This window comes from Kitasatospora sp. NPDC052868, from assembly GCF_044547105.1.
Lineage (GTDB): Bacteria > Actinomycetota > Actinomycetes > Streptomycetales > Streptomycetaceae > Kitasatospora.
Genome location: NZ_JBITZW010000001.1, coordinates 1 through 57,296, shown reverse-complemented (window position 1 = coordinate 57,296; position 57,296 = coordinate 1). Strand labels below are relative to the sequence as shown.

Below are 57,296 nucleotides of genomic sequence, written 5' to 3'. Positions count from 1 at the left end.
AGTGCGGGCGAGAAGCAGCTGATCACCATCGCCCGGGCCTTCCTGGCCCAGCCGTCGATCCTCGTCCTGGACGAGGCGACCAGCTCGGTCGACACCCGGACGGAGGTCCTGATCCAGCGCGCGATGGCCCGGCTGCGCACCGGCCGGACCAGCTTCGTGATCGCCCACCGGCTCTCCACCATCCGGGACGCCGACGTGATCCTGGTGATGGAGAACGGGTCGATCGTCGAGCAGGGCACGCACGACGAGCTGATCGCCGCCGACGGCGCGTACGCCCGGCTGTACCAGGCCCAGTTCGCCGAGGCCGTGGCCGAGGTCGACTGAGCGGCGGCGCAGTCCTCCGGCGGAGCCGGAGCGGGTGCCGGGACGGCTGAGGGGCCCGGGAGTCGACACTCCCGGGCCCCTCAGCCACTGCTACCGCTCTACCTCTTTACTTCTTTTCCTTCGGCGCCTCGGCGTCGGTGGACAGCGCGGCGATGAAGGCCTCCTGCGGGACCTCCACGCGGCCGACCATCTTCATCCGCTTCTTGCCTTCCTTCTGCTTCTCCAGCAGCTTGCGCTTACGCGAGATGTCACCGCCGTAGCACTTGGCGAGCACGTCCTTGCGGATCGCGCGGACCGTCTCACGGGCGATCACCCGCGAGCCGATGGCCGCCTGGATCGGCACCTCGAACTGCTGGCGCGGGATCAGCTTCTGCAGCTTGCCGGCCATCATGACGCCGTAGTTGTACGCCTTGTCCTTGTGCACGATCGCGGAGAACGCGTCCACCGCGTCACCGTGCAGCAGGATGTCGACCTTCACCAGGTCGGCCGTCTGCTCGCCGATCGGCTCGTAGTCGAAGGAGCCGTAACCGCGGGTCTTGGACTTCAGGTAGTCGAAGAAGTCGAAGACGATCTCCGCGAGCGGCAGGGTGTAGCGCAGCTCGACGCGGTCCTCGGACAGGTAGTCCATGCCCTGGAGGTTGCCGCGGCGGCCCTGGCACAGCTCCATGATCGCGCCGACGAACTCGTTCGGCGCCAGGATGGTCCCGCGCACGACCGGCTCGTGCACCTCGGCGATCTTGCCGGTCGGGAACTCGCTCGGGTTGGTGACGGTGTGCTCGGTGCCGTCCTCCATCACCACGCGGTAGACCACGTTCGGGGCGGTGGAGATCAGGTCGAGGTTGAACTCGCGCTCCAGGCGCTCCCGGATGATCTCCAGGTGCAGCAGGCCCAGGAAGCCGCAGCGGTAGCCGAAGCCGAGTGCGACGGACGTCTCCGGCTCGTAGACCAGCGCGGCGTCGTTCAGCCGCAGCTTGTCGAGGGCGTCGCGCAGCAGCGGGTAGTCCGAGCCGTCCAGCGGGTAGAGGCCGGAGAACACCATCGGGCGCGGGTCCTTGTAGCCGCCCAGCGGCTCGGTCGCACCCTTGTGCATCGAGGTGATGGTGTCACCGACCTTGGACTGCCGGACGTCCTTCACACCGGTGATGATGTAGCCGACCTCGCCGACGCCCAGGCCGTCGGCGACCTTCGGCTCGGGCGAGATGACGCCGATCTCCAGCAGCTCGTGGGTCGCGCCGGTGGACATCATCGCGATCCGCTCACGCTTGGTGAGCTGGCCGTCGACGACACGGACGTAGGTGACCACGCCGCGGTAGGAGTCGTACACCGAGTCGAAGATCATCGCGCGGGCCGGGGCGTCCTTGACGCCGACCGGCGCCGGGATCCGCTCGACCACGTGGTCGAGCAGCTCCGGTACGCCGAGGCCGCTCTTGGCGCTGACCTTGAGGACGTCCTCCGGGTCGCACCCGATGATGTGGGCGAGCTCGGCGGCGTACTTCTCCGGCTGGGCGGCCGGCAGGTCGATCTTGTTGAGCACCGGGATGATCGTGAGGTCGTTCTCCAGCGCCAGGTACAGGTTGGCGAGGGTCTGCGCCTCGATGCCCTGGGCGGCGTCCACCACGAGGATGGTGCCCTCGCAGGCGGCGAGCGAACGGGACACCTCGTAGGTGAAGTCCACGTGGCCCGGGGTGTCGATCATGTTGAGGATGTGCGTCGACCCGGCGTCCGGTCCGGTCTTCGGCGCCCACGGGAGGCGGACCGCCTGCGACTTGATGGTGATGCCGCGCTCGCGCTCGATGTCCATCCGGTCGAGGTACTGGGCGCGCATCTGCCGCGGGTCGACGACGCCGGTGATCTGCAGCATCCGGTCTGCGAGCGTCGACTTGCCGTGGTCGATGTGGGCGATGATGCAGAAGTTGCGGATCAGCGCCGGGTCGGTACGGCTGGGCTCTGGCACATTGCTGGGGGTCGCGGGCACCTTGGTCCGATTCTCCGTTGGTCCGGGGGCCGGGGGTGTTCCGGATCATCGCTGACCGCGGCTTCCCGGGGACCGGACAGTCGTCCGATCGAGATAGTTCCTCCCATCTTCCCACGAGCTGGACGTGCGTCGCCGGTCAGCTCGTCCCCCAGCTCGCCCCCGGGCCGCCCGGACCGCGTCCAGGGGGCCGCTGCGCAGCGGCCGCGGCGCCGCTCCGGGGCTTTCGCACCGCGGTCCGGCGGGGCAGGATGGCGCTCCATGATCCTCGAAAGCGCGTTGCTGGACGTCCTGCCCGGCCAGGAGGAGGCGTTCCTCGCCGCCTTCACGGAGGCCAGGCCGCTGATCGCGGTCCAGTCCGGCTTCCGCTCGCTGGAACTGCGCCGCTGCCTGGACGAGGGACGAGGCTCGCGGTTCCTGCTCCAGGTGGAGTGGGAGGCGCTGGAGGACCACACGGAGGGGTTCCGCCGCTCCGCCGAGTACCAGCGGTGGCGGGAGCTGCTGCACCGCTTCTACGAGCCCTTCCCCGAGGTCGAGCACTACGGAGAGCCGGTGCTCGGCGCCTGATCCGGGCCCGGCCGGTTTGGGGCGAACGGTACGCCCCTGGTAGCGTGGGGCGCTGCACCTGGCCCTCGGCATGCCCTCTCAGCTTGTCCGGCGGCCGCCCGGTGCAGCCCGTTCAAACCGTTAACACAAAAGACTGAGGCTCCTTCGTGGCGAACATCAAGTCCCAGATCAAGCGCAACAAGACCAACGAGAAGGCGCGCCTGCGCAACAAGGCCGTCAAGTCCTCGCTGAAGACCGCTCTGCGCAAGGCCCGCGAGGCCGCTGCCGCCGGTGAGACCGAGAAGGCCGCCGTGCTGGCCCGCGCCGCCTCCAAGGCGCTGGACAAGGCCGTGAGCAAGGGCATCATCCACGCCAACCAGGCCGCCAACAAGAAGTCGGCGATCACCAAGCGCGTCAACACCGCCGTCCAGGCCTGACGCCCCCGGGGTCCTCGACCCCACCGCCCCAGGTCGGACCGGCCCTCTACCCGGACCCCTGAGGCGCAGTAGGAACTTCGCACCGCACGCGGCCTGCGTTCGCCACGCGGGTGCGGTGCACACAGCAGTACGGCAGGCGCCGCAGCAAGCCCCTTCCCCGGGGCGGCTGCGGCGCCTGTTCCGTTCACCGGTGCGAACGCTAGGGTCGATCACCGACCGGGATCGGATCCGTCGGGCGCGGGCCCGGGGACCACAGGGCTCAGGGGGGCCACGTATGGCAACGCCACCGCCACCGCCACCGCAGGGCGGGCCGGGGTTCGGGGGTTTTCCGCAGCAGCAGCAGCCGCAGGTGCAGCAGCCACCGCAGCACCAGCAGCCGCACCAGACTCCGCCGCCGGGCGGCACCCCGGGCTTCGGGCCGCCTCCCGGGCTGCCCACCTCGCCCGGAATGCCGCCGGTGGGGGCCGATCGGCCGGGCCGCCGGGGCGGGGGCCTGCGCCGCAACGCCCTCTGGGCGTTCACGGGCGCGCTGATCGTCTCGGCGGGGTGGGCGGCCGCGGTCTTCACCCTGCCCGGCATGGTGCAGTCCGGCGGCTCGGCGCGTCCGATCCGGGGCTACCAGGTCGTGGACGACCTCTGCTCGGCGTCGAAGCTCGCCAAGTTCCAGTCGCTCTACACGATGGTGGACACCAACCCGTACCACTACAGCGCCCGGCACACCGACATGGACGTCATGTCGTGCACCGCCGACATGAAGCGCGGCGCCACGTCCTCGGACTGGGACTACGCGCTGATCGAGATGCGCGCCAACCTGCACAAGTCCGTGGACTCCGCGCCGGAGTTCACCGCCACCAAGGCGGCCTTCCAACAGCGCAAGGCCGAGATCAGCGCGGTGCCCGGGCTCGGTGACGAGGCCTATCTCGCCTACATCGACGAGCGGCGCACCACCAGCAAGAGCCGGACCTGGCACTCCGCCCGCTACGAACTGCAGGTCCGGGACGGCGGTATGACGTTCTCACTGGCCTGGTCCGCGACCTATGACGACGACGGGCCCAAGCCGGTCGACAAGGAGACCGTCCGGCAGTCGCTGCTCTCCGACGGCCGGGACGCCCTGAAGGCGATCGGCGGCCCGTAGGCGCCGGTGCCATAAGGCCTGCCTCAGTCGGCCTGCCCGCGTGGCCCGGGTGGGGCCTGCGCCGCCGGCCCGTCAGTACGGGCGGGCGCCTGCCCGGGCGGCGCGGGCGACCGTGACGACGGCCCGCTCCAGCGCGTAGGCCGGGTCGTCGGACCCGCCCTTGACGGCGGCGTCCGCCTGGGCGATCGCGGTCAGGGCGGTGGCCACGGCGTCGCCGGTCCAGCCGCGCATCTGCTGACGGACGCGCTCGACCTTCCACGGCGGCATCCCCAGCTCGCGGGCCAGGTCCGCCGGGCGCATGTTCCGCCCGGTGGTGGCCAGCCGCCCGATGCTGCGGACGCCGGAGGCCAGCGCATAGGTGATACCGGTCGGCGGCTGCCCGACGGCCAGTGCCCAGCGCAGCCGCTCCAGCGCCTCGGCGGCCCGGCCGGTGACGGCCAGGTCGGCCACCTCGAAGCCGGTCGCCTCGGCCCGTCCGCTGTAGTAGCGGGCCACCACGGCCTCGTCGATGGTGCCCTCGACGTCCGAGGTGAGCTGGCTGCAGGCGGCGGCCAGCTCGCGCAGGTCGCTGCCGAGCGCGTCCAGCAGGGCCTGGCAGGCCTCCGGCGTCGCCGAGCGGCCGAGCGTCCTGAACTCGCCCCGGACGAAGGTCAGCCGCTCCCCCGCCTTGGCCAGCTTCGCGCAGGCGACCTCCCGGCCGCCGGCCTTGCGCCCGGCGTCCAGCAGGCCCTTGCCCTTGGCGCCACCCGCGTGCACCAGCACGATGATCACTTCTTCGGCCGGGGACTCGATGTACGCCTTGACCTCCTTCACCGCCTCGGCGGAGAGGTCCTGAGCGGCCCGGACCACGATGACCTTGCGCTCGGCGAAGAGCGAGGGTGTGGTCAGCTCGGCCAGGCTGCCCGGCTGCAGGCCCCCGGGCGGGAGGTCCCGCACATCGGTGTCGGGATCGGCCGCCTTCGCCGCCGCCACCACCTGGGCGACCGCGCGGTCGAGCAGCAGCTCCTCCTGGCCGACCGCGAGGGTCAGCGGGGCGAGCAGGTCGTCGGGTGCACTCTTCCTGGCCATCGCCTACCAGCATCCCACGGGGTGCGGACACTCCCGCCCGGGCCGACCCGGGTGCGCGGCCCGGGCGCGGACCACACGGGGACCCGGGTTGAGGGCGCGCCGACGGATCCGGGGAGAATGACCCGGTGACCGAAGACCACACCATCAGCGACCTGGACGAGTTCGACCCGCACGCCCGGCAACTGCTTGTCCTGCCCGACCGCGACGCCGCCGAGGAGGCCTCCGAAGGCCTCAGCGCCGACCACCCCGACCTCGGCGAACTCGAAATCGTCCGCGACGCCCTGGCCGGTGAGGACGACGCCGAGGACGCCCAGTGGCTGGTGGTCGTCGAACCTCCCGAGGACGGCTGGACCCCCGGGCTCCTGCGCGCCCTGGACGCCGTCGCCACCGAACACGAGGGCTGGCGCGAGGAGGGCTGACCGCCCCCGGGGTGCCGTCCGGCACCCCGGCCGCCCGCTGCCGCCTGCCGGGCCCCTGCTGTGCGGGGCCCCGCAATGTGCCCATGGCGGTAGAGGGGAACATGCTCAGCGTCGGTGCCGCCCCTGGGTTATTGCCCAGTGGCGTCAGTAGAGGAAGAGGGGCAGGTCTTCCAGCGAACCAGGGCCGGTGAAGAAGTGCTCCGCGGCGGCCAGGTCCTTCGCGAACCGTGGCTCACGCTCGGCGAGCGCCTGGTCGAGATCCTGTCGTTCCTGCGGAGGCCGGTTGCGGGCCGCGGCATTGAGCTCGGCGACGGTTGCCAGCATCAGCCGCTGCCACCGTTCGCCCTGTTCGGCGAGCGCGTAGATGCCCGAAAGCAGGTCGGCCATGCCGGCGGGCCGGGTTTGGGACGAGGGGTCCGTACCCACCACAGGACGGAGTTCGAAACTCCCGGCCCGTGCGGCGAGCCGCAGCACGCCGGCCCAGTTCCTGATGCGCCCGAGGCGTACGTACACCGACTCGTCGTCGTGCGGTGGCAGCCGGCCACCGTGCAGGGGATTGGTGGCCGCCACGATGTCGGCCAGGATCCGGCGCTCCGTCCCGGTCAGAACCCACAGCCCCTCCTGTTGAGCCTCCAGAGCCGCGCTGGTCCAGTCCTCGGCCGCAGCCAGCCGGGACGCGAAGTCAGCCGGGTCATTGACCGGTGAAGGTGAGGGCTCAGTGATCACAGCAGTCAGTATCCGATGCGTCCTTGCCGCGGCACGAGAGCGTCACCCACCGCTTCATCCGGGCACGTTCATCCGTACGGGACTGGGCACGCTCACCTGTGTACGCAGACACCCGTACGCCGACACCTGCGCTGCCGAAGCCTGCACCGCCGAACCGCTCATATGCGACGCCCCCTCGCGGGCTGGTGGTCGAGCGGGTGGACGACCGCGCCGAGGGCGGCCGGGGTGCCGCCCGTGACGGCGATGTCGCCGGACTGGTCGGTCCGCAGGACGGTCGCACCGAGGGCCCTCAGCCGGTCCACAGTGCGGGCGGCGGGGTGGCCGTAGGGGTTGTCCCGACCGCAGGAGATCAGGGCCAGCCGCGGGCGGAGGTACGCGGCGAGGGCCGCGTCCTGGTGCGCGGAGCCGTGGTGGGCCACCTTGAGGACGTCCACCCGGCTGCGAGCGCTGCGGCCGATACGGGCCAGCAGTGCGGACTGGGCCGGCGGTTCGAGATCCCCCAGGAGGGCCAACCGCAGCCCGCCGGCGAGGGTGACCAGCAGGGCGACGCTGGCGTTGTTGGCGCCGGGCGCGTCCGCCGCCGCCGAGCCGTCCGGCCAGAGCACCTCCCAGGAGAGGCCGGGGCCCGCCGTGCGGCGCTCGCCGCGCACGGCCCGCGCCAACGGCACGCCGGCCGCCGACGCCCAGCGGAGCACCCGGGCCGCCTCACCCGGCGGATCGTCCAGCGCGGTGCCCTCGACCGCCCCGACCCGCCGCCCGCGCAGCACTCCCGGTACGCCCTCGACGTGGTCGGCGTGAAAGTGCGTCAGCAGGAGCAGCGGGACGGTGGTGATCCCCAGGTCCCGCAGACAGCGGTCGGCCGCCTGCGGGTCCGGCCCGGCGTCCACGACCACGGCGCTGTCCGGGCCGCCGCCACCCGCGCCCTGGTCCGCCGCGTCACCTGGGGCGGTGACGGGCAGTACCAGCATGTCGCCCTGGCCCACGTCGCACATCGCCAGTCGCCACCCCGGGGGCGGCCAGCCGGTCGCGATCCGGGTGAGCAGCGGCGGCCTCAGCAGCACGGCCGGCAGGGCAAGGAGGAGAAGCCCCGCCACCACCGCCCGGACATGGCGCAGCCGGACATGCCGCAACGTGGCACGCCCCGCCCGGGCGCTACCGCCTCCGGGCGACGCTCCGGCCGGAGGCGGTACGGTCGGAAGCGGTACGGCCGGAGGCGGTACGGCAGGGCCACCAGGCACCGCTCGGCGGGGCAGGAGGAGCGGGGCCGACCAGCAGGCCGCCACGGTGGCGACGGCGAGCGTGGCGGTGCCGAGGAGCCCGCCCGGCCAGGAGAGCCGGGCCCCGGGCAGTTCGGCGCCGTGTCTGGCCACCGCCGCCAGCCAACCGGCGGGGAGGCCGGCCGGCTCGGCCAGCAGACCGGCCACCGCCGGAAGGACCGGCTCCACCGCGAGGACCGCGAACCCCAGCAGGGTCGCCGGGGCCACCGCCGGCTCGGCCAACAGGTTGCAGGGGATGGCGACGAGGCTGATGTGTGCGGACAGCACCACGGTGACGGGCGCACAGAGCGCCTGGGCCGCGGCCGTCGCCGCCACGGCGGTCGCCAGGTGGTGCGGCCAGCCCCGCGCCCGCAGGGCGTCCGCCCAGTGCGGACCGAGGACCAGCAGGCCCGTGGTGGCGAGGACGGAGAGCAGGAACCCGAACGACCGCGCGAGGTAGGGATCGAGAAGCACCAGGAGCAGGACCGTGCCCGACAGGGCCGGCACCGCCTGGCGAGGGCGGCCGGCCGCCAGGGCCAACAGGCCGACCAGGCCGGTACCCGCCGCCCGCAGCACGCTCGGCTCCGGGCGGCAGATGGTGACGAAGGCCAGGGTGACGGCGGTGCCGAGCAGCGCGGTGGTGCGCAGCGACAGCCCGAGCAGGCCGGCCAGGCCCCGCCGCTCGGACCTCCCGGCCCGTCCGGGTGCCCCCAGCAGCACACCCAGGACAATGGCGAGATTCGCCCCGCTCACCGCGACCAGGTGCGCCATGTCGGTGGCGCGGAAGGCCTCCTGGAGGTCGTCGGGCAGCCGGGAGACGTCCCCGACGACGAGCGCCGGGAGCAGCCCCCGCGCATCCGGTGGGAGCCCGTCCACGGCGGATCGCAGACCGGCCCGCAGTCGGCCGGCGATGCGCTGCGGCAGGCTCGGCGGCGCCAGCTGCCGGGGCGGCCCGTGGGTGAGCAGCAGCGCCGCGGACTCGGTGTCGTGCCCCTCCCCGGCCGGGCGGACCTGTGCCTCGACGGCCAGCCTGGTCGACGGAAGCAGGTGCTGCCAGGCATCCAGCCCCTCGCCGCGCACCAGGACGGTCACCGGGGTCCTGGTCCGGACGGTCCCCGCCGGTGCGAGCCCGCCCGGTGCGAGCCCGTCGGGGACGGTGACCCGGTCCACCACGGCCTCCACCGTGAGAAGGGCCTGGCCGGCGCTCGTGCCCCTGGACCGGGAGGTGGACGCTCTCGGATCCCCGGTGATGGTCAGGTCGACGCCCACGATCGCACCGGCCGCCGCCGTGGCCCCGGGGGTGGAGGCGGTGTGGGCCAGTCCGGGCAGCGGACCGCGGTGCAGGTCGGCGGTGTGCAGGAGGGTGGCGGTGGCGGCCGCCGCACCCGTGAGCAGGACGGCGGCCACGGTGGTGGCGGCGCCCCGGCGCCGCCGCCGGGCGGAGTGCAGCAGCAGGAGCACGGCTGCCACGGCGGCCGCCGTCGCAGCGAGGGCCGCACCGTCGCTCGCGCCCGACCGAAGAACGAGGGCCGTGACCGCCCACGCCGAGACGGCGGGCAGCAGCAGACGGAGGTCGGGGGACGTCCGGACGGGGTCGGTGGAAATACGGGTGGGCTTGGTCGTCCCGGGGATGGCGGCACCTCCCTTCGGTACACACGGGGTGGGGGCGGGGCGGCGGGCGGTCAGAGGGTGAGCATCGGTCTGATCTCCGCATAGGTGCGCTCGCCGATGCCGCTGACCTGTCTGAGCTGCTCCAGGGAGCGGAACGATCCGTGCGAGGTGCGGAACGCGAGGATGCGCTGAGCCAGCGTCGGACCGACGCCGGGGAGGGTGTCGAGCTGCTGGAGGGTGGCGCGGTTGAGGCTGACCGGCTGCGTCGGTGCGGCCGAGGCGAGCGGGGCACCGGCCGGGGGCGCACCCGGCTCCCCCACCAGGATCTGCTCACCGTCCGTCAGCACCCGGGCCAGGTTGAGGCTCTTGGTCTCCGTCTCCGGCAGCGGTCCGCCGGCCACCCGCAGGGCGTCCGCCACCCGGGAGCCGCCGGGCAGGGTGTGCACCCCGGGTGAGGGCACCCGGCCCCCGATGTCCACCACCACGACGGTGGTCGCACCAACGGTGCCCGGGCCTGTGCCCGGACCGGCGGCCTCGGCGGAGACCGTGGACGAGCCTGTCGCGGCCGCCACCGCCTCCCCCGGCACCGGCGGGGCGACCGCCACCGCCGGCACCTGGACCGGCCGGGGCCTGGCGAGCCAGAAGTGCTGCACCGCGTAGCCCACGGCGAGCAGCAGCAGGACGAGGAGCCCCACCACCGCCCGCCGGTCCAGCGCCAGCGCCGGGCTCAGTCGAAACGGCGAGCCGCCCACCGGGGAAGGCACCGGACCCGCGTCCGACGGCGGCCCGGTGGCCGAGGGCTCGCCCACATCGGGCGGTCCCTCGGACTCCGGCAGCAGCGTCGACATCCGCCGGCGGGCCGTCTCGGTGATCTCATGGCGCTTGGCCGCGCCGATGCTCGTGGTCGTCATGCGCAGCACGGTAGAAGTCGCTCGCCGACCGCGGGGAAATCTCGAAAAAGCTGTGGATAACCGGGGGTTGTGGATAAGTCAGGTCACTCACGCGAGTGAGGAGACCCGAAGCCGGTTGGCGCCCACGCACGGCCCCCACCCGCCGAAACACCCCTGCCACCCCGCCCGCCGAACGCCCATGAAACGCCCCCGACACGCCGGAAGCCTCAGCGCGGCGAGACCACCACGGCCAGCAGCCCCGGCCCCACATGCGCCCCGATCACCGCCCCCACCTCGCTCACGGACAGCTCCCGCAGCCCGGGCACCCGCGCCCGCAACCGCTCCGCGAGCGGCTCGGCACGCTCCCCCGCCGCCAGATGGTGAACGGCGATGTCGACCTCGCGCTCCCCCGCCTGCTCGACCGCGATCTCCTCCAGCCGGGCGATCGCCCGGGACGCCGTCCGCACCTTCTCCAGCGGCTCGATCCGCCCACCCGCCAGGTGCAGCAGCGGCTTCACCGCCAGGGCCGACCCGAGCAGCGCCCTGGCGGCACCGATCCGCCCGCCCCGGCGCAGGTACTCAAGGGTGTCGACGTAGAAGAAACCGCTGGTCAGCGATGCCCGCCGGGTGGCTGCCGCGGCCACCTCGACAGGCTCCCCACCGGCCGCCGCCGCCTCCGCCGCCGCCAGCACGGCGTAGCCGAGGGCCATGCCCACCAGTCGGCTGTCCACCACCTGCACCGGCACCGGCGCCTCGGCGGCCGCCAGCCGGGCCGCCTCCACCGTGCCGGACAGCTCGCCGGAGATGTGCACCGAGACGATGCCGCGCGCCCCCGCCTCGGCGGCCGCGCGATAGGCGGCGGCGAAGGTCTCGGGGTTCGGCCGGGAGGTCGTCACCCGCTGCTTGCCGCGCAGCGCCTCGGCGACGTCCTTCGGGGAGATCTCCACCCCCTCGGAAAGCACCGTGTCACCGACCGCGACGCTCAGCGGGACCACGGTGATCCCGTGGTGGTCGACGGCCTGCTGCGGCAGGTAGGCCGTGGAATCGGTGACAAGTGCGAGGTCGGCGGGCATGAGCCGGAGGTTACTCCCCGTCCGCTCCGGATGACAGCGCCCGGAGAGCAGCGCCCCAACGGCAGCGCCGGGCCCGGGCCGGTCCGCCGAGCGCCCGGGCCCGGCCGACGGCGACGCCCGGCCCCGAAGGGCGGGCCGAGCCGTCCCGGTCAGCCGGCCGAGGACCCCGTGCTCGGCTTGCGCAGCCGCTGCGCCAGCCGCGACAGCGGGTCCGCGAGGCCCAACAGCTCCTCGGCGCTGGGCCGTCCGCCCCGTCCGTCGGTCAGCCCGGGCCGGACCGCCTCCTCCCGCGCCGCGCCCCCGGTCGCCGCAGCCCCGACACCGCCAGCACCGCCGACGCCACCCGCACCACCGGCACCACCGGCAGGGGCACCCGCCCCCGAGGCGTCCCAGTGCCGCAGCGCGCCGGCCTCGCTCTCGCACTCCTGGCTGAGCCTGCTCAGCTCGTCGTCCGCGAACCGGTGCATCCGGTCCTGGGCGGCCCACCGCATGGTCTCGGCGGAGTGGGTGATCCGGTCGGCCCGCTCCCGCAGCTCCGGCAGCTTGGCCGCGATCCGCCCGGTGTCGGGCTCCCGCTCCAGGACCCGCAACTCGCCGTCCAGTTCGGCCGCGTGGGCGTCCAGCCTGGTCAGCAGCGCCAGCGACTCGCCGAGCTGCCCGTCCTCGGCGAGCCCGCTCTCCAGCACCTGCCGGGTGCCGTCCAACGAGGTCCGCAGCCCGAGCCGGACGGCGGAGATCTGCCCCTGCGGCCCGGGCTTGGTGAACGTCTTCGCCTTGAGGGTGACGTTCTCCACCGCGCGCCGGGCGTTGGCCTCGTGCCGCTCCACCTTCACCGCGACCGCCTTCGCCGCCTTGACCGTGCCGACCACGGCCAGGGCCAGCGCCGCCAACCCGAAGAGCAGGGCCAGGCCGATCATCACGCCGAGCACGTCCATCACGAGCCACCTTCCACCAGCCGAACCGGCCCCCACCGGGCCCAACGCGGGCCAGCCCGCCGAGGGTTCCACGGTAGCCGCCGAGCACGCTCCGAGGGCAGGCCGAAGGGGCCCCGGCGCCGGAGATCAGGGACAGATCGGGGTTCTCACCCAGAGTCCTGCCCCGGGCAGACCGGGCGCAACCGCAGGGGCCACCCCGGTCCGACCACAGAACCCCCGCCCAAACGGCAGGGGCCGGGCGGCGCCACGACGACGCCACCCGGCCCCCGAACAGCCGCCCGTCAGCCCGTGACGATGTTCACCAGCTTCGGCGCCCGCGCGATCACCTTGCGCACCGGCGCGTCACCGATCGCGGCCACCACGGCCGGGTCGGCCATGGCCAGCGCCTCCAGCTCGGCGTCGGAGATCGACGGCGAGACCTCCAGCCGGGCCTTCACCTTGCCCTTGATCTGCACGACGCAGGTCACCGCCTCGTCCACCACGTACGCCGGGTCGGCGACCGGGTAGTCGGTGTGGGCCAGCGACTCGCCGTGGCCCAGCCGGCGCCACAGCTCCTCGGCGATGTGCGGGGCCAGCGGGGCGACCATCAGCACCAGCCGATCGGCCACCTCGCGCGGCGTCGACCCCCGCTTCACCAGGAAGTTGTTCAGCTCGATGGCCTTGGCGACGGCCGTGTTGAAGCGCAGCCCGGCCATGTCGCCGCGGATGCCGTCGATCGCCTTGTGCAGCGCCCGCAGGGTCGGCTCGTCGGCCGGCTCGTCCACGACGACCAGCTCGCCGGTCGACTCCGAGACGATGTTGCGCCACAGCCGCTGCAGGAAGCGGTACGACCCGACCACCGCACGGGTGTCCCACGGACGCGAGACGTCCAGCGGGCCCATCGACATCTCGTACAGGCGCAGCGTGTCGGCGCCGTACTCGTCGGCGATCTCGTCCGGGGCGACGGCGTTCTTCAGGGACTTGCCCATCTTGCCGGCCTCGCGCTTGACCGGCTCGCCCTCCCAGAAGTACCCGCCGTCGCGCTCCTCGACCTCGGCCGCGGGCACCGGGAAGCCGCGCTCGTCGCGGTACACGTCCGCGGTGATCATGCCCTGGTTGAACAGCTTGTGGAACGGCTCGACCGAGGAGACGTGGCCCAGGTCGTGCAGCACCTTGTGCCAGAAGCGGGCGTACAGCAGGTGCAGCACGGCGTGCTCCGCGCCGCCGACGTACAGGTCCGCGCCGCCGGCCGGCTTCTCGGCCGTCGGGCCCAGCCAGTACCGCTCGTTGGCCGGGTCGACCACCTGCGCGCCGTTCGCCGGGTCGATGTAGCGCAGCTCGTACCAGCACGAACCCGCCCAGTTGGGCATGGTGTTGGTCTCGCGGCGGTACGTCCTGACGCCGTCGCCCAGGTCCAGCTCGACGTTGACCCAGTCCTCGTTGCGGGACAGCGGGGTCTTCGGCGAGGAGGTGGAGTCGAACGGGTCGTAGGTGTGCGGCGAGTAGTCGTCCACCTCGGGGACCTCGACCGGCAGCATCGACTCGGGCAGCGCGTGCATCACGCCGTCCTCGTCGTAGACGATCGGGAAGGGCTCGCCCCAGTACCGCTGGCGGCTGAACAGCCAGTCGCGCAGGCGGTAGTTGACGGTGCCCTCGCCGATGCCGTGCTCGGCCAGCCAGGCGGTGACGGCGGCCTTGGCGTCGACCACGCTCAGGCCGTCCAGCGAGATGCCGTTCTCGGTGCCCTCGTCGTGCGCCGAGTTGACGATGACGGAGTCGTAGGTGTCGAACGCGTCGTCCCAGCCGTGCGGGTCCTCGCCACGGCCGTCGGTCGGGCCGACCACGCAGCGCATCGGCAGCTCGAAGGCCCGGGCGAAGGCGAAGTCGCGGTGGTCGTGGGCCGGGACGGCCATGATGGCGCCGGTGCCGTAGCCCATCAGCACGTAGTCGGCGATGAACACCGGGACGGGCTCGCCGCTGACCGGGTTGGTCGCGTACGCGCCGGTGAACACACCGGTCTTGACCTTGGCCTCGACCTGGCGCTCGACGTCCGACTTGGCGGCGGCGGTCGCACGGTACGCGGAGACGGCCTCGGCGGGGGTGGCGGCGCCGCCGGTCCACTCCTCGCGGGTGCCGGCCGGCCAGGCCGCCGGGACGATGGAGTCGACCAGGCCGTGCTCGGGCGCCAGCACCATGTAGGTGGCGCCGAACAGGGTGTCGGGGCGGGTGGTGAAGACGGTGATCTTCTCGTCGGAGCCGACCGCGAAGTCGACCCGGGCGCCCTCGCTGCGGCCGATCCAGTTGCGCTGCTGCAGCTTGATCGCCTCGGGCCAGTCCAGCAGGTCCAGGTCGGAGATCAGGCGGTCCGAGTAGGCGGTGATGCGCATCATCCACTGGCGCAGGTTCGACTTGAACACCGGGAAGTTGCCGCGCTCGGAGCGGCCGTCCGCGGTGACCTCCTCGTTGGCCAGCACCGTCCCCAGGCCCGGGCACCAGTTGACCGGCACCTCCTTGGAGTACGCCAGCCGGTACTCGCCCAGCACGTCCTCGCGCTCGGCGGCGGACAGCGCCGACCAGGCGCGGCCGTCCGGGGTCGGCTGCGCGCCGGACTCGAACCGCTCGACCAGCTCGGCGATCGGGCGGGCCCGGCCGGCCTCGGTGTCGTACCAGGAGTTGAAGATCTGCAGGAAGATCCACTGGGTCCAGCGGTAGTACTCCGGGTCGATCGTGGAGATCGAGCGGCGGGGGTCGTGGCCCAGGCCCAGCCGGCGCAGCTGGTGGCGCATGTTGGCGATGTTGGCCTCGGTGGAGACCCGCGGGTGGGTGCCGGTCTGCACCGCGTACTGCTCGGCGGGCAGGCCGAACGCGTCGTAGCCCAGCGTGTGCAGCACGTTGTGGCCGGTCATCCGCTGGTAGCGGGCGTAGACGTCGGTGGCGATGTAGCCCAGCGGGTGGCCGACGTGCAGGCCCGCGCCCGAGGGGTACGGGAACATGTCCATGATGAAGCTGTGGGGCTTCGCGGCGACGTCACCGGCGGCCGGGTCGGCCAGGGCGCCGGCCGGGTTGGGGGCGTGGAACGTCCCCTCCTTCTCCCAGATGTCCTGCCAGCGGGACTCGATCTCCGCCGCCAGGGTGGCGCTGTACCGGAACGGCTCGGTGGCGGCCTCGGCCGCGCCGGAGGCAGGGGTCGTCTCGCTCATGATCCTTCAGGCTCCATCGATGTCGGTTGGCGAACCGGCGCACTCGGCCGGCTTCGGCGGGCAGCCGGGGCGGGAAACCCGGGCGGAAAACAAAAAATCCCCTCGCAGGAGGGGACGCCACGCCGACTCCGGCACCGCCCTGGGGGCGCAGCCGGTCCTGGTCAGCGCGGCCGGCTAAGGAGCAGGCGCACGGTTCGCATGGGCTCAGGGTACCGCAAGGGGGTCAGGCCTCTCCCGGCGATACCAGCCGGGAGGCCGCGTCGAAATCGCGCAGCGCCCGGGCGACCCGCTCGGACTGCATCCCCGCGGCCAGCAGCCGTGCCCGGTCGGCGGTCCTGGCGGCCTCCCCCTGGTCGCCGGCCCGTCGGTGGGCGTCGGCCAGCCGGACCATCAGCAGCACCCTCGCCCGGGCCCGGCCGGGGCCGAGTCCGGCCACCGCCTCGGCCAGCAGGGCGCGGGCCCGGGCGAGCTCGCCGAGGTGGAGGTACCCCTCGCCCAGCATGCCCGCGAGGTCGGCCCCGACCTCCGGGTCCGCCGGGGCGTCCGGCGGGCCGCCGGCCAGCGCCGCAAGGGCCTGCCCGGCGGCGGCCTCGGCCTCCTCGCCCTCGCCGCGGCGGCCGTGCGCGCGGGCGATCCGGCCGAGCTGCAGCGCCCGCTCGGCCGCGCCCAGGGCCGGTCCGGCCGCCTCCAGGGCGGTGGCGAGCATCGCGATGGCGTCCAGTCCGCGCCCGCCGGGGCTGTGGGTGGCCATCACCACCAGGCACCCGGCGACGGCGACCCCGAGCCGGGCGTCGCCGCAGACGTGCGCGGCGCGCAGCGCGGCCGCGAACGCCCGCTGGGCCACCGCCTCGTGGCCGAGGTCGTAGCCGGCCCAGCCGACCAGCCGGGCCAGCCGGCTCGCGGTGCCGTACAGCTCGCGCCCGAGCGCCTCGTCGTACGCGCCGAGCTCCAGCAGCTTGGCGACCATGGCCAGTTCGGCCCGGGCCGGGCCGAGGACGAGCCCGCCGCCGCAGGCCCGCTCCAGGCGCAGCTTGCTCTGGTAGGCCAGCCCGAGCTCGCCCACCAGGGCGGGGTCGATCCGCAGGGCGCCCTCCCCGCCCCCGACGGGCGGCGGCGGGGACACCAGCCGGCGGGCGGCCTGGTCGAGGTCGGCGCCGCGGAACAGGTCGGTGAGGCGGACCGGGCCGGCGTCGGCGGCCGCGTCCCGCAGCGCGGTCTGCGCGGTGTCGGCCGTCCACGGGTCGCCGAGCAGCCGGGGCGAGAGGCTCTTGGCGCCGCGGTTGCCGCCCATCCGGCCCCAGAGCTGCTCGTAGGTGACGGCGATGCCCAGGGTGCGGCTGAGCACCTCGCAGACCGCCTGGTCGTGCGGGCTGCGCGGCACCATGCCGCGGTCGCGCCACTTGTAGGGGGCGGTGGAGCTGATCGCGAGGCCCGGCGGGAGGGTGAGGTTGACCTCGCGGGCCAGCCGCTCCGGGTTCCAGCCGAGCCGGTGCAGTATCCGGGCCAGCTCCTCGTTGCGCCTGCGCTCCAGATCGGCCATGCGACGACGGTAGCGGTCGCTCCGACCGCGCCGCCGCCGCACCGGGGAAAACGGCGCACCCCGCGAAGCCGCACGGAACACGCGCCGAACACCCACGGACACCGGGCCGAGAAAACGCCGAAGACCGCCTCCCGATTGGGAGACGGTCTTCGATTCCTGTGGAGCTACGGGGAATTGAACCCCGGACCTCTTGCATGCCATGCAAGCGCTCTACCAACTGAGCTACAGCCCCTTGACCTGCGGTGCCTCCGAAGGTTTCCTGCTGTTTCCCTCGGCGACATCGATTACTTTACACGGTCGAAGGGGTGCTCCACGAATCCGTATCCGGGCGGGCCCGCGAGCCCGCCCGGACCGGTCCCGGGGCCCGTCCCGGCTGCGGGCCGGCCCCGGGGCGCGCACCTACCCCGCCACCCGCCGGACGCGGACGGCGAACGCGGCGGCCAGCGCCAGCGCCCCGGCGATCACCGCGAGGGTGACCTGCAGCGCGTGCCCGGAGGCGCCGGGCGTCGCCGGCAGGTCGACCTCGCCGAGGAAGACCGTGCCGAGCAGCGCGACCCCGACGACCTGCCCGAGCTGGATGACCGTCACCATCACACCGCTGGCGTCCGCCGCGTCCGCCGGGGCGACCCGGCCGAGGGCGCGGGCGAACAGCGGGGAGTAGGCGCAGCCCGCCACCAGCCCGAGCACGGCCGTCAGCACCAGCCCCCCGGCCCCGATCTGCGCACCGCCGCCCAGCAGCACGCCGAGCAGCAGGTAGCCGGGGGCGAGCAGGCAGCCGGCGAGGACCGGCAGCACGCCGTGCAGCCGCCCGGGCAGCCGGTGCCAGTGCAGGCTGGCGACGCCGAAGCCGACCGCGACCGGGGCGGAGCACAGCCCGGCCCGCAGCGCGCTGTAGCCGAGCCCGGACTGCTGGTGCAGCGCGAAGGCGAACATGAAGCCGGCGAACGCCGCCATGATCATGAACAGCGCGCCGGCCGCCGGGCGCAGTCCGGCGGCCGCCAGCACCCGCCCGGCGATCAGCGGCTGCCCGCCGCGTCCGGCGATCCGCCGCTCGACCAGCAGGAACAGGACGGCCAGCAGCCCGCCGGCCGCGACCATCGCCCAGCACCAGCCGGGCCAGCCCAGCTCGCGGCCGAGCACCAGCGGCACCACCAGCAGGCCGAGGGCGGCGCCGAGCACCACCAGGCCGGGGACGTCGAAGCCGCGGCTCCGGTCGCCGGGCAGGGCCGGCAGCAGTCGCGACCCCGCCGCGAGCAGGGCCAGCCCGATCGGCACGTTGACCAGGAACACCGGGCGCCAGCCCGCGCCGAACAGGTCCGCGCTGACCAGCACGCCGCCGAGCACCTGGCCGACCGCCAGGCCGCCCGCCAGCACCGCCGAGTAGAGGCCGAGCGCCCGCACCCGGGCCTGGCCGGTGAAGGTGCGCTGCACCAGGCTCATCACCTGCGGCACCATCAGGGCCGCCCCCGCGCCCTGGAGCAGCCGGAAGGCGATCAGCCAGCCGGTGGTCGGGGCGAGCCCGCAGGCCAGCGAGGTGGCGGTGAACGCGGCCAGGCCGAGCTGGAACAGCCTGCTGTACCCGTAGCGGGCGCCGAGCCTGGACCCGGTGATCAGCAGGACCGCGTACGCGATGGTGTAGCCGGCGATGACCAGTTGGAGGGCCGCACCGGAGGCGTGCAGGTCGGTCCGGATGGTCGGGACGGCGACGTTGACGATGGAGGCGTCGAGCACGGCCATGAACTGGCCGCCGAGGATGAGCGCGAGGAGCGGGCCGGGCCGGGTTGCCGCGGCGCCCTTCGTACGACCGGCCACGCTCGGCCGGATCTGAGTGTCCGTCATGGATCCAGCCTCACCCAAAGCCGGTACTGGTGGTTAGAGCCTGGTGATCCTGGTACTGGCAGCACCTGTCTGCCCGGCGCGCCCTGCGGCACGATGAGGGCATGACCGTCCTGGACGAACCCCCGACCGCTCCGACCGCCCGCGGACCGCGCCGACCGGACCGCCGCCGGACCGAGCTGGCCGGGTTCCTGAAGGCCTGCCGGGCCAGGGTCGCACCCGAGGACGTCGGCCTGCCGCCCGGCCTGCGCCGCCGCACGCCCGGACTGCGCCGCGAGGAGGTGGCGCAGCTCGCCGGGGTCGGGGTGACCTGGTACACGTGGCTGGAGCAGGGCCGGCCGATCAACGCGAGCGAGCAGGTGCTGACGGCGGTGGCCCGGGCGCTGCGGCTGGACGCCACCGAGCGGGAGCACCTGTTCCGGCTCGCCGGGGTCTCCGCCAGCCCGCAGGAGCAGCCGGACCCGTCGTTCCTGGACCCGTCCACGCAGCTGATCCTGGACGCGCTCATGCCGCTGCCGGCGGCGGTCTCCAACACCCGCTTCGACGTGCTGGCGTTCAACCGGGGGTACGAGGCGCTGTTCGCCGCGAGCCGGGCGAGGGCCGGCAACTGGCAGTTCAACAGCATCTGGTGCACGGTCACCGCCCCGCCGTGCTGCAACCCGTTCCTCAACCGGGCCGATGCGCTGCCGACGATGGTCGCCGTGCTGCGGTCCGCCTACGGCAAGCACGTCGGTGAGCCGGCCTGGGAGAAGCACGTCCAGGAGCTGGCCGCGCGCAGCGAGGAGTTCCGCGAGCTGTGGGCCCGGCAGGAGGTGGCACCGCCGCGCACCTCGCTGCGGGTCTTCCGGCACCCGGTCGTCGGGGTGCTGCGGTTGAACGCGTCCTACCTGACCATCCCGGGGGTGCCCGAGACCTACGTGGTCGTGTACACCCCGGAGGGTCCCGAGGAGCGTGAGCGGATCGAGCGGCTGGCCGCCCTGCCCGCCGGCGGCTGGACCAACGACTGCGACCACCGCGGCTGACCCGGCGGCCCGGCGCCGCGCCGGAAAGCGGAGAAGGCCGCCACCCGGTGGGTGACGGCCTTCTCGTCCGTTGTGGAGCTACGGGGAATTGAACCCCGGACCTCTTGCATGCCATGCAAGCGCTCTACCAACTGAGCTACAGCCCCGCAACACGCACGGCCCTCGCGGACCGCAGGTGCGGAGTGGAGCTACGGGGAATTGAACCCCGGACCTCTTGCATGCCATGCAAGCGCTCTACCAACTGAGCTACAGCCCCGCACTCACCGGATTTCCCGCTTCCCTTCCGGGCCGCGTTTCCTCCGTGCGAACGAGGAAGACTCTAGCTGGTCAGGCCCGGAACTGCGAAATCCGCCCCCGCAGACCACTCAGCACCTCAGGTGTCGTCGCCGATGACCGGCTGCGGCAGCGTGCCCGCGTTGTGCTCCAGCAGGCGCCAGCCGCGCGCGCCCCGGCCGAGCACCGACCAGCAGCAGTTGGACAGGCCGCCGAAGCACTCCCAGAGCTCCGGCTCCATGCCGAGCAGCCGGCCGAGCATGGTGCGGATGGTCCCGCCGTGGCTGACGACCACCAGGGTGCCGTCCTCCGGCAGCTTGCCGACCGCCTCCAGCACCACCGGCACCGAGCGGTCGGCCACCTCGGTGGACAGCTCGCCGCCGCCGCGCCGGACCGGCTCGCCCTGCGCCCAGGCCGCGTACTCCTCGGGGAAGCGCTCGCGGATCTCGGCGTTGGTCAGGCCCTGCCAGGATCCGGCGTAGGTCTCGCGCAGGCCCTCGTGGTGCTGCACGTCCAGACCGGTGACCCGGGCCAGCTCCTCGGCGGTGCGCCGGGCCCGCTTGAGGTCCGAGGACACCAGCAGGTCGGGGCGCAGGCCGGAGAGCAGCCTGGCCGCCCGCTGGGCCTGCAGGACGCCCTGGCCGGTCAGCTCGATGTCGGTGCTGCCCTGGAAGCGCGATTCGAGGTTCCAGGAGGTCTGGCCGTGCCGCCAGAAGACGATGCGCGGACCCCGCGCGTCCCGGCTCAGCTGTAGTCCTCGGCGCCGAAGTCGTCGGCCGGGGCCACCTCGGCCGGGGCGACGGCGTTGCCGGCCGCGTCGGTGTGCGCGTCCTCGGGACGGTTGCGCGTGGCCAGCGCGTCGGCCGGCAGCGGGAGCTCGGGGCAGTCCTTCCAGAGGCGGTCCAGCGAGTAGAAGGAGCGCTCCTCGGAGTGCTGGACGTGCACCACGATGTCCAGGTAGTCGAGCAGGATCCAGCGGCCGTCGCGCTCGCCCTCGCGGCGGACCGGCTTGACGTCCAGCTTCTCGCGCAGCTGGTCCTCGATCTCCTCGGCGATCGACTTCACCTGGCGGTCGTTGTTCGCGGAGGCGATCAGGAAGGCGTCGGTGATCGACAGCACCTCGCTGACGTCGAACGCGATGATGTTGTGCGCCAGCTTGTCGGCCGCCGCCTGGGCGGCGACGGTGATGAGTTCCTGGCTGTGCTCGGTGGCGGTCACTATGTTCTTCCGGCTCGGCGGCTTGGGGGTCGCCCCCGGCGCTCGGCCGGGGATCGCCTTCCAGGATCTCACGCCGCCGCGGCGGCCCCGGAACCGTTTTCCCGGGGCCGCCCGCGGGCGACCGGCCACCGGCCGGTCACCGCACGGTGCGGGTCACTGCGCCTTCGGAGGCTGGTAGTCCTTGCCCAGGACGACCAGCAGGTCCGCGTTCTGCGGGTCGGTGACCTTCTTCGCCGCCGTCTCCGGCAGGTTGAGACTGATCGCGAGCGACTTCGCCGCGGCCTGCCGGGCGTCGTCGGTGTAGCGGATCTCACTGGTCGGCTGCGCGGCCGTCTTCGTCCCGCCGGGGACGAAGGTGAGGCCCGCGTTCACGACCTGGACCTGGGCCGCGGCGGCCGCCTGGTCGTTGCCGCTGCCGTCCTGGATCGAGACCCTGGCCGCCGCGTCGCCCGCGGTGGCGGCCTTCAGGGTGCCGCCGAGCACCTCCTTGACCTGCTTGCCCGCCGTGGCGTCGTCCAGGGTGCCGTCCGGCTTCACCGGCAGCGCGGTGGTGCTCAGGTGCCCGTCCTTGGCCTGCTGGGCGAGCTGGGTGAGCACCCCGGCCAGTGCGTCCTCGGGCAGCGAGGGGTCGAGCACCGCGTTCATCCGGTGCACGTCGTCCTTGGCGTCCTTGAACTCGACCGGCATGGTGCGCACCACGGCGTCCATCACCTGGCCGAACCGCGCGAGCTGGGCGTCCCGGGTCTCACCGGGCGCCTGGAGGGTGGCGTAGGCGACCGCGGCCTTGCCGCTGAGCAGGGTGTTCTTGCCCGCGGCGGAGAGCGGCTTGCCGTCCGGCTTGCCGCCCTCGCGGGTCTCCGCGTTGGTGTCCACCCGGACCCCGCCGAGCTGGGCGACCAGCAGTTCCAGGTACGGGGTGTCCAGCCGCCAGGTGCCGGCCACCGGCGCGCCCAGCACGGTGGCCAGGCCCTCCCGGGTGGAGGACGGGCCGATGGCGTCCATCGCCTGCCCGAGGGTGGTGATCGGCGGGTCGTTCGGGCCGGGCAGCTTCAGGGTGTCGGGCAGCAGCAGCACCGAGCCCTTGTGCCCGGAGGAGTCGTTGACCAGCAGCGCGCTGGAGACCTTGCCCGTCAGGTCGCGCAGGTGGACCACGTTGACCTGGCGCGGACCGGCCGCGGTCGCCGCGGTCTGCTTGTCACCGGTGAACCAGAGGTAGCCGCCGGCCCCGGCGGCCGCGACGGCGAGCACCGCGGCGGCGCCGATCAGCCTGGTCCGCAGCTTGCGGCGGCGCTCGGCGCGCACCTCGCTGCGGGACTCGGCGAACTTCAGCCAGTCGATGACGTCCTCGGACTCCTCCGCCTCCTCGTCGACGAAGGTGAACTCGCCCGTCGGGTAGTCCTCCCCGGACGCCTTGGCGGCCCCGCCCCGGGCGGCCCGGCTGCCGCCGACCTGCTCCGAGGGCGGCTCCGGGCGGACCGGCGCCTCGGCCGCGGGCCTGGGCGCACGCGGACGCGGCGGCACCGGTGCGGGCGCGGGCGCCGGCGGGGCGGGTGCGGGCTCCGGCTCGGCCACCACCGGCTGCGGCGCGGCCGCGTACTGCTGCGGCTGCTGCTGGTACGGGTCGTAGGCCTGCTGGAACCCCTGCTCCTGGTAGCCGTACCCGCCCTGCTGGTACTGCTGCGGCACGGGCTGGCCGTACTGGTCGTACTGCTGCTGCTCGTAGGGTTGCCGGTACGCCTGCTGCTGGTACTGCTGCTCCTGGTAGCCGCCGTACTGGTCCTGCCCGTACTGGTCGTACTGCTGCTGGTACGGCTGCTGCTGCACCGGCTGGACCGGCTGCCCGTACTGGTCGTACTGCTGCTCGTAGGGCGGGTACTGCTCGTACTGCCCCGTGGACCAGTCGTCCTGCTGTCCCCTGCGATCGCTCATCCGTCGGCCCCTTCGGGGATCAGGTCCGGTGCGGCGCGTAGAGCGCCCGCTTGTCGATGTAGCGGACCACGCCGTCCGGGACGAGGTACCAGACCGGCTCGCCCTTGGCGACCCGGTTGCGGCAGTCCGTGGAGGAGATGGCCAGCGCCGGGACCTCCACCAGGGAGACCCCGCCCACCGGAAGCCCGGCGTCCGTCAGAGTGTGCCCCGGGCGGGTGCACCCGATGAAGTGCGCGAGCGAGAAAAGCTCCTCGGAGTCCCGCCAGGAGAGGATCTGGGCCAGCGCGTCGGCCCCGGTGATGAAGAAGAGGTCCGCGTCCGGGTGCTGCGCGCTCAGGTCGCGCAGGGTGTCGACGGTGTACGTCGGGCCCTCGCGGTCGATGTCGATCCGGCTGACCGAGAACTGCGGGTTCTCCGCGGTGGCGATGACCGTCATCAGGTAGCGGTCCTCGGCCGGGGTCACATGGCGGTCGCTCTTCTGCCACGGCTGCCCGGTCGGCACGAAGATCACCTCGTCGAGGTGGAACGCGCTCGCCACCTCGCTGGCGGCGACCAGGTGCCCGTGGTGGATCGGGTCGAAGGTGCCGCCCATGACGCCGAGGCGCTTCCTCGCCGGTACCGGTCCGCCGGGATTCCCGGCCTGCTCTCCCATGCCGCCACACCTTACGCGACGCCCGTTACGGTGCGGGAACGCCCGGTGTTCGACCGCTTCGGACGCACGGAAGGGAGCGGCCGGCGCGCTCGCCGGACGCTCCCCTGGCCGCCTCCGCGGGGCTCAGCGGTCGCGGTTGAAGCGGGTGGTGACGTAGAGCAGCAGCAGCAGGATGAACAGCGCGCCGCCACCGGTCAGGTACGGGTTGAGGCTGTCGTGGTTGCCCCCCTCGCCCTCGGAGGCGAGCAGGTTCAGGACGGGGAGTGCGGCGGCAGTGCTCATGGTCGGCGGGACCTTCTCGGCTCGGAGGACGGACCAGGGTGCGGGCCGGCAGCGGCCCGCCTGTCATCGTACGGGTGCCGACACGGCAACCGCTCGGCGGCCCACCGCGTCTGATCCGGTGTGAAGGGGCCCCGCCGGACCGCTCAGCTCTTGCGACCGGCCCGCAGCAGGATCCACGCCAGCAGGCCGACGCCCACGAAGGAGCCGACCACGACAACCCGCAGGAAGATCCCCGGGCCGCTCTCCGTCGAGATCGGGGCGGCCAGGCTGACAAGGGCGTCGGTGGGCATCTGCGGACTCCTCGGACTGCTCGGTACCGCGGCCAGGTCTGGTCTCGGCTCTCCAGGGCAATCAGCCTAAACCGGTCTCACACCGGCGCCGCCCACCGCCCCCTGCGCCACGCCCGGCGCGGCTCAGGGCCTGTCGTTCGGGTCACGTCGCCCACCGGCGACATCCGAAGGACAGGACCTAGGGTGGCCCGCGGGGACGAGTACGCAACCGCGGACGTTGCACAGACAGTCGTTGCAGGCGAAGACCAGCGGGGGCCGGCCAGCGATGCCGGGGCCGCCGTTCGACCAGGAGGTACTCACACGATGACCGACACGACCGAGAAGACCCCGAGCCGGCGCCGCCAGCGCTTCCCGGAGATCTCCACCCGGGCCTGGGAGCACCCCGCCGACCGCTCCGCCCTGGTCGCGCTGCGCAAGCTGACCGGCTTCGACGACGTGCTGAAGAAGCTCGCCGGGCTGGTCTCCGAGCGCTCGATCCGGCTGATGTTCCTGGCCACCGCCGTCAAGACCTCCGAGCGCCAGTTCCCCGAGCTGCACAACATGGTGCGCGACGCCGCGTACGTGCTCGACCTGGAGAAGGTCCCGGACCTCTACGTCAGCCAGGACCCGACGGTCAACGCGTACTGCATCGGCATCGACACGCCGATCATCGTGGTCACCAGCGGGCTGGTCGAGCTGCTGGACGAGGAGGAGCTGCGCTCGGTCATCGGCCACGAGGTCGGCCACGCGATGTCCGGCCACGCCGTCTACCGGACGATGCTGCTCATCCTCACCAACATCGCCGCCCGGATCGCCTGGGTACCGCTCGGCAACCTGGCGATCATGGCACTGGTCACCGCGCTCAAGGAGTGGTTCCGCAAGGCCGAACTCTCCAGCGACCGCGCCGGACTGCTCGCCGGTCAGGACCTCCAGGCCTCCATGCGGGCCCTGATGAAGCTCGCCGGCGGCCACAACCTCGCCGAGATGAACGTCGACGCCTTCCTGGAGCAGGCCGAGGAGTACGAGAAGGCCGGGGACCTTCGCGACGGCGTGCTGAAGCTCCTCCAGGTGCTGCCGCAGAGCCACCCGTTCGCGGTGGTCCGGGTCGCCCAGCTGAAGAAGTGGGCGGAGGGCGACGAGTACCGCTCGATCATGGCCGGCGCCTACCCGCGCCGCGGCGACGACGCCGACACCTCGGTCGGCGAGCAGTGGAAGGCCGCCGCCGACCACTACAGCACCTCGGTGAAGGAGAGCAAGGACCCGCTGATGGGCCTGCTGCGCGACGTCGCCGGCGGCGCCGCCACCGTGGGCGGCAAGCTGCGCGACACCTTCGCGGGCGCCGCCCGCGGCAACGGCTCCGGCCCCGACGCCCCGCGCGACGCGGAGTGACACCCCACTCCTGAACAACCCGCTCCGGAAAGCCCGTTGGCGACGGCCGGCGACCTCCTGGTCGCCGGCCGTCGGCATGTCCGGGGGCCGCCCCGGAATTCCCCCGACGGAACACCGGGAAATGCGAACCTGAAAGCAGACCGGGGAAAGCTGAGGATTACTTCAGTTCGGATATCTCCGACAACCCGGTCAACGGCGTTGCGGCAAAAGGGAATTCACCTATGCTGAACAGCCATGCGACTGCTGATCGTCGAGGACGGAAAAAGCCTCGCGCACTCCCTGAGCGAAGGCCTGAGCGCCGAGGGCTACACCGTGGACCTCGCCTTCGACGGCCGAAGCGGACTCGAACTCGCCCAGTCCGAGCCCTATTCAGCCCTCGTGCTCGACCTGATGCTGCCCGGCCTCAACGGCTTCGCGATCTGCCGCGAACTGCGCCGCACCGAGAACTTCGTGCCGATTCTGATGCTCACCGCGAAGAACGGCGAGTACGACGAGGCCGAGTCCCTCGACTGCGGCGCCGACGACTATCTGAGCAAACCGTTCTCGTACATCGTGCTCACCGCCCGGCTGCGCGCGCTGCTGCGCCGCGGCACCGGGCCCCGACCCGCCGTCCTCACCACCGGAGACCTCCTCCTCGACCCCGCGGCCCGCCGCTGCACCGTCGGCGGGAGGCGGATCCGGCTCACCGCAAAGGAGTTCGCCGTGCTCGAATGCCTGGCCCGGCACCCGGGCCGGGTGGTCGCCAAGACCGCCATCCAGGACACCGTCTGGGACCCGTCCCACCGGGGTGACGCCAATATCGTCGAGGTCTACATCGCCGCGCTGCGACGGAAGTTGAACCTCCCCGACGCCCGCTGCGGAATCGAGACGGTGCGCGGCGCCGGCTACCGGCTGGTGCCCGATGCGCACTGACCCCCGCCCGCCCGGCCCGATACCCGCCGACCCCCCGCTGCGCCCGCTCCACCGCCTCTGGCACCGCCCGTCCGTCCGGCTGCGGGCCGCCCTCGGCGCCGCTCTGGCCTCACTGGCCGCGTTCGCCGTCGCCACCGCCTGGATCGGCGACGAGGTCCGCGACCAGTGGACGGAGCTGGCACGGAAGCGGGCCGAGTCGAGCGTCATCATGGTCACCCACGACATCCCCACCGGCACCCAGAGCTGGGGCGAGAACATGCAGGAGTCCTTCCTGCTGGTCCTGGCGGACGGCCGGCTGGCCTCCCCCCTGCGGCCCCCGGACGAGGGCCGGGTCTTCCTCCCCAACGAGCGCTGGGTCCGGGCCAGCACCCTGCTCGACGAGTACACCGGCTCGCCCGCCGCGCCCTTCACCGACCTGTCGCCCTTCGCCCAGGACGTCGGCCTCGGCCACACCGAACGGATCCGGGTCCGGCTGCCCGACCGGACGGCCCTGCCACACCTGGAGGAGAACGGTCCCACCCTCGCCGGCCGGACGGTCACCCTGATCAAGCGGGTCACCGACCCGGTCTCGTCGCAGGCCCTGGAGCGGTACACCGGCATCGCCGGCCTGCCGGAGCAGCGGGTCACCGTCTACCTGCTGGTCAACCCCACCACCGCCGACCAGGCCGCCGACCGGATCACCGGCATCTTCGCCCGCTACGTGGTGCCCGGCGCCACCCTCTTCACCGCGCTGGTGGCCTGGCTGGTCACCGGTCTGGCCCTGCGCCCGGTCGAGACGATCCGCCGGCGGATGGCGCGGATCGGCGCCGGGGCGTTCCACGAGCGGGTGCCCGTCCCGCCCTCCGGTGACGAGATCTCCCGGCTCGCGACCACCACCAACACCACGCTCGGGCAGCTGGAGCACGCGCTCCGGGAGCAGCGCCGACTGGTCTGCGACGCCTCGCACGAGCTGCGCAGCCCGATCGCGGCACTGCGCAGCTCGCTGGAGGTCACCCTGGCCCACCCGGCGGACGCCGACTGGCCGCGGGTGGTCCGGAGCGCGCTCGCCGACACCGAGCGGCTGCAACTGCTCACCGACGACCTGCTGCTGCTCGCCGCCACCGACGAAGCCACCACCAACGAGACCGCCGGAGAGGCCGCCGACGAGGCCGCCAGGGACGGTCGGCGGGCCCGGCCCGCGACCAGGCTGACCGACCTCGCCGACCTGGCCGCCGAGCAGCTCGCCGAGCGCGCCCATCTCGCCCCCGACGGGCCGCGCTGCACCGCCGCCGCCCTGGAGCCCGCCCTGATCGCGGCGGACGAGCTGCTGCTCGCCCGGCTGCTGCGGAACCTGCTCGACAACGCCGTCGCCCACGCCCGTACGGAGGTCGTGGTCTCACTCACCGCCGACGGGGGCTCGGCCGTGCTCACCGTCACCGACGACGGGCCCGGTATCCCGCCGGCCGACCGCGAGCGGGTCTTCGACCGCTTCGTCCGGCTGGACGAGGCACGCGACCGCGCCGCCGGCGGGGCCGGCCTCGGCCTCTCCCTGGTCCGCTCGATCGCCCGCCGCCTCGGCGGCAGCGCCGTCCTCACCGATCCGCCCGCGCCGCTCACCGGGGCCCACGCCGTCATCCGGCTGCCGCTGCGGCCCGAGCCGACCGAGGCCGAGAGCAAGGCCGCCGCGGAACAGGCCACGGCCGCCGCAGAGCGGCCCTAGCCTCCCGCCAGCACCCCGCACACCTGCCAGGCCGGCCGCGCGTGGTTGCCCGGGTCGACCGCGGGCGGGGCGGGCGGCGGGGTGCCGTCCGGGCCGGCCAGCACCGGCTGGAGGAAGCCCGCCATCGACACGGTGCAGGGCGCGGGCCCGGCCTGGAGCACCGAGTCCACCAGGCGCAGCTGCGCGGTGGCGAGGTCCACCCGGTCGAACTCGAAGGTCAGCTGCCGCCGCACGGTCTCCACGGTGACCGGCGCCCCGCTCGGGGCCCCGGCCGGCTTCAGCGCGTAGACGAAGGTGTGGTCGGTGGTGATCTGCAGGGTGCCGCCGTCCGCCTCGTCGATCCGCATCGCACCGGCCACCTTGACGCTGTCCGCCGCCAGCGCCACCTGCGCCGGGTCGAAGCGGACCAGCCAGCCGGTGAGCGCGTGGTGCCGGTCGTCGACCGGCTGGGTGACGCTGTCGTCGAACTGGGCCTGCTCCCCCGGGGTGACGAAGGACCGCACCTCGGCGGTCGCCCCCTGGATCAGGGTCGAGGGCGCCAGCGAGGAGGCCACCAGGTAGCGCTGCACGGTGTCGAGGGCCTTGGTCACCTCGACCCTGCTGAAGTGCGCGGTGGCCGTCCCGGAGGGCGTCCCGAGGCCGATCGCGCCATCGCTGTAGCCGGGTGGCAGACCGGCGAACGGGTGGGCCGGATCGCCGGCCGGCCGAACGGCGGAAGCGGGGCTCAGCGCCACCAGGCTGACGGTCAGTTGGCTTCCCTCGGGGCGGGCCGCCTGCCGGTTGGGCGAGCTGACCCCGAAGTACACGGCGGCGCCGAAGGCCACCAGGATCAGCATCAGCAGCGCGAGCGCCTGCCGGGGCACGGTGCCCAGCGGGCCGAGCCGCACCCGCGGGCGGGTGGCACGGCCGAAGGAGCCGCTCAGCCGCTCGCTGGCGGACAGCTCCTGGATGCGGGCAGCGCGGACGAACGACTCGTCGAAGACGACGGACCGGTATTCGTCATCGTTTCCGGAACCACCGTCGGGCGCACCCTCCGGAGGTTCTCGCGGGTCACCCATAACACCAGGGTAAGGCGCACCCTCGCCCCGCCACGAGGGTGTTCACCGAGATTCCCGGGAACGCCGGGTAACCGCGGCGGCGGCAGGCCGCCGCCGCGGGGCCGACCGGTGCCCGGTCCGGGCGGATCAGTGCCTCAGCCCGCCGGGGCGGTGACCACGAGCGACGGCTCGGCCGGCGGGGGCGTCGGGTCGACCCCCGCACTGCTGCTGCCGGACTCGGGCCGCCGGGGGGCACCCCCGGTGCCGCCCACACCCTGGTAGATCGCCGCGACGGCCACCGCGACCAGGCTGACGCCCATGATCACGGCGAGCACCCAGGCCACCGGCCGGTGCCAGCGCTGCTGGGCGACGTAGCGCCCGCGGCCGGCCCGGACCGGGTCGTAGACGCTCGCCCGGCCCCAGCGGCGCGACCGGCGCCCGGAGGTCCGGCCCGGCCCTGACCACGGATCAGGGTAGAGATGGTCGTCGTCGAGCCCGCTCGGGTGCGGGCGCAGCTCCAGCGGCAGCCCGTCGCCCGCGGAGACGTCATACCCCCAGCCCGGTCCCACCGCGTCCGACTCGAACCGGGCCTCGGCAGCGGCGAGCTGCCGCTCCTTGGCCGTCGGCTCGTGAACGGCGGCGGACCGCACGAAGGCCTCATCGAAGACCACGGTGGCGAACTCGTCGTCCGCACCACCGTGGTCGGCGCCGTCGGGGTACGGCAAGCCCCCCACATCCTCAGCCACGGATTCAGCGTATTACCGGGCGGGCGATTTGTCTGTGGCTCCTCGCAGTTGGTCCGTCACACGTGTGACGTCGGACCGGCCGGCCGGGCTCAACCGGTGGCCGCCGAACCCCCCACGGTCTGCGTCGCCTCGCCCCGGACATGCCCGTCACCAGTGACGATGTACTTGGTGCTGGTCAGCTCGGGCAGGCCCATCGGGCCGCGGGCGTGCAGCTTCTGGGTGGAGATGCCGATCTCGGCTCCGAAGCCGAACTCACCGCCGTCGGTGAACCGGGTGGAGGCGTTGACGGCCACCGTGGTCGCGTCGACCAGCTGGGTGAAGCGGCGGGCGGCGGCCTGCGAGGTGGTGACGATCGCCTCGGTGTGGCCGGAGGACCAGCGGCGGATGTGCTCCACGGCGGCCTCCAGCGAGGGCACCACGGCGGCCGCCAGGTCGTAGGAGAGGTACTCGGTCTCCCAGTCCTCCTCGGTGGCCGGCACCACGGTGGCCGCCGAGCCCTCGGCGGCCTTGAGCACCGCGTCGTCGCCGTGCACGGTCACCCCGGCCTCGGCCAGGGCGGCGAGCGCCAGCGGCAGGAAGGCCTGGGCGACGTCCTGGTGGACCAGCAGGGTCTCCGCCGAGTTGCAGACGCTGACCCGCTGCGCCTTGGAGTTCAGCAGGATGCCGACGGCCATCGCCAGGTCGGTCTGCGCGTCCACGTAGACGTGGCAGTTGCCGGTACCGGTCTCGATCACCGGGACGGTCGAACCCTCGACGACCGCGCGGATCAGCGAGGCGCCGCCGCGCGGGATCAGCACGTCGACCAGGCCGCGGGCGCGCATCAGCTCGGTCACCGAGTCGCGGCTCTCGCCGGGGACCAGCTGGACGGCGTCGGCGGGCAGGCCCACCGAGGCGACGGCGTCGCGCAGCACCTCGGTCAGCGCGGTGTTGGACCGGTAGGCGGAGGCCGAACCGCGCAGCAGCACGGCGTTGCCGGACTTCAGGCAGAGCGCGGCGGCGTCGGCGGTGACGTTGGGCCGGGCCTCGTAGATGATGCCGACGACGCCGAGCGGCACCCGGACCTGGCGCACGTCCAGGCCGTTGGGCAGGGTGTAGCCGCGCACCACCTCGCCGACCGGGTCGGGCAGGCCCGCCACGTCGCGGACGTCGGAGGCGATCGCGGCGATCCGCTCGTCGTCGAGGGCGAGCCGGTCGACCACGGACTCGGCGGTGCCGGCCGCGCGGGCGCGCGCGACGTCCTCGGCGTTGGCCGCGGTGATCTCGGCGCTGCGGGCCACCAGGGCGTCCGCGATCGCCACCAGCGCGGCGTCCTTCACCCGGCGCGGCAGCGGGGCGAGCGCGGCGGCGGCCTCCCTGGCTCGGCGCGCTACGGCGAGGACGGGGCTGTCGGCGGTGGCGAGATCGCTGGTCATGCGCCAAGGGTAGCGACTGGGCCGACACCGCCCGCCGGGCATTTCGCCCGGTGAGACACGCCCCGGGCGAAGCACACCCGGCCCCCGGTCCCCCCGCGGCCGGCCTCAGTACGGGTGGACCCCGCCCAGGTGCGGCGGCGGATCGCCGAAGCCCTCGGCGACCCGCTTGTGGTACGTCGCCCGGTCGACCACCTCCAGCCCGACGATCTCCCACGGCGGCAGGCTCGCGGTCACCTTGTGCTCGCCCCACAGCCGCAGCGCGATCGCCGCCGCGTCGTGCAGGTCCCGGGCCTGCTCCCAGTAGCGGATCTCGGCGTGGTCGGCCGCGTAGCGGGCGGTCAGGAAGAACGAGTGGTCGTGCGCCAGCCGCTCCAGCCCGGCCCGCAGCGCGGACAGCGGGGTGACCTTGCCGGCCACGCTCAGCACCACGTGCCAGAGCCGGGCCTGCTCGGGCGCCGCGGGCGGCTCCCCCTCGTCCCGCCGCTCCGGGCCGAGCCCGCGGACCGTGCCGGGCTCCCGCGGCGGACCGGCCGGTCCGGCGGGGCCGCCGTCACCGCGTCCGCCGTCGATGCTGGTCAGCCGGCGGCCCGCCGCTCCTCCGGTCAGCGCTGCCTCGCGCCTGCGTTCCACCGGCGGCCTCCTGTTCGGCGATGTCGTGTCGTCGTCCGCGTCAACCCCCCGGCCCGGCGCGTACGGCTGCGCCCCTCCTCGCCCGCGGTCGGGGCGGCGCCGCCGCCCTGCCGAGGGCCGGGGAGGCCGGTCCCACCCCGCCCCGTGCGGAGCGGCCCGTCGGCCGTGCAGGCCGGTCAGCCCCGCAGGACGACCAGGTCGTCCCGGTGGACGACCTCGCGCTCGTACGCGGCGCCGAACTCCTGGGCCAGGTCACGGGTGGACCGGCCGAGCAGGCGGGGCAACTCCCTCGCATCAAAGTTGACCAGTCCGCGCGCCACGATGTGGCCGTTTTCGCCAAGAAGGTCCACCGGATCACCCGCAGCGAACTCTCCGTCCACCTGGGTGACCCCGGCGGGCAGCAATGAGGCGCCCCCGGAGACGACCGCCGCGACGGCCCCCTCGTCCAGGTGCAGGGCTCCGCGCGGGCTGCTCGCGTGGGCCAGCCAGAGCAGCCGGTCGGAGGAGCGGCTGCCGGTGCGCCGGAACAGCGTGCCGGTGGACCGGCCGGCCAGGGCGTCGGCCGCGTGGCTGGCGGCGGTGAGCACCACCGGGATGCCCGCGCCGGTGGCGATCCGGGCGGCCTCGACCTTGGTGACCATGCCGCCGGTGCCCACGCCGGCCTTGCCCGCGCTGCCGATCTCGATGCCGTCCAGGTCGTGCGGCCCGCCGACCTCGGCGATCCGGCTGGTGCCGGGGCGGCTCGGGTCGCCGTCGTAGAGGCCGTCCACGTCGGAGAGCAGCACCAGCAGGTCGGCCCGGACCAGGTGGGCGACCAGCGCGGCGAGCCGGTCGTTGTCACCGAACTTGATTTCGGCGGTGGCGACGGTGTCGTTCTCGTTGACGATCGGCATCGCCCCCATCGCCAGCAGCTGGTCCAGGGTGCGGTAGGCGTTGCGGTAGTGCGCGCGGCGGCTGGCGTCCTCGGCGGTCAGCAGCACCTGGCCGACCCGGATCCCGTACCGGGCGAAGGACGCGGTGTAGCGGGCGACCAGCAGGCCCTGCCCGACGCTGGCGGCGGCCTGCTGGCGGGCGAGGTCCTTGGGCCGCCGGTCCAGGCCGAGCGGGGCGAGGCCCGCCGCGATGGCGCCGGAGGAGACCAGGACCACCTCGGGGGCGTCCGCGCGAGCGCGCACCTTGGCGAGCGCGTCCACCAGGGCGTCCACCCGGTCGGCGTCCAGGCCGCCGGACGCGGTGGTGAGGGAGGAGGAGCCGACCTTGACGACGATCCGCCGTGCGGTCAGCACCTCCTCGCGCAGTGAGTCCTCGCTCATCTCGCTGTACGCCCTTCCGGTGTGGTGCGGGTACGACGGGACCGGGCCCGGCCGTTACCTGCGCAATCTACGCGATCGGCGTGTCCCGCCCGCAGCGCATTTCATCCGCTGGACGGGCACCGGACGGCCGCGGCCGGGGCCGGTCGTCCGCGGTCGGCCGACAATCCGGATGGCTGGTATGGTCCCTGACCGAAAGCCAGATCGGGGGACGGCTTCTTGCCCGCTGTACCCATGTCTCCAACCCTTTTGGATCGGGCAGCACCGCACGGGCATGCCGGGAACGGTTCGCGGGCGCGTGCCCAGGAGTTAGCGCACAGATGCGTTCGAACACCATGAAGCTCACCGTCGCCGCCCTGGCGACGGCCACCGCCTTCTCGCTCGCCGCCTGCGGCCCGGACAACGCCGACCCCGCCGGGGGCACGGCCGGCGCGGCGGGCGGCGCTCCGGCGGCCACCACCCCGGCGGGCGGCGCGGCCGCCACCGGTGGTGCCACGGGCGGCGCGGCCGCCACCGGAGGAGCGGCCGGCTCCCCCGCCGCCACGGCCGGGGCCGCCGGCGCAGCGGGCGGCAGCGCGACCGGCGGAGCCGCCGGCGCACCCTCGGCCGGGGCCACCGGCGCCGCCGCGGGCGGTGCCGGGACGGGCGGCGCGGCCGCCGGAGGCGCCGCGGCCGGCGGAGCGGCGGGCGCCCTGCCCAAGGCGGCCAACGCGGTCAAGGTCGGCCAGCCGGCCACCGTCGAGTTCGCCGACAAGACCTCGAACATCAACACCAAGCTCGAAGTCACCGTGACCGGCTACGAGATCGGCTCGATCGAGGACCTGAAGGCCGCCGGCAACAGCGTGACCGGCCTCGACGGCCGCACGCTGGTGTACGTCAGCTACACCATCAAGAACCTCGGGGACACCAAGCTCTCCTTCACCGCGCCGAACTCCAAGTTCCTGGTGTTCGACCAGGAGGGCAAGCAGGGCTTCTTCTCGCAGGACGCCGCGAAGCCGGTCCCCAAGTGCACCAGCGCCAAGTTCCAGGGCGTCGCGAAGGGCATGGAGGCCAAGGGCTGCGACATCGTCAGCATCACCGGCAAGGCGGTCGGCCTGGTCGCCTACACCGACTCGACCGACCGGACCAAGTACCAGGCCTCCTGGGCGAAGTGACCTCGCGCCAAAAGACCGCGGCCCCCGCCACCCGGAAGGGTGGCGGGGGCCGCGGCGGTGTACGGGCCTACTCGTCGTCGTCGCCCTCGATGGCGCCCTGACGGTCGTTGGACAGCGCCTCGAAGGCCAGGAACTCCGTCTCCGCGGCGTCCCGGCCCTTCTGCTTGTCACGGCGGCGGTCGACCGCCGGGCGCGGGTTCTCGAAGCGGTGGTCCTCACCGCGGCGGCCGAGCATCTCGGCGCCGGCGGCCATGGTCGGCTCCCAGTCGAAGACGACGGCGTTCTCCTCGGGGCCGATGATGACGGTGTCGCCCTCGTGGGCGCCGACCTTCCACAGCTTGTCCTCGACGCCGAGGCGGGCCAGCCGGTCGGCCAGGTAGCCGACGGCCTCGTCGTTGGAGAAGTCGGTCTGGCGGACCCAGCGCTCCGGCTTGATGCCGCGGATGTGGAAGGCGCCGTCCTCCTCGGTGATGGTGAAGCCCTCGTCGTCGACGGCGACGGGCCGCAGCACGATCCGGGTGGACTCCTCGACGGGCTTGGCGGCCCGCGCCTCGGAGACGATCTGCGCCATCGCGAAGCTCAGCTCGCGCAGGCCCTTGCGGGAGGCGGCGGACACCTCGAAGACGCGGTAGCCGCGCTCCTCCAGCGACTCCCGGGTGAGGTCGGCGATGTCCTGGCCGTCCGGCACGTCGATCTTGTTGAGCGCGACCAGGCGCGGCCGGTCCTCCAGACCGCCGTACTCGGCCAGCTCGGCCTCGATGGTCTCCAGGTCCGTCAGCGGGTCGCGGCCCGGCTCCAGGGTGGCGCAGTCCAGCACGTGCACCAGCACCGAGCAGCGCTCGACGTGCCGCAGGAACTCCAGGCCCAGGCCGCGGCCCTGGCTGGCGCCCGGGATCAGACCGGGCACGTCGGCGACGGTGTAGACCGTCTCACCGGCGGTGACCACGCCGAGGTTGGGGATCAGGGTGGTGAACGGGTAGTCCGCGATCTTCGGCTTGGCGGCGGAGAGCACCGAGATCAGCGAGGACTTGCCGGCGCTCGGGTAGCCCACCAGGGCGACGTCGGCGACGGACTTGAGCTCCATGACGATGTCGCGGAACTCGCCGGGCTCGCCGAGCAGCGCGAAGCCGGGTGCCTTGCGGCGGGACGAGGCCAGCGCCGCGTTGCCCAGGCCGCCGCGGCCGCCGGCCGCGGCGACGAAGCTGGTGCCGTGGCCGACCAGGTCGGCGAGCACGTTGCCCTGCCGGTCCAGCACGACCGTGCCGTCCGGCACCGACAGCACCAGGTCGTGGCCGTCCGCGCCGGTGCGGTGGCCGCCCGCGCCGGGCTTGCCGTTGGTGGCCTTGCGCTTGGGCGAGTGGTGGTAGTCGATCAGGGTGGTGATCTGCGCGTCCACGGTGAGGATGACACTGCCGCCCTCACCGCCGTTGCCGCCGTCGGGCCCGCCGAGCGGCTTGAACTTCTCCCGGTGCACGGAGGCGCAGCCGTGGCCCCCGTTACCCGCGGCGACGTACAGCTCGACGCGGTCCACGAAGGTGGTCATGGGTGTGCCTCCAGTGCGAAGAAAGTGTTGACCTGCTCTAAAGCATGAAGGGTGGACCGGAACATTCCGGCCCACCCTTCATTGTGAGTCTTGTCAGACTCAGGCCTCTGCGGCCACGATGTTGACGACCTTGCGGCCGCGACGGGTGCCGAACTGCACCGCACCGGCGGTCAGCGCGAACAGGGTGTCGTCGCCACCGCGACCGACGCCCGCACCCGGGTGGAAGTGGGTGCCGCGCTGGCGGACGATGATCTCGCCGGCGGAGACAACCTGGCCGCCGAAGCGCTTCACGCCGAGGCGCTGGGCGTTCGAGTCACGGCCGTTACGGGTAGAGCTTGCGCCCTTCTTGTGTGCCATCTCGCTATCCCCTTACTTGCTGACGGAGTCGATGCTCGTGATGCGCACAGCGGTGTGGCGCTGGCGGTGACCCTGGCGGCGACGGTAACCGGTCTTGTTCTTGTAGCGCAGGATGACGATCTTGTCGCCCTTGGTCTGGTCGACCACCTCGGCGTGAGCCTTCACGCCGGCGAGCACCCAGGGGTCGGAGGTGACGGCCTCACCGTCGACGACCAGGATGGTCGAGAACTCGACCGAGTCACCGGCCTTGGCCTCAATACGGTCGATCTCCAGCACGTCGCCGACGGCGACCTTGTGCTGGCGGCCGCCTGCGCGAACGATCGCGTACATGCGGTACCTACTTTCCTAACTCGGTCGAAACTCCCGATGCCAGCCACCTGGGTACGGACACAGGGGCCTCCCCCTGCGCTCTTCGGAAACCGAAGGGCTCGGGAGGTGATGTGCTCGGAAGCGTGGCGTAGACACGCCGAGGGTCAAGAATACGGACCGGCCGCCGAAGGGGCAAACCGGACCGTACGGGCCGGGGGGCGGACGGTCACCCGCCCCCCGGACCGCGGGCACTACTCGGCTGCCGAATCACCCTCGGCGGCCGCGGCCTTCTTGGCCGCCGCGCTGGTCCGCTTGGTCGCGGTCTTGCGGGCGGTGGTCTTCTTGGCCGCCGCCGTCGCCGTCGCCGTGGTCTTCTTGGCGGCGGTCTTCTTGGCGGTGGTCTTGCGCGCGGCCCGCTTCTTCGGAGCGGGCGCCTCCTCGACGGCCTCCTCCACGGCGGCCTCGGGGGCCTCCTCGACGGGGGCCCCGGCGGCGGCCGCGGTCTCCTCGACCGGGGTCGGCCCGGCCTCGGCGGGCACCTCTGCGGGCGTCTCGGCAACGGTCTCGGCCGGGGCCTCCTCCGGCGCCTCGGCTGCCGCGAAGGCCGCCTGCAGCGCCGCGTCGGCACGGGCCTGCAGCACCACGATCTCGGCCTCGGCGGGCGCACCGGCCGGAGCCGTCGCCTTGCGCACCGCACGGCGGCGGGTACGGCCGGCGGGCGCCGCGGAGGCGGCCGGGATCTCGACCAGGCTCGGCTGAGCCGGCTCGACGGGGGCCGGCTGCTCGGCGACGACCGGCTCGGCCACGACCTCGGCCGGGGCCTCGGCCACCGGCACCTCGATCGCGAGCTGGCCCTCGATCTCCTCGCGCTCGGACTCCTCCAGCACCTCGACGTCCGACTCGACGGCGGCCTGCGGCTCCTCCTGGGCCGCACCGCCCTTGCCCCGGCGCCGGCGCTTGCCGCCACCCGAGCCCGCCTCGCCGGCCGCGACGGCCTGGCCGCCACCGGAGTGGACGTGGGCGCTCGGCTGCTCCATGTGCACGATCACGCCGCGCCCGTTGCAGTGCACGCACGGCTCCGAGAACGACTCCAGCAGGCCCTGGCCGACCCGCTTGCGGGTCATCTGGACCAGGCCCAGCGAGGTGACCTCGGCCACCTGGTGCTTGGTCCGGTCCCGGCCCAGGCACTCCAGCAGACGGCGCAGCACCAGGTCCCGGTTGGACTCCAGCACCATGTCGATGAAGTCGATCACGATGATGCCGCCGAGGTCGCGCAGCCGCAGCTGGCGCACGATCTCCTCGGCCGCCTCGATGTTGTTCCGGGTGACGGTCTCCTCGAGGTTGCCGCCCTGGCCGACGAACTTGCCGGTGTTGACGTCGATGACGACCATCGCCTCGGTGCGGTCGATCACCAGCGAACCGCCGCTGGGCAGCCAGACCTTGCGGTCCAGCGCCTTCATCAGCTGCTCGTCGATCCGGTAGGTGGCGAACACGTCCACCTCGGAGGTCCACCGCGTCAGGCGCTCGGCCAGGTCGGGGGCGACGTTGGAGACGTAGTCGTGGATGGTGTCCCACGCCTCGTTGCCGGAGACGATGACCTTGGTGAAGTCCTCGTTGAAGATGTCGCGGACGACCCGGACGGTCATGTCCGGCTCGCCGTACAGCAGCGCGGGGGCGTTGCCGGTCGCGGCCTTCTTCTGGATCTCCTCCCACTGCTGCTGGAGGCGCTGGACGTCCCGGGTCAGCTCCTCCTCGGAGGCGCCCTCGGCGGCGGTGCGCACGATGACGCCCGCGTCGTCCGGGACGATCTTCTTGAGGATCTGCTTCAGACGGGCGCGCTCGTTCTCCGGCAGCTTGCGGGAGATACCGGTCATCGAGCCCTCGGGCACGTACACCAGGTAGCGGCCGGGCAGCGAGATCTGGCTGGTCAGGCGGGCGCCCTTGTGGCCGATCGGGTCCTTGGAGACCTGCACCAGCACGGACTGGCCGGACTTCAGCACCGACTCGATCCGGCGCGGGCCGCCGTGGCCGCCCAGCGAGCCGAAGTTGACCTCACCGGCGTACAGCACCGCGTTGCGGCCCTTGCCGATGTCGACGAAGGCGGCCTCCATCGACGGCAGCACGTTCTGGACCTTGCCCAGGTAGACGTTGCCGACGTACGAGGTGGCCTGCTCCTTGTTGACGTAGTGCTCGACCAGCACGCCGTCCTCGAGGACGCCGATCTGGGTGCGCTGGCCGTTCTGGCGCACCACCATGACGCGCTCGACCGACTCCCGGCGGGCCAGGAACTCGGCCTCGGTGATGATCGGCACCCGGCGGCGGCCCAGCTCGCGGCCCTCGCGGCGGCGCTGCTTCTTGGCCTCCAGACGGGTGGAGCCCTTGATGGACTGCACCTCGTCGGGGTCGAAGGACGGCTCGGTGGAGCGGCGGCGCGGCTCGCGCACCTTCACCACGGTGCGGACGCCGTCCTCGGTGGTCTCGGCGGCCTCGGTGGCGCCGGCCTCACCGCTGCGGCGGCGACGGCGGCGACGGCGGCGGGAGGAGGCCAGGCCCGAGGCCAGGTCGTCGTCCTCGTCACCCTCCTCGTCCTCGTCGACGGCGGCGGCCGGCTGCTCGGCGGGCTGCTCGGTCTCGGCGGCCTCGGCCTCGAAGTCCTCGGCCTCGCCGCGACGGCGGCGGCGGCCGCCCCGGCGGCGACGGCGGGACGGACGGCCGTCCTCCCACTCGTCCTCGACCTCGGGGCCGGGACCGGCGACGGGGGCCTCGACCTCGACCACGGGCTCCTCGACCGGGGCCGGCGGGGCGGGCGGAGCCGGCGGGGCCTCGACCACCGCGGGCTTCTGGCGGCGGGCCGGAGCCTGCACCCGCACCTGGGTGCGGGTGCGGCGGCGGCGGCCGACGCCGCTGTACTCGTACTCGTCCTCCTCGGTCCCGCCGGCGGCCACGGCCGGAGCCTGCACCGGGGCCTTGGCCGAGGACCTCGCCGAGGACTTCGCCGAAGCCTTCACGGGGGCCTGCGCCGGGGCCTGCGGCTCCACGGCCGCCGGGGCGGCCGGCTGCTGCGCGGCGACGAACGGGGCGGGCTCCTGGAAGACCGGGGCCTGGAAGATCGCGGTGGACGGGCGGACCGCACGGCGGCGGGCCCGGGGGGCCGACTCGGCGGCGGGGGCCGGCGTCTCGACGGCGACCGGGGCGGGAGCGGCGGGCGCGGCCTCCGCGACGGGAGCCTCCTCGGCCTGCGGCTCCTCCTCGACCGGCTCCTCCTCGGCGGCGGGCTCCTCGACCGGGGCCTCGACCACCGGCGCGGCCTCGACCACACGGCGGCGGCGCGGGCGGCGGGCCGGCGCGGCCGGGGCCTCCTCGGCGGCGGGCGCGGTCTCGACGGGGGCCTCGACGACGACGGCGGGCGCCTCGACGGGGGCCTCGGCCGCGGTCTCGGCGGGCGCTCCGGCGGGGGCCTCGGCACGCTTGCGGGTGCGGCGGGCCCGGACGGGCTTCTCCGCCACCGGCTCGGCGGCGGGCGCCTCGACGGGCGCGGCCTCGACGGGCGCCTCGGCGGCCTCGGGCGCGCTGACGACGATCGGGCTGGCCTCGGGCGCCCCGGCGGGGGCCTCGGCACGCTTGCGGGTGCGACGGGCCCGGACGGGCTTCTCCGCCACCGGCTCGGCGGCGGGCGCCTCGACGGGTGCCTCGGCGGCCGCGGCCTCGACCGGGACCACCGTCTCGGCGCCCTCGGTGGCGGCCCCCTGCGGGGTGCCCGCCGGGCGGGACACCGCACGGCGGCGGCGGCGCGGCGGCGCGGCGGACGCGCCGTCGCCACCGGTCACGGCGGATTCGTTCTGGTCCGCGTTCTGCGGATCGGTGTTATCGAGCATGCGGGTGGATCTCCCGTCAGGCCCCCGGGCTCCGTATCCAGGCACGGCTGGGCACCGGCGGCCGGCCGGCATCGCGGACGATGCTCGGGCCGGACCCTTTCACGGTGCCGCCGTGCGGACGCGAGGCCGCACAGGGGCTCGTAGTCTCGCTCGGCGCCCCGCACTCGGCGGGGTGTCGAAAGTCTTCTGGTCTGACCAGTCTTCTGAGGTTTTCCCAAGCTGTGCCGTCCCCCAACCCCGGGTGGCTCCCGGACGGGGTCCTCGGGCCCACCGACCATCCGGGTCGGCGGGCCACAAGAGGCCGGCCTGTGCTTCGACGACGCTCGCTCCCCTGGGGAGCCGCGGGGGCCTGGAGGACCATCGGGCCCAGTTTGGTACTGGAGCCCGGCCTCCGCCCGCTAGGCGGACGCGGTTGCGCGCGGCTCGCCGGCCGCCACTGGGCCGGCCGGGGCCGCGGCGCGGTCGAGCGCCAGCGGGTCGGTCACCGTGCCGGTCTCCTCGTCGAGCGGCCCCTGCGCCAGCCTGGTCACCTCTGCGGGGACCGGCGGCGCCAGGTCGGCCGTCACACGGAGACCGGACAATACGTCGTCGGGTCGTACGGCGGGTGTGGCGTGTCGTACTACCAGGCGCAGTATCGCACAGGCACGGCCCGTCCGAACATCGCGGGGCCCCCCGCCGTCCGTGTCCGTACCGCCGTCGACCTGCGGCGGGAGGATTTCGAGGGCCGCCACCGCGCCGCGCGCGTCGAAGACCCGCAGACCGTTCTTGGTCCGGCGTTCGACCTCGACCCGCTCCTCGGCGAGGAACAGGGCGACCGCGCGGGCCCCCTCCTCCGGGGTGACGCCGTCCAGCCGGACCTGCCACTCGGAGGCCTCGAGGCGCTCCACGAAGTTCGGCGTCCGGACCTCGACCGCGTCGATGACGTCCAGGCCGTTCGGCAGTGACTCGTCCAGCTGTGCGCGCAGCGCCTCCGGGTCGCGGACGGCTGCGAGACCGATCTCCAGGTACTCCGCCTCGCTGGCCACCCCGGTGGGGGCGGCGTTGGCGTAGGACACCTTCGGGTGCGGCGTGAAGCCTGCCGAATAGGCCATCGGCACGGCCGACCGGCGCAGCGCGCGCTCGAAGGCGCGCTGGAAGTCGCGGTGGCTGGTGAAGCGGAGCCGGCCGCGCTTGGTATAGCGGAGACGGATCCGCTGCACCGTCGGTGCGGGCGGCGGACCGTCGGGCGTACGGCGTGCCAGGTCGCTCAGTCCTTAGTCAGTTGTCCGCGTCCGGCGCGGCGTTTTTCCGCCACTGTCCGGACTCTGTCATCTCAAAGGGTACGCGCCCGCGAACCCCCCGCACTCCGCCCCTGGTCGGCGGGCTGCCCGCGACGCTCCGGGCCGCGCACGGCGCCGACACGCGGAGGAGCCCTCCCCGGCAGGCCGGGAAGGGCTCCTGTGCTGTGACCGGGATCTCAGCCCCGCTCGACCGCCGGGTTCTCACCCATGCGAGTGCGCGGTGCCCGCGCCACCGCCGGAGTTGACCACGGCCAGCGGCAGCAGCTTCACCCCGGTCGGGCCGATCTGGATCTCGGTCTGCATCTGCGGGCACACGCCGCAGTCGAAGCACGGGGTCCAGCGGCAGTCGTCGACCTCGACCTCCTCCAGGGCGTCCTGCCAGTCCTCCCAGAGCCAGTCCTTGTCGAGGCCGCTGTCCAGGTGGTCCCAGGGCAGCACCTCCTCGTAGGTGCGCTCACGGGTGGTGTACCAGTCCACGTCGACGCCGGTGCCGGCCAGGCCCTTCTCGGCGGAGGCCATCCAGCGGTCGTAGGAGAAGTGCTCGCGCCAGCCGTCGAAGCGGCCGCCGTCGTCGTAGACCGCGCGGATGACGGCGCCGATCCGGCGGTCGCCGCGCGAGAGCAGGCCCTCGACGATGCCCGGCTTGCCGTCGTGGTAGCGGTAGCCGATGTTCTTGCCGTACTTGCGGTCGCCGCGGATGGAGTCGCGCAGCTTGGCCAGTCGGGCGTCGGTGGCCTCGGCGGACAGCTGCGGGGCCCACTGGAACGGGGTGTGCGGCTTGGGCACGAACCCGCCGATGGAGACGGTGCAGCGGATGTCGTTCTGACCGGTGACCTCGCGGCCCTTCTGGATGACGTTCTTCGCCATCTCGCCGATCTGCAGCACGTCCTCGTCGGTCTCGGTGGGCAGGCCGCACATGAAGTACAGCTTCACCTGGCGCCAGCCGTTGCCGTACGCGGTGGAGACGGTGCGGATCAGGTCCTCCTCCGACACCATCTTGTTGATCACCTTGCGCATCCGCTCACTGCCGCCCTCGGGGGCGAAGGTGAGGCCCGAGCGGCGGCCGTTGCGCGACAGCTCGTTGGCGAGGTCGATGTTGAAGGCGTCGACCCGGGTGGACGGCAGCGACAGGCCGATCTTGTCCTCGGCGTAGCGGTCGGCCAGCCCCTTCGCCACGTCGGCGATCTCGGTGTGGTCGGCGCTGGACAGCGACAGCAGGCCGACCTCCTCGAAGCCGGTCGCCTTCAGCCCGCGCTCGACCATCTCGCCGATGCCGGTGATGCTTCGCTCCCGCACGGGGCGCGTGATCATGCCGGCCTGGCAGAAACGGCAGCCGCGGGTGCAGCCGCGGAAGATCTCGACGGACATCCGCTCGTGGACGGTCTCCGCGAGCGGGACGAGCGGCTGCTTCGGGTAGGGCCACTCGTCGAGGTCCATGACGGTGTGCTTGGAGACCCGCCACGGCACGCCGGGGGCGTTCGGCACCACGCGGGCGATCCGGCCGTCGGCCAGGTACTCCACGTCGTAGAACCGCGGCACGTAGACGCCGCCGGTGCGCGCCAGGCGCAGCAGCAGCTCCTCGCGCCCGCCCGGGCGGCCCTCCGCCTTCCAGGCGCGGATGATCTCGGTGATGTCCAGCACGGCCTGCTCGCCGTCGCCGACCACCGCGCAGTCCACGAAGTCCGCGATCGGCTCGGGGTTGAACGCGGCGTGGCCGCCGGCCAGCACGATCGGGTCCTCGTCGGTCCGGTCGCGGGCCTCCAGCGGGATGCCCGCCAGGTCGAGCGCGGCCAGCATGTTGGTGTAGCCGAGCTCGGTGGAGAAGGAGAGCCCGAACACGTCGAAGGCCTTCACCGGGCGGTGGGCGTCCACGGTGAACTGCGGGACGCCCTGCTCGCGCATCAGCGCCTCGAGGTCCGGCCAGACGCTGTAGGTCCGCTCGGCCAGCACGCCCTCGCGCTCGTTGAGCACCTCGTAGAGGATCATGACGCCCTGGTTGGGCAGGCCCACCTCGTAGGCGTCGGGGTACATCAGCGCCCAGCGGACGTCGCAGGCGTCCCAGTCCTTGACGGTCGAGTTGAGCTCGCCGCCGACGTACTGGATCGGCTTCTGGACGTGCGGGAGGAGGGCCTCCAGGCGTGGGAAGACCGATTCGACAGTCATGTACTAGGAACCCTTACGACGATGAGAGGTGTCGCGCGCATCCGATCCCGATCGGGACGGTCGGCGACGGCTGGGAGGGGTGACCCTCAAGGGTAGCCGAATCCCGGGGCGGTCCGACCGGGCCGACGGCGCGGGCCGGTGTCCGCGCGACCGCTCGGCCACGCGCCGTGCCCGGCGCCCGGCGACCGCGCGCACCCCGCCACGTGGACACCGCCCCACCATCCCGGGAACAACGGTCATTGACACGCTCGGACGGCCCGTGCGCTACTGGCAAGGCTCCGCCGGGAGGTCCTGCACACCATCGGGGCAAGGAAGTTGGCCATGCACGCGGCAACCCGCGCCGGCCGCCCCGGCCGAGGCCGGCGGCGCGGGCGGCGCGGGCGGGGGCCGCAGGGGCACGGCCGGGCCGGAGGGGACGCGGGGCCGCCACCGGCGACCCGCCAGGACCGGGCGCCCCGGGTCCGCCGCCCGAGACCGAGGCAAGGAGAGTCATGACCGACACCGGTCGACGGCTGAGCCACGCCGCGCTGCCGCCGCGCCCGGACCGGTATCCCACGGTGGCCCAGGCGGTGTCCGCCGCCCGCGGCCTCGCCCGGCTCCACCCCGACCGCTGCCGGGTGCGCGAGGTGGGCCGCTCCCGCGCCGGGCGGCCGCTGGTGCTGGTCTCGGTGGGCGAGGGCCCGGGCGGCGTGCTGGTGGTCGGCGGGCCCCACCCCAACGAGCCGGTCGGACCGGCGAGCGCGCTGCGGATCGCGGGCGAGCTGCTGCGCCGCCCGGTGCCGCCGGGCGGCGCGGGCGTGCCCTGGCACGTCCTGCTCTGCCTGGACCCGGACGGCGCGGCGCTCAACGAGGGCTGGCTGGACGGGCCGCTCACGCTGCGCCGGCACTACGAGCACTTCTACCGGCCCGCCTACGAGGAGCAGCCGGAGTTCCTGCCCTCGGCCGGCTCCGGCCGCGCGCCGCTGCCCGAGAGCCTGGTGCTGACCGGTCTGATCGACGAGCTCCGCCCGTTCCTGCAGTGCTCGCTGCACGGCGTGGACTTCGGCGGCGCGTTCGTCCAGCTGACCAGGCCCGTCCCCGGCCTGGCCGAGCGCTTCGCCCGGTCGGTGGCGCGCGCGGGCATCCCGCTGGACGTCGACGCGTACGACGCGGCGGGCTGGGAGAGCCCGGCCCCCGGCACCTACGTGCTGCCGGAGCCCGGCCGGGGCGGCCTCCCCCAGGCCCTGCCGGACGATCCGGCGCTGTCCACCTGGTCGTACGCGGGGCGGCACGGCGGGGTGACGGCCGTGCTGGAGGTCCCGATGTGGGCGGTCGAGGCGGTCGGCGACACCCGGCCGCACCCGGACGTCGCCCGCGCGGTGGGCGCCGCCGCCCGGTCGCTGCGGGACCGCGCCGAGGAGCTGACCGCCCTGCTCGACCACGTCCCGGCGCACGCCGGGGCGGCCTACGGCCCGCTGGTGCGCACCGCGGAGTTCAATCTGGGGGTCTGCCCGCGGCTCGCGGACGAGTGGCTGGCCCGGTGGTGCCCCCGGCCGCTCTCGGCCTCCCGGGTCGCCGCGGTGGGGATCGCCGCGGACCGGATCCCGCTGCGGGTGGCGTCGATGCTGCTGCGGCTGCTGGCCGACACCGACGGACCGGCCGTGGCCGCCGCCCGGCGGCGGGCCGAGCGGATCGTCGCCGAGAGCTCCGACCGGCTGCGCCACCGCTTCGGCGCCCGCTGGGTCCCGGTCGACACCCAGATCACCCACCAGACCCGTGCGGTGTTCGCCGCCGCCGAGTGCCTCGCCCCGGACCGCTGACGCCGGACGGTCGAAGCCGCACCGCGCCGGGTCGCACCGCACCGGGTCGGGGCAAAGCGGCGGGGCCGGCCCGGAGATCCGGACCGGCCCCGGGGGCCCGGCTCGTCAGGCCGCTATCGGCCGCTGGCTCTGCACCGCCTGCAACAGCCCGATCGCCAGCCAGACCGCGAACATCGACGACCCGCCGTACGACACGAACGGCAGCGGGATGCCCGCGACCGGCATGATGCCCAGGCACATCCCTATGTTCTCGAACGCCTGGAAGGAGAACCAGGCGATCACCCCGGCCGCCACGATGGTGCCGTACAGGTCGGTCGCGTGCCGGGCGATCCGGCAGGCCCGCCAGAGCACCACCCCGACCAGCAGGATGATCGCCAGCGCCCCGAGGAAGCCCAGCTCCTCACCGGCCACGGTGAACACGAAGTCGGTCTGCTGCTCCGGCACGAACTGGCCGGTGGTCTGCGTCCCGTGGAACAGCCCCTTGCCGGTCAGCCCGCCCGAGCCGATCGCGATCCGGGCCTGCGCCGTGTTGTAGCCGACGCCGGACGGGTCCAGCGCCGGGTTGGCGAAGGCCGCGAAGCGGTCGATCTGGTACTTGCTCAGCACCCCGAGCTTCCAGACCGCCACACAGCCGGCCGTGCCGGTCAGCAGCAGGCAGAGCACCCAGCGGTTGGCCGCACCCGAGCCGAGCAGGATGCCCAGCACGATCGCGGCCATCACCATCACCGAGCCGGCGTCCGGCATCAGCATGACGACCGCCATCGGCAGCGTCGCCCAGACCAGCCCGCGGAACACCGCCCGGTGCGAGGGGAACTCCCGCTCCCCCGCGTCCACCTGGTCGGAGAGCACCACGGCCATCGCCAGCACGATCGCCAGCTTGGCGAACTCGGCCGGCTGGATCGAGAAGCCGCCGCCGAGCTGGATCCAGGAGTGCTGGCCGTTGATGGTCGAGCCGAGCGGGCTCAGCGTGGCGCCCAGCAGCAGGATCACACCGATGTACAGGAACGGCACCAGGGTCCGGAAGCGCCGACTCCCTATCGCTATCACCACCGCGCACAGCACCAGCCCGATCACCACGTTGGTCAGGTGCCGGAACAGGAAGTACTGCGGGTCCCCGTGGGTGAGCGAGTCCCGCCCCCGGGTGGCCGACCAGACCAGCAGCGAGCTGCCGAGCGACAGGATCAGCGCGGCCAGCAGCAGTATCCAGTCCAGCCGCCAGAGCGGCGAGTCCTTGGCGAGGGCCCTGGACACCCCGCCGCGCTGCGGGACGAGCCGCAGCTGGCGGTACGAGCCGTACGAGGTCATACCCGGCTCCTTCCGGTGCCCCGGTTGGGTTCGAGCGCGGCGTACGCCGCGGTGTGGAGGGCCGACGGGTCGACCGGCTGCGCCGGGTCCAGGAAGACCCGCGGCGCGGCGCCGGCCGCCCCCGGGTCGCCGGCCTCGGTGAAGGCGGCCGGCTTGAGGATCGCGGTGCCGTCCGGGTTGAACTTCGGCAGCTCCGCCTGCGGCTTGGCCAGCAGCGCCTTGCCGTTGTCCACGTTGCCCTTGTCGTCCACGCCGTACAGCGCCTGGTAGATCCGGCGGACGGCGTCGCCGGAGCCGCCGGAGCCGGTGCCGCCCTGGCTTATCGTCATCACGACCGCGTAGTCGCGACTGTAGGTGGTCAGCCAGGAGGTGGTCTGCTTGCCCTCGACCTCGGCGGTGCCGGTCTTGGCGTGCAGCTCGATCTTGCCCTGCGGCCAGCCCGCGCCGGTGAACTTCCACGCGGCGGTACCGCCGGTGACGACGCCCGCGGTGGCCTGGTCGATGTAGCTCAGCAGCTTCTGGTCGCCGGGGAACTTCGCGTCCTCGTGCGGGGCGATCTCGCGGACGAGCTCCCCGCTCGGGCTTATCACCGCCTTGGCGACGGTGGGGCGGTAGAACGTGCCGCCGTTGGACAGCGCCGAGTAGATCCGGGCCATCTGGATCGGGGTGACGAGGGTGTCGCCCTGGCCGATCGCGAAGTTGACCGAGTCACCGGCCCGCATCTGGTAGCCGTCGACGCAGTTCTCCCGGGCGATCTGGTCGGAGAAGGTGGTGCCGCCCTTCTCCGCCTGCTTGCACCAGGCGTCCTTGTTGTTGTCGTAGAAGGACTGCTTCCACTGCCGGTCCGGCACCCGGCCGGTGACCTCGCTCGGCAGGTCGATCCCGGTCTTGGCACCGAGGCCGAACTGGTGGGCGGTCTTGTAGAACCAGTCCGCCGTCTCCTTCTTCGGCTTGATGCCGCCGTCCTTCATCCACTGGTCGTACGCCAGCCCGTAGAAGACGGTGTCGCAGGAGACCTCCAGGGCCTTCTCCAGCGAGATCGAACCGAAGTTCTCGCTCTCGAAGTTCTTGAACTCCCGGCCGCCGATGGTCAGGCTCTTCGGGCACGGGTACGTCCCGTCCAGCGAGTAGCCGGCCTGCACGGCGGCGGTGGTGGAGATGACCTTGAAGGTCGAGCCGGGCGCGGACTGACCCTGTATGGCCCGGTTCAGCAGCGGGAAGTTGGACTCCTTGCTGGTCAGCGACTGGTAGTCCTTGCCCGAGATGCCGCCCTGCCAGAGGTTGGGGTCGTAGGTCGGGGCGCTGGCCATCGCCACGATCCGCCCGGTGTGCACGTCCATCACGACGGCGGCGCCGGAGTCGGCCTCGTAGTTGCGGTTGGTCACCTTGTCGAAGGTCTTCCGGGCGTCGGCCATCGCCTGCACCAGGTTGTCCTCGACGACCTTCTGCACCCGGGCGTCGATGCTGGTGACCAGGTTGTCGCCGGTCTTCGGTTCGACGATCCCGGCGTTGCCGATCACCCGGCCGAGGTTGTCCACCTCCAGCTTGGTGATCCCGGCGGTGCCGCGCAGGTCGCGGTCGTACACCGACTCCAGGCCGGCCCGGCCGATCTGGTCGGCGGGCAGGTAGCGGTCCAGCCCGGTCTTGTCGGCGGTCTTGCTCACCTCCTCGTCCGTCACCGGCGAGAGGTAGCCGAGCACCTGGGCCATGTTGGCGCCCTCGACGCCGGTGTAGTGGCGCACGGCGGTGGGCTGCGCGGTCACCCCGGGGAAGTCCTCGCGGCGCTCCATTATCTGCAGCGCCTGCTGGGTGGTCGCCTCCTTGGTGACCGGGATCGGCTGGTAGGGCGAGCCGTTCCAGCAGGGCTGCGGGGTCTTGGCATCGCAGAGCCGGACCTTCTCCTGGACGTCCTTGGCGGGCATGCCGAGCACCTCGGCGAGCCGGCCGAGCACCGCCTTGCCGCCGTCCTTCTGCTGCAGCAGCGAGGTCCGGCTGACCGAGACCACCAGCCGGGTCTCGTTGCCGGCCAGGATGCGGCCCGAGGCGTCCAGGATCTCGCCGCGCACGGCGGGCTCGACCACCTCGCGGATGTGGTTGCCGGTCGCCTTGGCGGTGTAGACGCTGGCGTTGCGGATCTGCAGGTACCAGAGCCGTCCGCCCAGGGTGGCGAGCAGCGACAGCACCAGGATCTGCAGCACCACCAGACGGATCGTCACCCGCCGGGTACGGCCGGTCTCGGGGATGTTGCTCACGTCTCGTGCGCTCCAGAGTGCTGGGGTCCGGAATTCATGTACAGGGGGCCGGTGGCCTACGGGCGCTTGGCGAAGCCGAGCGAGCGCCGCTTCTTGTAGCCCGGCCCGGAGGAGGCCTCACGGGTGGTGCGGTAGCGCGACAGCGTGCCCAGGCCCGGGCCGCCCTCGTCGGTCCCGGCGGCGGCGGCCACCGGGTCCTTCCCGAAGCGGCGCCCGACCAGCATCACCACCGGCACCACGAAGGGCGCCAGCAGCAGGTCGTACAGCACGGCGGTGAGCACCAGGCTGCCCAGGCCCACATGGCGGGCGGCGGTGTCGCCGACCAGGGCGCCGACCATCGCGTACAGCAGGGTCGAGGCGACCGCCGCGACGGCCACCACCAGCAGCGCGCTGGAGACCGAGCGCTGCCGGCCGTGGTCGGGGCGCAGCAGCCCGGCGGCGTAGCCCATCAGGCAGAGCACCAGCGCGTAGCGGCCGATCGCGTGGTCGGACGGCGGTGCGAGGTCGGCGAGCAGTCCGGCCGCGAAGCCGACCAGGCAACCGCCGGTCGGCCCGTACACCATGGCCAGGCCGACCACCACGAGCAGCAGTATGTCGGGGGTGGCACCCGGGAGTTGGAGCCGGCCGAAGACGCTGACCTGAAGGATCAGGCCGAGCAGGATCAGCACGGCGGAGACGGGGATGCGGGCGAGGCGCATGGCTCAGTTCCCCCCGGAGGGCTTGGCGGGCGGTACCGCGGCGGCCGGGGCCACGGGGGCGGCGGGCGCCGCCGGGGCCTGGCCCTGCGCGGCGGGCGCGGGCGGCAGGACGGCGTCGCGCGGGTCCGCGCGCGGCGGCACGACCACCACGCCGACCAGGTCGAGCCGGGTGAACTGGACGAACGGCTCGACCAGCACGGTCTTGGTGAGCTGGCCGGGGTTCGCCTCGACCTGGACCACCTTGCCGACCGGGACGCCGGGCACGAACGGGCGGCCGCTCTGCGATCCGAAGGTGACCAGCCGGTCGCCCTCCTTCACCTGGGCCTTGCCGTTGAGCAGCGAGACCTTCATGGAGCTGGTGCCACCGCCCGAGGCGAAGCCGATCTCGCCGCTGCCCTCCAGCCGCGCGCCGGCGCTGAAGCCGGGGTCGGAGGCGAGCAGCACGGTGCAGGTGGTCGGGGCGACGGTGGTGATCCGCCCGACCAGGCCCTGGCCGTTGATCACCGTCATGTCCCGGGTGAGGCCGTCGTCGCTGCCGGCGTCGATGGTGATGGTCCAGGAGAAGCCCTGGGCCGGGCCGATCGCGATCACCTGGGCGGCCTTGACGGTGTAGCCGCCGGCGCCCGCGGTGCGCAGCAGGTCGTCCAGCTGCTTGGTGCGCCCGCCCGCCATGTCGGAGGAGGCGAGCTTCTGGCGCAGCTCGGTGTTCTCACGGGCCAGCTGGTCGGTGCGGCCGCTGTGGGTGGCCGCGTCGCGGAAGGCGCGGACGGTGTCGGCCACCGGGTCGACCGCGGTGGCGGCGCCGCGCTCGACCGGGCCGAGGACACCGGCGGCGACGCGCCGGGCGCCGCCGAGCGGGGAGCTCTCACCGCCCTTGATGTCCACGGTGATCAGCGCGAAGGCGACGGCCACCAGCAGGATGAGCAGCAGCCGGCTCTCTCGTGTGTCCCTCACGGTGCTGGTACTGCCCCTTCGTACCTGGCCGCCCACCCGGGCCGTGGGCCCGGGCGGGGGCCGTTCAGTTGACTGTCAGGTCTGTCGGTTGTGCTAACGGCGCGGCTGGGCGTCGAGTACCTGCTGGAGCGCCTCGAACTCCTCGACGCACTTGCCGGACCCGAGTGCCACCGAGTCCAGCGGGTTCTCGGCGATGTGGATCGGCATGCCGGTCTCGCGGCGCAGCCGCTCGTCCAGGCCGCGCAGCAGGGCGCCGCCGCCGGTGAGCACGATGCCGCGGTCCATGACGTCGCCGGCCAGCTCGGGCGGGCACTGGTCGAGGGTGGTCTTCACCGCGTCGATGATCGAGTTGACCGGCTCGTCGATGGCCTCGCGGACCTCGGCGGCGGAGATCACCACGGTCTTCGGCAGGCCGCTGACCAGGTCGCGGCCGCGGATCTCGGCGTGCTCGTCCTTCTCGCCCTCCAGCGCGAAGGCGGAGCCGATGCTCATCTTGATCTGCTCGGCGCTGCGCTCGCCCAGGAGCAGCGAGTACTCCTTCTTGATGTGCTGGACGATCGCGTTGTCCAGCTCGTCGCCGGCGACCCGGATGGACTGCGCGGTGACGATGCCGCCGAGCGAGATCACGGCGACCTCGGTGGTGCCGCCGCCGATGTCGACCACCATGTTGCCGGTGGCCTCGTGGACGGGCAGGCCCGCGCCGATCGCGGCCGCCATCGGCTCCTCGATGATGTGCACCTGGCGGGCGCCGGCCTGCGAGGAGGCCTCGATCACGGCGCGGCGCTCGACTCCGGTGATGCCCGAGGGCACGCAGACCACGACGCGGGGGCGGGCCAGGTAGCGGCGGCGGTGGATCTTGAGGATGAAGTAGCGCAGCATCCGCTCGGTGATCTCGAAGTCGGCGATCACACCGTCCTTCAGCGGGCGGATGGCGACGATGTTGCCCGGGGTGCGGCCGATCATCTTCTTCGCCTCGGATCCGACCGCCAGGATCCCGCCGGTGTTGGTGTTGACCGCGACCACCGACGGCTCGTTGAGGACGATCCCCTTGCCCCTGACGTACACCAGCGTGTTGGCAGTTCCGAGGTCGATCGCCAAGTCGCGGCCGATGAACGACAGGTTGTTGGCCATGGGGTGTGGATGCCTTCCCGGGCTCGGAGTCATTGCGGGGGTGGACGAGGAACACGCGCCCACCGCATGGGCGGACACCAGCTGATCAGCCGTACCGGGCCCTGAGTCGCGTCCATCGTAGTCACGCCGGTCAGTACGGACGTCGACGTGGGGCATACCGTCCATTGTCCGGAGCGTGATCGCTTCTCCGGGCATTGGGACGCCGTGTCGGAGTCCCTGGTTCCCTATTTCACGATAAGAATGCCCCGGCCGGGCCAATGGTCCCGACCGGGGCACCCGAAGGTCCCGAGGCGTGTGCCGGTCAGGCGTGTGCCGGGAAGAAGATCTTGATCTCGCGCTCGGCGGAGGCCTCGGAGTCGGAGGCGTGGATCAGGTTCTCGCGCGTGATGGTGGCGTAGTCGCCGCGGATGGTGCCGGCGCCGGCCTCCAGCGGGTTGGTCGCACCGGCCAGCATCCGGATGCCGGGGACGACCTCCTCACCCTCGACGATCAGGGCGATCGACGGACCGGAGGTCATGAACTCCAGCAGCGGCTCGTAGAACGGGCGGCCGACGTGCTCCTCGTAGTGCTGCTCCAGCGTCGCGCGGTCGAAGGTCCGCAGCTCGACGGCGGCCAGCCGCCAGCCGGCCTTGCGCTCGATGCGGCTGATGATCTCGCCGGCCAGGCCGCGCTTGACGGCATCGGGCTTCAGCAGGACGAGAGTGCGCTGGGACACGGTGCGTCTCCTGGGGAATCGGTTCGGCGTGCGGTATGCGACTACCCCAGAGGTTACCTTGCGTGAGCAGCCCGGATGGCCGCCCGGGGCTGCTCACGCGAGGTCCGGACGCCGGCCCTGCGACGGGAGCCCGGCTAGGCTTCGGCGGCGGCCCGGGCGGCCTTGAAGGCGTCGACCTTGCGGCCGTAGTGCACCGAGCACCACCACAGGCCGGCGAAGACGACGCCCAGGCCGAACATGGTCGGCAGGATGAAGCCGCTGGCGATCAGGCCGATCTGCAGCGCCCAGCCGACCGCCACCGCGCCGGGGCGGTTGATCATTCCGCAGAGCAGCACGCAGAGTGCCATCGCGATGCCGCTGACCGTCCAGACGGTGGCCGTGGGGACGTCCGAGAGCTGCATCGCGACGAGCCCGGCGAACATCACCAGCAGCGCCTCACCGATCAGCGTCGAGGAGCAGAGCGTCCTCATGTCACTTCCTCCCGAGCAGCAGGCGGGCCTCGCCCACGGTGATGACCGAACCGGTGACCAGCACGCCGGCGCCGCCGAGGTCGCCCTCCTCCTCGGCGAGGGTGACGGCCGCGGTGATGGCGTCGTCCAGGCGGGGCTCGACCTGGACGCGGTCCTCGCCGAAGATCTCGACGGCCACCGCGGCGAGCCGGTCCACGTCCAGCGCGCGGTGGGTGGAGTTCTGGGTGACCACGACCTCGGCGAGGATCGGCTCGAAGGCCTCCAGCAGGCCGGCCACGTCCTTGTCGCCGCTGGTGCCGATCACGCCGACCAGCCGGGTGAAGCCGAAGGACTCGCCGATCGCGGTGACGGTGGCCTGGGCGCCGTCCGGGTTGTGCGCGGCGTCCAGGATGATCGTCGGGCTGCGGCGGACGACCTCCAGGCGGCCCGGCGAGGCGACACCGGAGAACGCCTGGCGGATCTTGTCCACGTCCAGCTGTCCGCCGCGCGCGCCGCCGACGCCGAAGAAGGCCTCGACCGCCGCCAGGGCGAGCGCCGCGTTCTGGGCCTGGTGGGCGCCGTGCAGCGGGATGAAGACGTCCTCGTACTCCTCGCCGCCGAGTCCGCGCAGCGTCACCAGCTGGCCGCCGATGGCGACCTCGCGCCGGAGCACGCCGAACTCCATGCCCTCGCGGGCCACGGTGGCGTCCACCTCGACGGCGCGCCGCAGGATGTTCTGGGCGGCGTCCAGCTGCTGCTGGGCGACCACGGCGACCGCGCCGGACTTGATGATCCCGGACTTCTCGACCGCGATCTCGCCGGTGGTCTCCCCCAGCTTGTCGGTGTGGTCCAGGGAGATCGGGGTGATCACCGAGACGGCGGCGTCGATCACGTTGGTGGCGTCCCAGGAGCCGCCCATGCCGACCTCGACCACGGCCACGTCCACCGGCGCGTCGGCGAAGGCGGCGTACGCCATGCCGGTCAGCACCTCGAAGAAGGACATCGCGACGGGCTCGCGCTCGTCGACCATGCCCACGTAGGGCTCGATGTCCCGGTAGACCTCGACGAAGCGCTCGGGGCTGATCGGGGAGCCGTCCAGGGTGATCCGCTCGGTGACGGACTCCACGTGCGGGCTGGTGTAGCGGCCCGTGCGCAGCTCGAAGGTGTTGAGCAGCTGCTCGATCATCCGGGCGGTGGAGGTCTTGCCGTTGGTGCCGGTGATGTGGATGGAGGGGAAGGACCGCTGGGGCTGGCCCAGGATGTCCATCAGCGCCTCGATCCGGTCGAGCGAGGGCTCCAGCTTGTTCTCCGGCCAGCGCTTGGCCAGCTCCAGCTCGACGTCGCGCAGGGCGTCGCCGGGCCCGCCTTCGGCGGGGCGGACGGTGTACGGGTTCGGGTCGGCCTTGTCGCTCACCACCACAGTCTACGGAGCGGCGGCGGGCTCTCCTCACGGGGTGCGGGCGGCCGCTTTGCCCGGACTTTCCGTTTTCCGCTTATTTGCTATCGGTTTCGCCGGTTTCGCGCACAAAGGGGCGTCGATTCGCACCCGCGGACGCCGGAGCGCCTTCGATCAACAGAACGCGACCTCCCCGCGCCCGAGGCCGCACGCCACGACCGTCCAGGGGCGCCGCGGCCGGACCGGCACTCTTGACAGCCGGATTGGTCTACTCCACCTTGTGAGGGCAAGTCTCCTCCCCCGACAGGGACTTGAGTTGTCGGTAGCTCCCGCACCATCGACACCCGGACGGCTCTCCCCCACGTGAGCCGACGGTCTCCCCCCACAGGAGATGGAGTCATGCCACCTGTCCGACTCCGGCGCCCCCGCGCCGTCCACACGCTGCTCGCCGCGGCCTCCGCGATCGCCGTGGGCCTGAGCGGCCTCGTCCTCGCCACCGGCACCGGTGCGGCCGCCGCCACCGACGTCGAACTGATCGGCAACGGCGGCTTCGAGGACGGCAACCACCTCGGCGGATGGGCCTGTTCCTCCGCGGCACCCGAGACGCCCACCGCCCACTCCGGATCGTTCTCGCTGCGCTCGACCCCGGGCAACAGCTCGACCGGCGAGTGCACCCAGACCGTCACCGTGAAGCCCTCCTCGACGTACACCCTGAGCAGCTGGGTCCAGGGGTCGTACGTCTACCTCGGCGCACGCGGCACCGGCGGCACCGACCCGAGCACCTGGACACCCGGGGCGACGGGCTGGTCCAAGCTGAGCACCACCTTCACCACCGGGGCGGCCACCACCAGCGTCACCGTCTACCTGCACGGCTGGTACGGGCAGCCGGCCTTCCTGGCCGACGACGTCTCGCTGCTCGGCCCGGGCGACCCCAAGCCCTCCCCGACCGCCACCACGCCGACCCCGTCCCCGACCGCCACCCCGTCGCCGACGGCCACCCCCACGCCGACCGACACGCCGACCGACCGGCCCGGACTGCCCAAACACCTGCTCACCGGCTACTGGCAGAACTTCGACAACGGCGCCACCGTGCAGCGGATCAGCGACGTCCCGGCCGCGTACGACATCATCGCGGTCTCCTTCGCGGACGCCACCAGCACGCCCGGCGGCCTGAGCTTCACCCTGGACCCGACGCTGTCCTCCCGACTCGGCGGCTACACCGAGGCCCAGTTCAAGGCCGACATCGCGGCGAAGAAGGCCGCCGGGAAGAAGGTGATCATCTCGGTCGGCGGCCAGAACGGGACCGTCTCCGTCAACAGCTCGGCCTCCGCGACCACCTTCGCCAACACCGCCTGGACGCTGATGCAGACCTACGGATTCGACGGGATCGACATCGACCTGGAGAACGGGGTCAGCGCCACCTACATGGGCCAGGCCCTGCACACGCTGGCGGCGAAGGCCGGCAAGGGCTTCATCCTCACCATGGCGCCGCAGACCATCGACATGCAGTCGACCGGGATGGAGTACTTCAAGCTGGCGCTGAACGTGAAGGACATCCTCACCATCGTCAACATGCAGTACTACAACTCCGGCGCGATGCTCGGCTGCGACGGGCAGGTCTACTCCCAGGGCAGCGTCAACTTCCTGACCGCGCTGGCCTGCATCCAGCTCAAGGGCGGGCTGCGGCCCGACCAGGTCGGGCTCGGGGTGCCGGCCTCCACCAGCGCGGCGGGCGGCGGGTACGTCAGCCCGGGCGTGGTCGACAACGCGCTGGACTGCCTGGCCGCGGGGACCAACTGCGGCAGCTTCAAGCCCGACACCAGGTGGCCCGGCATCGGCGGGGCGATGACCTGGTCGACCAACCACGACGCCAAGGCGGGCGGCGGGATCGCCGGCACCGTCGGCTCGCACCTGCACGCGATGCCGTAGGCACCGCGGCGGGGCCGGGGGGGGGGGGGGGCCCCCCCCCGGCCCCCCGCCGCCCCGGCCGGCCGGCCGCGAGCCCCCCCGCGCCGACGCGGCCCCAAAGCGCCGCACCACCCCCCCCCCCCCCCCCCCCCCCCCGACCCCCCCCGGGGGGTCTGGGCCCCCCCCCCCAAACCCCCCCCCCCCCCCCCCCGGGGGGGGGGGGGGGGGCCCCGCGGCGGTGTACGGGCCTACTCGTCGTCGTCGCCCTCGATGGCGCCCTG

Annotated in this window: 47 protein-coding genes and 3 tRNA genes (1 of these 50 running past the window's edge); 12 read left to right on the top strand and 38 right to left on the bottom strand. The window is 73.3% G+C overall.

Translation table 11 applies throughout. The annotated features are described in order from the left end of the window. A protein-coding gene (locus ACIGZJ_RS00250) for an ABC transporter ATP-binding protein (protein ID WP_396455731.1) crosses the window boundary here: on the top strand, nt 1-324 show its end. It extends 1,575 nt beyond the left edge of the window; the window shows 324 of its 1,899 coding nt (coding positions 1,576-1,899); the start codon falls outside the window, past its left edge; it ends in the stop codon at nt 322-324. A gap of 106 nt (nt 325-430) precedes the next feature. On the opposite strand, the gene lepA is transcribed toward ACIGZJ_RS00250, so the two are convergent. Further along, the gene (lepA, locus tag ACIGZJ_RS00245) at nt 431-2,299 is read right to left on the bottom strand and encodes a translation elongation factor 4 (RefSeq protein ID WP_396455172.1); all 1,869 of its coding nucleotides are present in this window, start codon (nt 2,297-2,299) and stop codon (nt 431-433) included. Between the two features lie 258 nt (nt 2,300-2,557). On the opposite strand from lepA, the gene ACIGZJ_RS00240 reads away from it, so the two are divergent. The 3 genes from ACIGZJ_RS00240 (at nt 2,558) to ACIGZJ_RS00230 (ending at nt 4,414) form a co-directional block, all read left to right on the top strand. Then, entirely contained in the window at nt 2,558-2,863 is a 306-nt protein-coding gene (locus tag ACIGZJ_RS00240; protein ID WP_396455170.1) for an antibiotic biosynthesis monooxygenase family protein, read from the top strand. A 146-nt stretch (nt 2,864-3,009) separates the two neighbouring features. Further along, nucleotides 3,010-3,279, top strand: coding sequence for a 30S ribosomal protein S20 (gene rpsT, locus ACIGZJ_RS00235; protein ID WP_387939763.1), 270 nt, complete (start codon nt 3,010-3,012; stop codon nt 3,277-3,279). A gap of 349 nt (nt 3,280-3,628) precedes the next feature. After that, complete coding sequence (locus ACIGZJ_RS00230) at nt 3,629-4,414, top strand: hypothetical protein (protein ID WP_396455168.1); 786 nt, start codon at nt 3,629-3,631, stop codon at nt 4,412-4,414. Nucleotides 4,415-4,486: 72 nt separating this feature from the next. Here ACIGZJ_RS00230 and holA read toward each other — a convergent pair whose 3' ends face one another. Continuing rightward, a complete protein-coding gene (holA, locus tag ACIGZJ_RS00225; RefSeq protein ID WP_396455166.1) occupies nt 4,487-5,482 on the bottom strand; it encodes a DNA polymerase III subunit delta in 996 nt (331 codons plus the stop codon). A gap of 125 nt (nt 5,483-5,607) precedes the next feature. On the opposite strand from holA, the gene ACIGZJ_RS00220 reads away from it, so the two are divergent. Further along, nucleotides 5,608-5,901 (top strand): hypothetical protein, encoded by a 294-nt coding sequence (locus ACIGZJ_RS00220; protein WP_392927033.1) that lies wholly within the window; start codon nt 5,608-5,610, stop codon nt 5,899-5,901. A 144-nt stretch (nt 5,902-6,045) separates the two neighbouring features. Here the strand turns inward: ACIGZJ_RS00220 and ACIGZJ_RS00215 are convergent, their stop codons facing one another. From ACIGZJ_RS00215 to ACIGZJ_RS00175, 9 genes are all read right to left on the bottom strand, one after another. Next, entirely contained in the window at nt 6,046-6,627 is a 582-nt protein-coding gene (locus ACIGZJ_RS00215; RefSeq protein ID WP_396455163.1) for a hypothetical protein, read from the bottom strand. 158 nt (nt 6,628-6,785) lie between these two features. Then, nucleotides 6,786-9,353, bottom strand: a complete 2,568-nt coding sequence (locus ACIGZJ_RS00210) for a ComEC/Rec2 family competence protein (RefSeq protein ID WP_396455161.1) — start codon at nt 9,351-9,353, stop codon at nt 6,786-6,788. A gap of 212 nt (nt 9,354-9,565) precedes the next feature. Beyond that, nucleotides 9,566-10,405 carry a helix-hairpin-helix domain-containing protein gene (locus tag ACIGZJ_RS00205; protein ID WP_396455159.1) on the bottom strand — a complete coding sequence of 280 codons (840 nt, stop codon included), beginning with the start codon at nt 10,403-10,405 and terminating at the stop codon, nt 9,566-9,568. Between the two features lie 206 nt (nt 10,406-10,611). After that, nucleotides 10,612-11,457, bottom strand: a complete 846-nt coding sequence (locus ACIGZJ_RS00200) for a DegV family protein (protein WP_396455157.1) — start codon at nt 11,455-11,457, stop codon at nt 10,612-10,614. Nucleotides 11,458-11,606: 149 nt separating this feature from the next. Then, complete coding sequence (locus ACIGZJ_RS00195) at nt 11,607-12,392, bottom strand: hypothetical protein (RefSeq protein ID WP_396455155.1); 786 nt, start codon at nt 12,390-12,392, stop codon at nt 11,607-11,609. A gap of 281 nt (nt 12,393-12,673) precedes the next feature. Then, the gene (gene leuS / locus ACIGZJ_RS00190) at nt 12,674-15,571 is read right to left on the bottom strand and encodes a leucine--tRNA ligase (protein WP_396455153.1); all 2,898 of its coding nucleotides are present in this window, start codon (nt 15,569-15,571) and stop codon (nt 12,674-12,676) included. 223 nt (nt 15,572-15,794) lie between these two features. Continuing rightward, entirely contained in the window at nt 15,795-17,111 is a 1,317-nt protein-coding gene (locus ACIGZJ_RS00185) for a hypothetical protein (protein WP_396455151.1), read from the bottom strand. 159 nt (nt 17,112-17,270) lie between these two features. After that, nucleotides 17,271-17,343, bottom strand: a tRNA-Ala gene (locus ACIGZJ_RS00180). Nucleotides 17,344-17,510: 167 nt separating this feature from the next. Then, nucleotides 17,511-18,950: an MFS transporter gene (locus ACIGZJ_RS00175; RefSeq protein ID WP_396455149.1), complete on the bottom strand. Its 1,440-nt coding sequence runs from the start codon at nt 18,948-18,950 to the stop codon at nt 17,511-17,513. A gap of 101 nt (nt 18,951-19,051) precedes the next feature. On the opposite strand from ACIGZJ_RS00175, the gene ACIGZJ_RS00170 reads away from it, so the two are divergent. Next, a complete protein-coding gene (locus ACIGZJ_RS00170) occupies nt 19,052-19,969 on the top strand; it encodes a helix-turn-helix transcriptional regulator (protein ID WP_396455147.1) in 918 nt (305 codons plus the stop codon). Between the two features lie 73 nt (nt 19,970-20,042). On the opposite strand, the gene ACIGZJ_RS00165 is transcribed toward ACIGZJ_RS00170, so the two are convergent. The 8 genes from ACIGZJ_RS00165 to ACIGZJ_RS00130 form a co-directional block, all read right to left on the bottom strand. Then, nucleotides 20,043-20,115: transfer RNA gene (locus ACIGZJ_RS00165), tRNA-Ala, on the bottom strand. A 37-nt stretch (nt 20,116-20,152) separates the two neighbouring features. Beyond that, a tRNA-Ala gene (locus tag ACIGZJ_RS00160) sits at nt 20,153-20,225 on the bottom strand. A 117-nt stretch (nt 20,226-20,342) separates the two neighbouring features. Continuing rightward, nucleotides 20,343-20,990 carry a histidine phosphatase family protein gene (locus ACIGZJ_RS00155; RefSeq protein WP_392928277.1) on the bottom strand — a complete coding sequence of 216 codons (648 nt, stop codon included), beginning with the start codon at nt 20,988-20,990 and terminating at the stop codon, nt 20,343-20,345. Beyond that, nucleotides 20,987-21,460, bottom strand: a complete 474-nt coding sequence (rsfS, locus tag ACIGZJ_RS00150) for a ribosome silencing factor (RefSeq protein ID WP_396455145.1) — start codon at nt 21,458-21,460, stop codon at nt 20,987-20,989. The genes ACIGZJ_RS00155 and rsfS overlap by 4 nt, the downstream gene beginning before the upstream one ends. A 153-nt stretch (nt 21,461-21,613) precedes the next feature. Continuing rightward, nucleotides 21,614-23,389 carry a LytR C-terminal domain-containing protein gene (locus tag ACIGZJ_RS00145; protein WP_396455143.1) on the bottom strand — a complete coding sequence of 592 codons (1,776 nt, stop codon included), beginning with the start codon at nt 23,387-23,389 and terminating at the stop codon, nt 21,614-21,616. Nucleotides 23,390-23,408: 19 nt separating this feature from the next. Further along, the gene (nadD, locus tag ACIGZJ_RS00140) at nt 23,409-24,041 is read right to left on the bottom strand and encodes a nicotinate-nucleotide adenylyltransferase (RefSeq protein WP_396455141.1); all 633 of its coding nucleotides are present in this window, start codon (nt 24,039-24,041) and stop codon (nt 23,409-23,411) included. Between the two features lie 123 nt (nt 24,042-24,164). Next, complete coding sequence (locus tag ACIGZJ_RS00135; protein ID WP_238741139.1) at nt 24,165-24,323, bottom strand: hypothetical protein; 159 nt, start codon at nt 24,321-24,323, stop codon at nt 24,165-24,167. Nucleotides 24,324-24,466: 143 nt separating this feature from the next. Continuing rightward, nucleotides 24,467-24,613, bottom strand: coding sequence for a hypothetical protein (locus ACIGZJ_RS00130; RefSeq protein ID WP_392926998.1), 147 nt, complete (start codon nt 24,611-24,613; stop codon nt 24,467-24,469). Nucleotides 24,614-24,916: 303 nt separating this feature from the next. On the opposite strand from ACIGZJ_RS00130, the gene ACIGZJ_RS00125 reads away from it, so the two are divergent. From ACIGZJ_RS00125 to ACIGZJ_RS00115, 3 genes are all read left to right on the top strand, one after another. After that, complete coding sequence (locus tag ACIGZJ_RS00125) at nt 24,917-25,981, top strand: M48 family metallopeptidase (RefSeq protein ID WP_396455138.1); 1,065 nt, start codon at nt 24,917-24,919, stop codon at nt 25,979-25,981. Between the two features lie 234 nt (nt 25,982-26,215). Then, complete coding sequence (locus ACIGZJ_RS00120) at nt 26,216-26,893, top strand: response regulator transcription factor (protein ID WP_396455136.1); 678 nt, start codon at nt 26,216-26,218, stop codon at nt 26,891-26,893. Beyond that, nucleotides 26,883-28,592 (top strand): sensor histidine kinase, encoded by a 1,710-nt coding sequence (locus ACIGZJ_RS00115; protein ID WP_396455134.1) that lies wholly within the window; start codon nt 26,883-26,885, stop codon nt 28,590-28,592. Before ACIGZJ_RS00120 ends, ACIGZJ_RS00115 begins: the two co-directional genes overlap by 11 nt. Here the strand turns inward: ACIGZJ_RS00115 and ACIGZJ_RS00110 are convergent. The 5 genes from ACIGZJ_RS00110 to proB form a co-directional block, all read right to left on the bottom strand. Further along, nucleotides 28,589-29,650 carry a hypothetical protein gene (locus ACIGZJ_RS00110; RefSeq protein ID WP_396455132.1) on the bottom strand — a complete coding sequence of 354 codons (1,062 nt, stop codon included), beginning with the start codon at nt 29,648-29,650 and terminating at the stop codon, nt 28,589-28,591. The genes ACIGZJ_RS00115 and ACIGZJ_RS00110 overlap by 4 nt on opposite strands. Nucleotides 29,651-29,784: 134 nt before the next feature. Beyond that, nucleotides 29,785-30,375 (bottom strand): hypothetical protein, encoded by a 591-nt coding sequence (locus ACIGZJ_RS00105; protein WP_392926988.1) that lies wholly within the window; start codon nt 30,373-30,375, stop codon nt 29,785-29,787. A gap of 89 nt (nt 30,376-30,464) precedes the next feature. Beyond that, nucleotides 30,465-31,787, bottom strand: a complete 1,323-nt coding sequence (locus ACIGZJ_RS00100; protein ID WP_396455129.1) for a glutamate-5-semialdehyde dehydrogenase — start codon at nt 31,785-31,787, stop codon at nt 30,465-30,467. A 105-nt stretch (nt 31,788-31,892) separates the two neighbouring features. After that, complete coding sequence (locus ACIGZJ_RS00095) at nt 31,893-32,417, bottom strand: hypothetical protein (protein ID WP_396455128.1); 525 nt, start codon at nt 32,415-32,417, stop codon at nt 31,893-31,895. 176 nt (nt 32,418-32,593) lie between these two features. Continuing rightward, nucleotides 32,594-33,730, bottom strand: a complete 1,137-nt coding sequence (gene proB, locus ACIGZJ_RS00090) for a glutamate 5-kinase (RefSeq protein WP_396455126.1) — start codon at nt 33,728-33,730, stop codon at nt 32,594-32,596. 317 nt (nt 33,731-34,047) lie between these two features. Between proB and ACIGZJ_RS00085 the strand changes: the two genes are divergently transcribed. Then, nucleotides 34,048-34,881 (top strand): hypothetical protein, encoded by an 834-nt coding sequence (locus tag ACIGZJ_RS00085; RefSeq protein ID WP_396455124.1) that lies wholly within the window; start codon nt 34,048-34,050, stop codon nt 34,879-34,881. A 67-nt stretch (nt 34,882-34,948) separates the two neighbouring features. Here ACIGZJ_RS00085 and obgE read toward each other — a convergent pair whose 3' ends face one another. The 6 genes from obgE to ACIGZJ_RS00055 all read right to left on the bottom strand — a co-directional run bounded on the left by obgE (nt 34,949) and on the right by ACIGZJ_RS00055 (nt 44,408). Further along, the gene (gene obgE / locus ACIGZJ_RS00080) at nt 34,949-36,424 is read right to left on the bottom strand and encodes a GTPase ObgE (protein ID WP_396455122.1); all 1,476 of its coding nucleotides are present in this window, start codon (nt 36,422-36,424) and stop codon (nt 34,949-34,951) included. A 99-nt stretch (nt 36,425-36,523) separates the two neighbouring features. Then, on the bottom strand, nt 36,524-36,781 hold the full coding sequence (rpmA, locus tag ACIGZJ_RS00075) for a 50S ribosomal protein L27 (protein ID WP_396455120.1): 258 nt from the start codon (nt 36,779-36,781) through the stop codon (nt 36,524-36,526). 12 nt (nt 36,782-36,793) lie between these two features. Then, nucleotides 36,794-37,111: a 50S ribosomal protein L21 gene (gene rplU, locus ACIGZJ_RS00070; protein WP_396455118.1), complete on the bottom strand. Its 318-nt coding sequence runs from the start codon at nt 37,109-37,111 to the stop codon at nt 36,794-36,796. 230 nt (nt 37,112-37,341) lie between these two features. Further along, nucleotides 37,342-40,965 (bottom strand): ribonuclease E/G, encoded by a 3,624-nt coding sequence (locus ACIGZJ_RS00065; RefSeq protein ID WP_396455116.1) that lies wholly within the window; start codon nt 40,963-40,965, stop codon nt 37,342-37,344. 398 nt (nt 40,966-41,363) lie between these two features. Next, nucleotides 41,364-42,164 carry a TIGR03936 family radical SAM-associated protein gene (locus tag ACIGZJ_RS00060; protein ID WP_396455114.1) on the bottom strand — a complete coding sequence of 267 codons (801 nt, stop codon included), beginning with the start codon at nt 42,162-42,164 and terminating at the stop codon, nt 41,364-41,366. 282 nt (nt 42,165-42,446) lie between these two features. Then, complete coding sequence (locus ACIGZJ_RS00055; RefSeq protein ID WP_396455112.1) at nt 42,447-44,408, bottom strand: TIGR03960 family B12-binding radical SAM protein; 1,962 nt, start codon at nt 44,406-44,408, stop codon at nt 42,447-42,449. Nucleotides 44,409-44,899: 491 nt separating this feature from the next. Here ACIGZJ_RS00055 and ACIGZJ_RS00050 point away from each other — a divergent pair, with 491 nt between their 5' ends. Further along, the gene (locus ACIGZJ_RS00050) at nt 44,900-46,207 is read left to right on the top strand and encodes a M14 family zinc carboxypeptidase (RefSeq protein ID WP_396455110.1); all 1,308 of its coding nucleotides are present in this window, start codon (nt 44,900-44,902) and stop codon (nt 46,205-46,207) included. A gap of 105 nt (nt 46,208-46,312) precedes the next feature. On the opposite strand, the gene rodA is transcribed toward ACIGZJ_RS00050, so the two are convergent. The 8 genes from rodA to ACIGZJ_RS00010 all read right to left on the bottom strand — a co-directional run bounded on the left by rodA (nt 46,313) and on the right by ACIGZJ_RS00010 (nt 55,125). Continuing rightward, a complete protein-coding gene (gene rodA / locus ACIGZJ_RS00045; protein ID WP_396455108.1) occupies nt 46,313-47,512 on the bottom strand; it encodes a rod shape-determining protein RodA in 1,200 nt (399 codons plus the stop codon). Further along, nucleotides 47,509-49,764 carry a penicillin-binding protein 2 gene (mrdA, locus tag ACIGZJ_RS00040; protein ID WP_396455106.1) on the bottom strand — a complete coding sequence of 752 codons (2,256 nt, stop codon included), beginning with the start codon at nt 49,762-49,764 and terminating at the stop codon, nt 47,509-47,511. Before mrdA ends, rodA begins: the two co-directional genes overlap by 4 nt. 56 nt (nt 49,765-49,820) lie before the next feature. Continuing rightward, nucleotides 49,821-50,462, bottom strand: a complete 642-nt coding sequence (mreD, locus tag ACIGZJ_RS00035; RefSeq protein ID WP_396455104.1) for a rod shape-determining protein MreD — start codon at nt 50,460-50,462, stop codon at nt 49,821-49,823. 3 nt (nt 50,463-50,465) lie between these two features. Next, a complete protein-coding gene (gene mreC, locus ACIGZJ_RS00030) occupies nt 50,466-51,416 on the bottom strand; it encodes a rod shape-determining protein MreC (protein ID WP_396455102.1) in 951 nt (316 codons plus the stop codon). Nucleotides 51,417-51,509: 93 nt separating this feature from the next. Continuing rightward, a complete protein-coding gene (locus tag ACIGZJ_RS00025) occupies nt 51,510-52,535 on the bottom strand; it encodes a rod shape-determining protein (RefSeq protein ID WP_392928275.1) in 1,026 nt (341 codons plus the stop codon). A 313-nt stretch (nt 52,536-52,848) separates the two neighbouring features. After that, nucleotides 52,849-53,262 carry a nucleoside-diphosphate kinase gene (ndk, locus tag ACIGZJ_RS00020; protein ID WP_387939689.1) on the bottom strand — a complete coding sequence of 138 codons (414 nt, stop codon included), beginning with the start codon at nt 53,260-53,262 and terminating at the stop codon, nt 52,849-52,851. 134 nt (nt 53,263-53,396) lie between these two features. After that, nucleotides 53,397-53,732 carry a DUF4233 domain-containing protein gene (locus ACIGZJ_RS00015; RefSeq protein ID WP_396455100.1) on the bottom strand — a complete coding sequence of 112 codons (336 nt, stop codon included), beginning with the start codon at nt 53,730-53,732 and terminating at the stop codon, nt 53,397-53,399. 1 nt (nt 53,733) lies between these two features. Continuing rightward, on the bottom strand, nt 53,734-55,125 hold the full coding sequence (locus ACIGZJ_RS00010) for a bifunctional folylpolyglutamate synthase/dihydrofolate synthase (protein WP_392926964.1): 1,392 nt from the start codon (nt 55,123-55,125) through the stop codon (nt 53,734-53,736). A gap of 381 nt (nt 55,126-55,506) precedes the next feature. Between ACIGZJ_RS00010 and ACIGZJ_RS00005 the strand changes: the two genes are divergently transcribed. Continuing rightward, nucleotides 55,507-57,036: a chitinase gene (locus ACIGZJ_RS00005; protein ID WP_396455098.1), complete on the top strand. Its 1,530-nt coding sequence runs from the start codon at nt 55,507-55,509 to the stop codon at nt 57,034-57,036. Nucleotides 57,037-57,296 lie beyond the last annotated feature (260 nt).

What these genes read in the sequence shown, in the direction of transcription:
- mreD (WP_396455104.1), bottom strand. Translation starts at nt 50,462, where the DNA reads ATGCGCCTCGCCCGCATCCCCGTCTCCGCCGTGCTGATCCTGCTCGGC.
- rplU (WP_396455118.1), bottom strand. Translation starts at nt 37,111, where the DNA reads ATGTACGCGATCGTTCGCGCAGGCGGCCGCCAGCACAAGGTCGCCGTC.
- rpmA (WP_396455120.1), bottom strand. Translation starts at nt 36,781, where the DNA reads ATGGCACACAAGAAGGGCGCAAGCTCTACCCGTAACGGCCGTGACTCG.
- ACIGZJ_RS00195 (WP_396455155.1), bottom strand. Translation starts at nt 12,392, where the DNA reads ATGGACGTGCTCGGCGTGATGATCGGCCTGGCCCTGCTCTTCGGGTTG.
- ACIGZJ_RS00065 (WP_396455116.1), bottom strand. Translation starts at nt 40,965, where the DNA reads ATGCTCGATAACACCGATCCGCAGAACGCGGACCAGAACGAATCCGCC.
- ACIGZJ_RS00055 (WP_396455112.1), bottom strand. Translation starts at nt 44,408, where the DNA reads ATGACTGTCGAATCGGTCTTCCCACGCCTGGAGGCCCTCCTCCCGCAC.
- ACIGZJ_RS00240 (WP_396455170.1), top strand. Translation starts at nt 2,558, where the DNA reads ATGATCCTCGAAAGCGCGTTGCTGGACGTCCTGCCCGGCCAGGAGGAG.
- ACIGZJ_RS00005 (WP_396455098.1), top strand. Translation starts at nt 55,507, where the DNA reads ATGCCACCTGTCCGACTCCGGCGCCCCCGCGCCGTCCACACGCTGCTC.
- ACIGZJ_RS00050 (WP_396455110.1), top strand. Translation starts at nt 44,900, where the DNA reads ATGACCGACACCGGTCGACGGCTGAGCCACGCCGCGCTGCCGCCGCGC.
- holA (WP_396455166.1), bottom strand. Translation starts at nt 5,482, where the DNA reads ATGGCCAGGAAGAGTGCACCCGACGACCTGCTCGCCCCGCTGACCCTC.
- ACIGZJ_RS00185 (WP_396455151.1), bottom strand. Translation starts at nt 17,111, where the DNA reads ATGGCCGATCTGGAGCGCAGGCGCAACGAGGAGCTGGCCCGGATACTG.
- ACIGZJ_RS00085 (WP_396455124.1), top strand. Translation starts at nt 34,048, where the DNA reads ATGCGTTCGAACACCATGAAGCTCACCGTCGCCGCCCTGGCGACGGCC.
- ACIGZJ_RS00100 (WP_396455129.1), bottom strand. Translation starts at nt 31,787, where the DNA reads ATGACCAGCGATCTCGCCACCGCCGACAGCCCCGTCCTCGCCGTAGCG.
- proB (WP_396455126.1), bottom strand. Translation starts at nt 33,730, where the DNA reads ATGAGCGAGGACTCACTGCGCGAGGAGGTGCTGACCGCACGGCGGATC.
- ACIGZJ_RS00175 (WP_396455149.1), bottom strand. Translation starts at nt 18,950, where the DNA reads ATGACGGACACTCAGATCCGGCCGAGCGTGGCCGGTCGTACGAAGGGC.
- ACIGZJ_RS00110 (WP_396455132.1), bottom strand. Translation starts at nt 29,650, where the DNA reads ATGGGTGACCCGCGAGAACCTCCGGAGGGTGCGCCCGACGGTGGTTCC.
- leuS (WP_396455153.1), bottom strand. Translation starts at nt 15,571, where the DNA reads ATGAGCGAGACGACCCCTGCCTCCGGCGCGGCCGAGGCCGCCACCGAG.
- ACIGZJ_RS00170 (WP_396455147.1), top strand. Translation starts at nt 19,052, where the DNA reads ATGACCGTCCTGGACGAACCCCCGACCGCTCCGACCGCCCGCGGACCG.
- ACIGZJ_RS00205 (WP_396455159.1), bottom strand. Translation starts at nt 10,405, where the DNA reads ATGACGACCACGAGCATCGGCGCGGCCAAGCGCCATGAGATCACCGAG.
- ACIGZJ_RS00145 (WP_396455143.1), bottom strand. Translation starts at nt 23,389, where the DNA reads ATGAGCGATCGCAGGGGACAGCAGGACGACTGGTCCACGGGGCAGTAC.
- ACIGZJ_RS00135 (WP_238741139.1), bottom strand. Translation starts at nt 24,323, where the DNA reads ATGAGCACTGCCGCCGCACTCCCCGTCCTGAACCTGCTCGCCTCCGAG.
- rodA (WP_396455108.1), bottom strand. Translation starts at nt 47,512, where the DNA reads ATGACCTCGTACGGCTCGTACCGCCAGCTGCGGCTCGTCCCGCAGCGC.
- obgE (WP_396455122.1), bottom strand. Translation starts at nt 36,424, where the DNA reads ATGACCACCTTCGTGGACCGCGTCGAGCTGTACGTCGCCGCGGGTAAC.
- ACIGZJ_RS00015 (WP_396455100.1), bottom strand. Translation starts at nt 53,732, where the DNA reads ATGAGGACGCTCTGCTCCTCGACGCTGATCGGTGAGGCGCTGCTGGTG.
- ACIGZJ_RS00115 (WP_396455134.1), top strand. Translation starts at nt 26,883, where the DNA reads ATGCGCACTGACCCCCGCCCGCCCGGCCCGATACCCGCCGACCCCCCG.
- ACIGZJ_RS00200 (WP_396455157.1), bottom strand. Translation starts at nt 11,457, where the DNA reads ATGCCCGCCGACCTCGCACTTGTCACCGATTCCACGGCCTACCTGCCG.
- nadD (WP_396455141.1), bottom strand. Translation starts at nt 24,041, where the DNA reads ATGGGAGAGCAGGCCGGGAATCCCGGCGGACCGGTACCGGCGAGGAAG.
- ACIGZJ_RS00120 (WP_396455136.1), top strand. Translation starts at nt 26,216, where the DNA reads ATGCGACTGCTGATCGTCGAGGACGGAAAAAGCCTCGCGCACTCCCTG.
- ACIGZJ_RS00125 (WP_396455138.1), top strand. Translation starts at nt 24,917, where the DNA reads ATGACCGACACGACCGAGAAGACCCCGAGCCGGCGCCGCCAGCGCTTC.
- ACIGZJ_RS00130 (WP_392926998.1), bottom strand. Translation starts at nt 24,613, where the DNA reads ATGCCCACCGACGCCCTTGTCAGCCTGGCCGCCCCGATCTCGACGGAG.